This window comes from Sphingobacterium sp. UT-1RO-CII-1 (assembly GCF_026711005.1).
GTDB lineage: Bacteria > Bacteroidota > Bacteroidia > Sphingobacteriales > Sphingobacteriaceae > Sphingobacterium.
Window position 1 is genome coordinate 1 of the sequence record NZ_JAPPVJ010000011.1, and the last position, 57,671, is coordinate 57,671.

At 36.9% G+C, this 57,671-nt stretch carries 52 protein-coding genes (1 of these 52 running past the window's edge); 28 read left to right on the forward strand and 24 right to left on the reverse strand.

Translation table 11 applies throughout. The annotated features are described in order from the left end of the window. Positions 1–880 (forward strand): hypothetical protein (locus ORI89_RS17975; RefSeq protein ID WP_442800897.1); only part of this gene is annotated, 880 nt, incomplete at its 5' end. Here ORI89_RS17975 and ORI89_RS17980 read toward each other — a convergent pair. Beyond that, a complete protein-coding gene (locus ORI89_RS17980) occupies positions 881–1,753 on the reverse strand; it encodes a glycosyltransferase (RefSeq protein ID WP_268231906.1) in 873 nt (290 codons plus the stop codon). It abuts the gene before it with no gap. A 261-nt stretch (positions 1,754–2,014) separates the two neighbouring features. On the opposite strand from ORI89_RS17980, the gene ORI89_RS17985 reads away from it, so the two are divergent. Genes ORI89_RS17985 through ORI89_RS17995 form a run of 3 tightly spaced genes read left to right on the forward strand, consistent with a single transcriptional unit; the run spans position 2,015 to position 4,680 of the window. Continuing rightward, on the forward strand, positions 2,015–2,875 hold the full coding sequence (locus ORI89_RS17985) for an alpha-1,2-fucosyltransferase (protein ID WP_268231907.1): 861 nt from the start codon (positions 2,015–2,017) through the stop codon (positions 2,873–2,875). Between the two features lie 3 nt (positions 2,876–2,878). Beyond that, complete coding sequence (locus ORI89_RS17990) at positions 2,879–3,715, forward strand: glycosyltransferase family 2 protein (RefSeq protein WP_268231908.1); 837 nt, start codon at positions 2,879–2,881, stop codon at positions 3,713–3,715. 11 nt (positions 3,716–3,726) lie between these two features. Next, positions 3,727–4,680, forward strand: a complete 954-nt coding sequence (locus ORI89_RS17995) for a DUF6492 family protein (RefSeq protein WP_268231909.1) — start codon at positions 3,727–3,729, stop codon at positions 4,678–4,680. Between the two features lie 7 nt (positions 4,681–4,687). Here ORI89_RS17995 and ORI89_RS18000 read toward each other — a convergent pair whose 3' ends face one another. From ORI89_RS18000 to ORI89_RS18010, 3 genes are all read right to left on the reverse strand, one after another. Then, on the reverse strand, positions 4,688–5,440 hold the full coding sequence (locus ORI89_RS18000; protein WP_268231910.1) for a TIGR00730 family Rossman fold protein: 753 nt from the start codon (positions 5,438–5,440) through the stop codon (positions 4,688–4,690). Positions 5,441–5,497: 57 nt separating this feature from the next. Beyond that, positions 5,498–6,358, reverse strand: coding sequence for a phospholipase A (locus ORI89_RS18005; RefSeq protein WP_268231911.1), 861 nt, complete (start codon positions 6,356–6,358; stop codon positions 5,498–5,500). 485 nt (positions 6,359–6,843) lie between these two features. Continuing rightward, the gene (locus tag ORI89_RS18010) at positions 6,844–7,455 is read right to left on the reverse strand and encodes a hypothetical protein (RefSeq protein WP_268231912.1); all 612 of its coding nucleotides are present in this window, start codon (positions 7,453–7,455) and stop codon (positions 6,844–6,846) included. Between the two features lie 618 nt (positions 7,456–8,073). On the opposite strand from ORI89_RS18010, the gene ORI89_RS18015 reads away from it, so the two are divergent. Then, a complete protein-coding gene (locus ORI89_RS18015; protein WP_268231913.1) occupies positions 8,074–8,961 on the forward strand; it encodes an alkaline phosphatase in 888 nt (295 codons plus the stop codon). A 319-nt stretch (positions 8,962–9,280) separates the two neighbouring features. On the opposite strand, the gene ORI89_RS18020 is transcribed toward ORI89_RS18015, so the two are convergent. The 6 genes from ORI89_RS18020 to ORI89_RS18045 are packed head-to-tail and all read right to left on the reverse strand — an operon-like array spanning position 9,281 to position 17,167. Beyond that, a complete protein-coding gene (locus ORI89_RS18020) occupies positions 9,281–10,045 on the reverse strand; it encodes an SDR family NAD(P)-dependent oxidoreductase (protein ID WP_268231914.1) in 765 nt (254 codons plus the stop codon). 48 nt (positions 10,046–10,093) lie between these two features. Continuing rightward, the gene (locus tag ORI89_RS18025; protein WP_268231915.1) at positions 10,094–12,514 is read right to left on the reverse strand and encodes a glycoside hydrolase family 95 protein; all 2,421 of its coding nucleotides are present in this window, start codon (positions 12,512–12,514) and stop codon (positions 10,094–10,096) included. A 26-nt stretch (positions 12,515–12,540) separates the two neighbouring features. Continuing rightward, on the reverse strand, positions 12,541–12,972 hold the full coding sequence (locus ORI89_RS18030; RefSeq protein WP_268231916.1) for an L-rhamnose mutarotase: 432 nt from the start codon (positions 12,970–12,972) through the stop codon (positions 12,541–12,543). Continuing rightward, positions 12,956–14,593, reverse strand: coding sequence for a sodium:solute symporter (locus ORI89_RS18035; RefSeq protein WP_268231917.1), 1,638 nt, complete (start codon positions 14,591–14,593; stop codon positions 12,956–12,958). Before ORI89_RS18035 ends, ORI89_RS18030 begins: the two co-directional genes overlap by 17 nt. A 12-nt stretch (positions 14,594–14,605) precedes the next feature. After that, positions 14,606–15,826 carry an enolase C-terminal domain-like protein gene (locus ORI89_RS18040; protein WP_268231918.1) on the reverse strand — a complete coding sequence of 407 codons (1,221 nt, stop codon included), beginning with the start codon at positions 15,824–15,826 and terminating at the stop codon, positions 14,606–14,608. Positions 15,827–15,868: 42 nt separating this feature from the next. Next, the gene (locus ORI89_RS18045; RefSeq protein ID WP_268231919.1) at positions 15,869–17,167 is read right to left on the reverse strand and encodes an alpha-L-fucosidase; all 1,299 of its coding nucleotides are present in this window, start codon (positions 17,165–17,167) and stop codon (positions 15,869–15,871) included. Positions 17,168–17,470: 303 nt separating this feature from the next. On the opposite strand from ORI89_RS18045, the gene ORI89_RS18050 reads away from it, so the two are divergent. From ORI89_RS18050 to ORI89_RS18065, 4 genes are read left to right on the forward strand one after another with little or no spacing between them, the layout of a single operon-like run. After that, positions 17,471–18,331 carry an AraC family transcriptional regulator gene (locus ORI89_RS18050; RefSeq protein WP_268231920.1) on the forward strand — a complete coding sequence of 287 codons (861 nt, stop codon included), beginning with the start codon at positions 17,471–17,473 and terminating at the stop codon, positions 18,329–18,331. Positions 18,332–18,350: 19 nt separating this feature from the next. Beyond that, entirely contained in the window at positions 18,351–18,848 is a 498-nt protein-coding gene (locus ORI89_RS18055) for a SixA phosphatase family protein (RefSeq protein WP_268231921.1), read from the forward strand. A gap of 34 nt (positions 18,849–18,882) precedes the next feature. Then, positions 18,883–20,904 (forward strand): thioredoxin domain-containing protein, encoded by a 2,022-nt coding sequence (locus tag ORI89_RS18060; RefSeq protein WP_268231922.1) that lies wholly within the window; start codon positions 18,883–18,885, stop codon positions 20,902–20,904. Between the two features lie 10 nt (positions 20,905–20,914). Further along, positions 20,915–21,415 carry an FKBP-type peptidyl-prolyl cis-trans isomerase gene (locus tag ORI89_RS18065; protein WP_268231923.1) on the forward strand — a complete coding sequence of 167 codons (501 nt, stop codon included), beginning with the start codon at positions 20,915–20,917 and terminating at the stop codon, positions 21,413–21,415. 61 nt (positions 21,416–21,476) lie between these two features. On the opposite strand, the gene ORI89_RS18070 is transcribed toward ORI89_RS18065, so the two are convergent. The 3 genes from ORI89_RS18070 to ORI89_RS18080 form a co-directional block, all read right to left on the reverse strand. After that, a complete protein-coding gene (locus ORI89_RS18070; protein WP_268231924.1) occupies positions 21,477–22,523 on the reverse strand; it encodes an alpha-L-fucosidase in 1,047 nt (348 codons plus the stop codon). Positions 22,524–22,728: 205 nt separating this feature from the next. Next, entirely contained in the window at positions 22,729–23,397 is a 669-nt protein-coding gene (gene mnmD, locus ORI89_RS18075; protein ID WP_268231925.1) for a tRNA (5-methylaminomethyl-2-thiouridine)(34)-methyltransferase MnmD, read from the reverse strand. Between the two features lie 64 nt (positions 23,398–23,461). Continuing rightward, positions 23,462–24,349, reverse strand: coding sequence for a lipid A-modifier LpxR family protein (locus tag ORI89_RS18080; RefSeq protein ID WP_268231926.1), 888 nt, complete (start codon positions 24,347–24,349; stop codon positions 23,462–23,464). A 397-nt stretch (positions 24,350–24,746) separates the two neighbouring features. Here ORI89_RS18080 and ORI89_RS18085 point away from each other — a divergent pair, with 397 nt between their 5' ends. The 4 genes from ORI89_RS18085 to ORI89_RS18100 all read left to right on the forward strand — a co-directional run bounded on the left by ORI89_RS18085 (position 24,747) and on the right by ORI89_RS18100 (position 30,201). Beyond that, complete coding sequence (locus ORI89_RS18085; protein WP_268231927.1) at positions 24,747–25,163, forward strand: cytochrome c maturation protein CcmE domain-containing protein; 417 nt, start codon at positions 24,747–24,749, stop codon at positions 25,161–25,163. 33 nt (positions 25,164–25,196) lie between these two features. Then, the gene (locus tag ORI89_RS18090) at positions 25,197–27,668 is read left to right on the forward strand and encodes a heme lyase CcmF/NrfE family subunit (RefSeq protein ID WP_268231928.1); all 2,472 of its coding nucleotides are present in this window, start codon (positions 25,197–25,199) and stop codon (positions 27,666–27,668) included. Continuing rightward, complete coding sequence (locus ORI89_RS18095; protein WP_268231929.1) at positions 27,668–28,438, forward strand: Rossmann-like and DUF2520 domain-containing protein; 771 nt, start codon at positions 27,668–27,670, stop codon at positions 28,436–28,438. Before ORI89_RS18090 ends, ORI89_RS18095 begins: the two co-directional genes overlap by 1 nt. 212 nt (positions 28,439–28,650) lie before the next feature. Beyond that, positions 28,651–30,201 carry an FMN-binding glutamate synthase family protein gene (locus tag ORI89_RS18100; protein WP_268231930.1) on the forward strand — a complete coding sequence of 517 codons (1,551 nt, stop codon included), beginning with the start codon at positions 28,651–28,653 and terminating at the stop codon, positions 30,199–30,201. 531 nt (positions 30,202–30,732) lie between these two features. On the opposite strand, the gene ORI89_RS18105 is transcribed toward ORI89_RS18100, so the two are convergent. Then, positions 30,733–31,173, reverse strand: a complete 441-nt coding sequence (locus tag ORI89_RS18105) for a MarR family winged helix-turn-helix transcriptional regulator (protein ID WP_268231931.1) — start codon at positions 31,171–31,173, stop codon at positions 30,733–30,735. Positions 31,174–31,695: 522 nt separating this feature from the next. Here ORI89_RS18105 and ORI89_RS18110 point away from each other — a divergent pair. Then, positions 31,696–32,097 (forward strand): hypothetical protein, encoded by a 402-nt coding sequence (locus tag ORI89_RS18110; protein ID WP_268231932.1) that lies wholly within the window; start codon positions 31,696–31,698, stop codon positions 32,095–32,097. A 49-nt stretch (positions 32,098–32,146) separates the two neighbouring features. Here the strand turns inward: ORI89_RS18110 and ORI89_RS18115 are convergent, their stop codons facing one another. Both ORI89_RS18115 and ORI89_RS18120 read right to left on the reverse strand, forming a co-directional pair. Further along, positions 32,147–32,920, reverse strand: a complete 774-nt coding sequence (locus ORI89_RS18115; RefSeq protein ID WP_268231933.1) for an amidohydrolase — start codon at positions 32,918–32,920, stop codon at positions 32,147–32,149. Between the two features lie 86 nt (positions 32,921–33,006). Further along, positions 33,007–33,984 carry a polyprenyl synthetase family protein gene (locus ORI89_RS18120; RefSeq protein WP_268231934.1) on the reverse strand — a complete coding sequence of 326 codons (978 nt, stop codon included), beginning with the start codon at positions 33,982–33,984 and terminating at the stop codon, positions 33,007–33,009. A 170-nt stretch (positions 33,985–34,154) separates the two neighbouring features. Here ORI89_RS18120 and ORI89_RS18125 point away from each other — a divergent pair, with 170 nt between their 5' ends. Both ORI89_RS18125 and ORI89_RS18130 read left to right on the forward strand, forming a co-directional pair. Next, entirely contained in the window at positions 34,155–35,321 is a 1,167-nt protein-coding gene (locus ORI89_RS18125) for a glycosyltransferase family 4 protein (protein WP_268231935.1), read from the forward strand. Further along, on the forward strand, positions 35,318–35,647 hold the full coding sequence (locus tag ORI89_RS18130; protein ID WP_268231936.1) for a metal-sulfur cluster assembly factor: 330 nt from the start codon (positions 35,318–35,320) through the stop codon (positions 35,645–35,647). Before ORI89_RS18125 ends, ORI89_RS18130 begins: the two co-directional genes overlap by 4 nt. Before the next feature lie 60 nt (positions 35,648–35,707). Here ORI89_RS18130 and ORI89_RS18135 read toward each other — a convergent pair whose 3' ends face one another. The 3 genes from ORI89_RS18135 to ORI89_RS18145 form a co-directional block, all read right to left on the reverse strand. Further along, entirely contained in the window at positions 35,708–36,976 is a 1,269-nt protein-coding gene (locus ORI89_RS18135) for a cation:proton antiporter (RefSeq protein ID WP_268231937.1), read from the reverse strand. 4 nt (positions 36,977–36,980) lie between these two features. Continuing rightward, entirely contained in the window at positions 36,981–37,463 is a 483-nt protein-coding gene (locus ORI89_RS18140) for a cation:proton antiporter regulatory subunit (protein WP_268231938.1), read from the reverse strand. A gap of 117 nt (positions 37,464–37,580) precedes the next feature. Then, complete coding sequence (locus ORI89_RS18145; RefSeq protein WP_268231939.1) at positions 37,581–38,360, reverse strand: MBL fold metallo-hydrolase; 780 nt, start codon at positions 38,358–38,360, stop codon at positions 37,581–37,583. Between the two features lie 115 nt (positions 38,361–38,475). Between ORI89_RS18145 and recJ the strand changes: the two genes are divergently transcribed. From recJ to ORI89_RS18165, 4 genes are all read left to right on the forward strand, one after another. Further along, the gene (recJ, locus tag ORI89_RS18150; protein WP_268231940.1) at positions 38,476–40,170 is read left to right on the forward strand and encodes a single-stranded-DNA-specific exonuclease RecJ; all 1,695 of its coding nucleotides are present in this window, start codon (positions 38,476–38,478) and stop codon (positions 40,168–40,170) included. Between the two features lie 35 nt (positions 40,171–40,205). Further along, the gene (lptB, locus tag ORI89_RS18155; RefSeq protein WP_268231941.1) at positions 40,206–40,940 is read left to right on the forward strand and encodes an LPS export ABC transporter ATP-binding protein; all 735 of its coding nucleotides are present in this window, start codon (positions 40,206–40,208) and stop codon (positions 40,938–40,940) included. Positions 40,941–40,961: 21 nt separating this feature from the next. Next, positions 40,962–42,476 carry a GH3 auxin-responsive promoter family protein gene (locus tag ORI89_RS18160; protein ID WP_268231942.1) on the forward strand — a complete coding sequence of 505 codons (1,515 nt, stop codon included), beginning with the start codon at positions 40,962–40,964 and terminating at the stop codon, positions 42,474–42,476. A gap of 62 nt (positions 42,477–42,538) precedes the next feature. After that, positions 42,539–43,606, forward strand: a complete 1,068-nt coding sequence (locus ORI89_RS18165; protein WP_268231943.1) for a branched-chain amino acid aminotransferase — start codon at positions 42,539–42,541, stop codon at positions 43,604–43,606. Positions 43,607–43,652: 46 nt separating this feature from the next. On the opposite strand, the gene miaA is transcribed toward ORI89_RS18165, so the two are convergent. The 4 genes from miaA to pdxA form a co-directional block, all read right to left on the reverse strand. Further along, positions 43,653–44,564, reverse strand: a complete 912-nt coding sequence (gene miaA / locus ORI89_RS18170) for a tRNA (adenosine(37)-N6)-dimethylallyltransferase MiaA (RefSeq protein WP_268231944.1) — start codon at positions 44,562–44,564, stop codon at positions 43,653–43,655. 63 nt (positions 44,565–44,627) lie between these two features. Beyond that, a complete protein-coding gene (locus ORI89_RS18175) occupies positions 44,628–45,209 on the reverse strand; it encodes an IS1096 element passenger TnpR family protein (RefSeq protein ID WP_268231945.1) in 582 nt (193 codons plus the stop codon). Between the two features lie 85 nt (positions 45,210–45,294). Continuing rightward, positions 45,295–46,716, reverse strand: coding sequence for a CCA tRNA nucleotidyltransferase (locus ORI89_RS18180; protein ID WP_268231998.1), 1,422 nt, complete (start codon positions 46,714–46,716; stop codon positions 45,295–45,297). Positions 46,717–46,870: 154 nt separating this feature from the next. Next, entirely contained in the window at positions 46,871–47,926 is a 1,056-nt protein-coding gene (gene pdxA / locus ORI89_RS18185; RefSeq protein ID WP_268231946.1) for a 4-hydroxythreonine-4-phosphate dehydrogenase PdxA, read from the reverse strand. Between the two features lie 275 nt (positions 47,927–48,201). On the opposite strand from pdxA, the gene rsmA reads away from it, so the two are divergent. Genes rsmA through ORI89_RS18200 form a run of 3 tightly spaced genes read left to right on the forward strand, consistent with a single transcriptional unit; the run spans position 48,202 to position 51,127 of the window. Continuing rightward, complete coding sequence (gene rsmA / locus ORI89_RS18190) at positions 48,202–48,981, forward strand: 16S rRNA (adenine(1518)-N(6)/adenine(1519)-N(6))-dimethyltransferase RsmA (protein ID WP_268231999.1); 780 nt, start codon at positions 48,202–48,204, stop codon at positions 48,979–48,981. A gap of 19 nt (positions 48,982–49,000) precedes the next feature. Further along, complete coding sequence (locus ORI89_RS18195) at positions 49,001–50,179, forward strand: FAD-dependent monooxygenase (protein ID WP_268231947.1); 1,179 nt, start codon at positions 49,001–49,003, stop codon at positions 50,177–50,179. Positions 50,180–50,197: 18 nt separating this feature from the next. Further along, positions 50,198–51,127, forward strand: a complete 930-nt coding sequence (locus tag ORI89_RS18200) for an NAD(P)-dependent oxidoreductase (protein ID WP_268231948.1) — start codon at positions 50,198–50,200, stop codon at positions 51,125–51,127. Here the strand turns inward: ORI89_RS18200 and ORI89_RS18205 are convergent. Next, complete coding sequence (locus tag ORI89_RS18205) at positions 51,116–51,991, reverse strand: hypothetical protein (protein ID WP_268231949.1); 876 nt, start codon at positions 51,989–51,991, stop codon at positions 51,116–51,118. The two genes, ORI89_RS18200 and ORI89_RS18205, sit on opposite strands and share 12 nt — an antisense overlap. 174 nt (positions 51,992–52,165) lie before the next feature. Between ORI89_RS18205 and acs the strand changes: the two genes are divergently transcribed. The 5 genes from acs to ORI89_RS18230 form a co-directional block, all read left to right on the forward strand. Then, the gene (gene acs, locus ORI89_RS18210) at positions 52,166–54,085 is read left to right on the forward strand and encodes an acetate--CoA ligase (RefSeq protein WP_268231950.1); all 1,920 of its coding nucleotides are present in this window, start codon (positions 52,166–52,168) and stop codon (positions 54,083–54,085) included. Positions 54,086–54,357: 272 nt separating this feature from the next. After that, positions 54,358–56,667: a hydrogen gas-evolving membrane-bound hydrogenase subunit E gene (mbhE, locus tag ORI89_RS18215; RefSeq protein ID WP_268231951.1), complete on the forward strand. Its 2,310-nt coding sequence runs from the start codon at positions 54,358–54,360 to the stop codon at positions 56,665–56,667. 3 nt (positions 56,668–56,670) lie between these two features. Next, the gene (locus ORI89_RS18220) at positions 56,671–57,078 is read left to right on the forward strand and encodes a Na+/H+ antiporter subunit B (RefSeq protein WP_268231952.1); all 408 of its coding nucleotides are present in this window, start codon (positions 56,671–56,673) and stop codon (positions 57,076–57,078) included. Positions 57,079–57,081: 3 nt separating this feature from the next. Beyond that, entirely contained in the window at positions 57,082–57,444 is a 363-nt protein-coding gene (locus tag ORI89_RS18225; RefSeq protein ID WP_268231953.1) for a Na+/H+ antiporter subunit C, read from the forward strand. Next, positions 57,441–57,671 carry the 5' portion of a proton-conducting transporter transmembrane domain-containing protein gene (locus tag ORI89_RS18230; protein ID WP_268231954.1) on the forward strand. It continues 1,275 nt past the right edge of the window, so 231 of the gene's 1,506 nt are visible here — the first part of the coding sequence; its start codon is at positions 57,441–57,443; the stop codon falls past the right edge of the window. Before ORI89_RS18225 ends, ORI89_RS18230 begins: the two co-directional genes overlap by 4 nt.

The following is a 57,671-nucleotide window of genomic DNA, read 5'->3' on the forward strand; positions in this document are numbered from 1 at the left end:
GCTTAATAGTTTTGTACATAAGAATATATTAGCAGAGAAGAACTTTAAAAAATCTCTAATTTTCAATCGAGAAAATGAAGATTTAGTTTTTCAGCTAGATAGTCTAAGTGAGATACTGGACTATGCACTATTCATACGCCCTGATTTGTTTCCTATCTCGATAATAGAAAAAATAAAAACAAAGTCATCTCTTACTGTTGGTTATCAATGGGATGGATTGAAAAGATATCCAAATATCTATCCACGAATCAACTTATTTGATCGTTTTTTTGTTTTTGATCCTCAAGATCTTAAAAATAAAAACACTATGCCTATCACTAATTTTTTCACCAGTGGAATAACCATCTCTGAACCTACTTATGACATTTATTTTATCGGTTCTTATATTCCAGAACGAATGGACGACATTTACGACTTTTTCAATCTTATAAGCGACCAATCCTTACGTATCAATGCTTCAATTTATACAAATAGCAAAAAGATTTCACATACTATAACACAGAAATGCGACACACTAGATGTCAGATCTTTGCCAGTGAGTTTTGATGAAAATATAAATTACGTAAGTAAATCTAAAGTAATCGTAGATTTCTCAAATTATGCACATCACGGTTTATCTTTTAGAGTTTTTGAAGCATTAGGTAATAACAAAAAATTAATTACGACCCAGGTATCTATAAAATATTATGAATTTTACAACTCTAAAAATATACTAATCCTGACCAAAAACACTACTAAAGATGAAATAGTAGATTTTATCAACAGCGCATATATACCTGTTGATGAAAAACTAAAAGCTAAATATTCATTTGAGAATTGGATCAATTACGTATTAAATTCCTCTTACCACACCCCTATTCCTCTTCCAATCCTAGACTAACTAATTGCCTTTGTAATCAGTCTTATATATATCTTTATACTTCTTGGGACGAAAGAATTTATACAAAATTTTCCTATACCATTCATTATAATATTTCATACGTATTCGCTCATAATAAGGAATCTCTAAATACGCATTAATGAGCGGTTCTAATCCCATCCCCTGTAACTTATACAGGTTATAATGTTTATTATATATATAAATCTTCGCCTCTTCTTCCATTTTATTTACTTTGTTTAAGTCAGTCATAGAGTCTCTCGAGTTTCTACGACGATAAAGAAACAAAGGTCTTTCGATCTTGAAAAAATTTGGATATTTACTAAATAAGCGTATCCATATTTCCCAATCTTCAGCATAATTTAATCTTTCATCATACATACCCACGTCTTTAAACAATGAGCTTTTAATCATGGCTGTAGCTGTCAAACAATTTCCCACCAATAGCTTTTTCATCGATAATTCTGGCAATTTAAAAATCCCAGTCTCACGCTCAAAAAATTGAGTTTGTGTATAAACCACGCTCAAGGATTCATCTTTATAAAACTCAGATATACAAGCTTTAACGAAACTTTCATCTAGCAAATCGTCAGCATCTAAAAAAACAACATATTTTCCTTTTGAAAGTCTAAACCCAGCATTTCTACTAGCTGGTAACCCCTTATTTAATTGATTAAATACAGATATATGTTCATAATTATTTTTATAACCTTCAAGTATATCTATTGTCGCATCAGTAGAGCCATCATTAATAACCAATACTTCAATATTATTGTAAGTTTGCCCAATTACAGATTCTAACGTTTCTACAATGGTCAATTCACCATTATAACAAGGAATAATAATACTTACTAACGGGCTACTTATATTCGCCATTTACAGATGCAATTAAGATGATTAATATTATAAATTCCTAAAATATTAATAAATAACACCACATACAAAAATTATAGCTATTGAATTTTTATTTTTGAAATGCAACTGAATAATGTCAACTACATTCTTAAGGTATCACATTAAAAGAACGATAAGTATTCAATACACTCACATCAAATAAATATTTTAATCCTCCAGTAATTAGAAATTGTAATCACGAGATTCTATATTTACAATATAAACGATTTTCGATTTTATTATATGATAGTATGCAATATACAAGGAGGACTGGGTAATCAAATGTTTCAATATGCAGCCGCATTTGCAGACGGCAGACTATTATACATCGACTTAGATTTCCTTAATAATCACAATGATTCCACAGATACATTTACAGCAAGAAAATTTGAACTAGATCTTTTTCCTAATATTAAATATAAAAAAGCTAATAGCAGGATAAAAAAAATTTTCTTCTCAAAGAAACTAAAGTATAAGATTTACAGAAGTTTTAAAAAGACAATTACAATTCAACAAAATGAAAATGAATTAATGTATCTACCTACAAAAGGAAACGTTTATTTAAACGGATACTTTCAATCAGAGAAGTACTTTAATCATAAAAGAGCTGAGTTACTACGAATATTTGAATTTCCTGAATTAGACACAAAAAACAATAAAATAAAAGAGAAAATAATAAATGCGGAAAACAGTATTTCAATACATGTTCGAAGAGGAGATTATTTAAAGCCTGAAGTACTTAAGTACCATGGAGTTTTAACTAATCAATATTATCAAGAAGCATTAAAAACCATCAATAAAAATCTCACCAATTACACTGTTTTTGTTTTTTCTGATGATCCAAATTATTGTAAAACAATACTCTTTAAGGATGAAGAGAATGTAAATATTATAACAGGAAACGAAAAAGATGCTTGGAAAGACATGTGCCTAATGTCTCATTGTCAGCATCATATTATTGCTAACAGCTCTTTTAGCTGGTGGGCGGCATGGCTATCCCAAGCAGAAAATGGAATAAAAATAGCTCCTAAAAAATGGTTTAATGCTCTTAATACAGATTTTAACATAAATGACATAGTACCTTCAAGCTGGTTAAAGATATAAAACATGGAATCAATTAGTATATTAATAGCGAATTACAATAATGGAGTCTACTTCAATCATTGTTATCAAAGCCTTATAAATCAAACAAGCCCCAATTGGGAGGCCATAGTTATTGATGACTGCTCCACAGACAACTCTGTAGAAATTATTAAAACTTTAATAAACAATGATCACAGATTTCAATTCTATCAAAACAAGACAAATAAAGGTTATCAAAGAACTATTTTAAAGGGAATCGAACTTTCAAATCATGAAATATTTGCAAGATTAGACCCTGATGATGCTCTTACCTCTGATGCAATAGAACTGTCGTTAAAAACTCATAATAATAACCCTGAAGTAGGTCTAGTTTATTCTAATCTTTTTATTTGTGATAATAATCTTGAAATAAAAAGTAAACAAAAAGCTAAACAAATTAATGAACTTAATATTGACTATTTAAATTTCAAAGGCGAAATATCTCATTTTGCCACTTTTAAAAAAAGCATATATCATTTGACTACAGGTATCGATCCATTCATAAAACGAGCTGAGGACAAAGACATTTATATGAAAATGTGTGAAGTAGCTCCGGTAAAACATATTGACAAAGAATTGTATTTATATAGAAAACATAGTGGAGGAGTATCAACAAATGACAATTCTGAAAAAGCTCTATTTTGGCATTGGGTTGCTCTCATAAAAATGGCAGAAAGACGAAACATAAATATTGAAGCACTTTTTATAGAACACTATATGCAAAGGAAAGATTACCTAGATAATATCAGTAGAGTTAAAAAATCAAAATGGGCCAAAGTTGGGCACAAACTAGGTTTATTTAAAGCGTACAAACACTTATAAGATTAGAAAGGATGTACAAAAACAAACCTAACTACGATTTAGTTCTGTGCATTGGAGCGCAACATATCATAATATCCTTGATCAATCTTAAATATATCACCTGCAATTTAACTCCTAAAAATATTTTTATTATCACAAATAAAAAACACTTCAATCAGTACAAAAACATAGACCTGAAAGGCATTAATTTGTTCCTGATCGACGAGAACACTCTTTTAAACAATTGTAACTTACCTAAAATAAGAGACTATTTTCATCAAAAAAACAAACCATCCGACAGAGCTGCATGGTACTTCCAACAATTTCTTAAAATGCAAGCTCATAGTATTGTACAAGAGAAATACTATCTTATTTGGGATGCTGATACAATACCCCTAAAACCAATATTTTTTTTTGATGAAGTAAACCGAGCTTTGATACATTACACACCAGAGAATCATACTCCCTATTTCGAAACACTAAAAAAAGTATTAAATGTAAAAAAGCAAACTCAATACTCCTTTATATCAGAGCATATGCTGATAGATAAAAAAATAATGCAATCCCTTATCAGCGATATTGAAAAGCAAAATCCCAATTCGTTTTGGCCTTTCTCAATCTTGAAATCAATTGACGAAAAAGACCTTACAAAATCAGGATTCTCAGAATACGAAACGTACGGTAACTATTGTTTAGCCAAAGCCCCCCATTTAATAAATAAACGAACTCAAAGTGATCAAACTCTAAAAAATTACCGCCACGGAACACAATTATTTGGAAAAAAACCCAGTACTAAAGATTTGTTTTTACTAACACAGACAGATTTTCATTACGTAACATTCGAAACATGGGAAACCATTTCCCAACAAGCTGTAAACAAAAACAAAAGACTAGCTCAATTACATTATTTAATATCAAAACTTAAGTTTCCCAAGAGTATACAGTCTAAAATATCTCAGATATTTGTCAGTAAAATCACTTATTAAAAATATTTTAAGCACGCTTTCGCTCAATAGCCCGTTCGCCCAACAGCCAATTTGTAGATTTGGCTGGTTTCAGTTTGATACCTGTATGTTGCTTTTGATAGTGAGATATATGTGCTATAGCTTCCTCAGGATCATCTGTAAAAAGAATAAGATCCACATCCTCCTCACTGATTGTTTTCTCATCCCGCATTAATTCGATATGCGCTTTTAAATGTCTGTGAAATTCCCCCCCCATTACGACAATAGGCATTCGGTCGATCTTAAAGTTTTGTACCAATGTCACCGTCTCAAAAAACTCATCAAGTGTACCAAAACCTCCCGGCAAAATAACAAAGGCAAACGAATATTTACGGAGCAATTCTTTCCGCACAAAAAACGATTCCATGATAATGAAACGATCCATATATGGATTTTCTTTTTGCTCATGAGGCAATACGATATTACAACCTACTGATGTTCCTCCTGCTTCACGAGCTCCTCTATTACCAGCTTCCATAATACCTGGTCCACCGCCCGTCATAATAGCAAAGCCCATTTTAGCCAGATCATATGAGACTTGCCTAGCCAGCTCATAATATTCGTTTCCTTCTTGAAATCTTGCAGATCCAAAAACAGTAACCGTCGGCCCTAAAAAGTGTAACGTACGAAACCCTTTAATAAACTGCGCCGCGATTCCAAAAACATATTTCATTTCAGCAAACCGAGAGCGGGCCCCTCTCAAAAACTGCCTCTCTTTACTTTTCAATCTAATATCTCCCATTTTAATAACTTAAGATAAAAGTACAACAATAGCCTCTACTAATCAATAATATAATGATTAATAAAACCGCATAAAAGTAGGTTTAAAAGTTAAACCTACACGCACCATACTAATACTTTTTTGATAATCAATCAAACTCTCGGAATACCCATGCCACCACTGAAAACTAATGTATTGATTACCCCTTGTAAATGGTTTCCAGCTAATTCCGGTCATCAAACTACCCTTATTAAAATTCTTCCCTAACCGCCCTCCTACATCAACGTACAACTTCTTGTCCGTAACCATCCAGGATAGTTGTCCGTCTGCATACCCCACATAATCTGCAATATTCGGATTATCACTCAGCATAAAAGGCAAACGAAGCTTTAAAGCCGCATTTAATCGATGGGAAAAAACATGCGTATATTCAACTGATAAAAAGTTCCAGCTTCTTGAAAATATACTATCACGACCGTTCGATTCATGCTCTAATGTCATAGACAAAGCTCCTAAAAGCTTATTCTCGTAAAACATAGGTCGGATCAACAAAAAGCCCGGATTATAATTTGTCTCAGCAAAAGGACTGGACTTTCTAAAAATATCCCAAAAAGATTTCTGCGTATAGGTAAAATAAAGATACGCACCCAAAGCTATAGGCTTATTTCGCAAACGTTGTTTAAAACTAAACTGAAATTTCGCATCCGAATTATATGTATTCGACTTCTCACTTAACGGCAAACCCACTATAAAATAATTATCCTTATAAATAGAAAAAGCTGGCGCTTTCTCAATTAGCCCCGATACTGTATCTTTATCCAAATCGACCTGACTAAAGGAGACAGCAGCTTTCAACACTAAAAAGATTATTAAAAAACTTCTTACAAACAAAAAAAGAGGTTTGCAACCGAAACACTCATCAGTTTCTAAAAACTTCATATCTAAATAATTATTCGTCTGTTTTTTTCACAGAAGGAAGTACATAAATATTTACTTTGTGAGCTTACGAACTCCATTTGATTTACTTTCGTCATCTGGATTAAAATTCTAACAAAGCAATATAACTTAATTTCATAAATAGAAGAAAAAATAAGCGCTCTTGATTTCGATTACTACGATCATTCCGACAGAGATTAGCATATAGGAAAAATAAAGAAAACAGGTAGTTGTAGTTTTTCGTCTTTATATGATTTAATCTATCATATTAAATATCTAATTTTTTATGCAATGGTGTTGATAATTCCCAAACATATATATCATATTACGACACATTTGATAATAACGCTTTAATCGGGAAACCAAAAATAGCGGGGCCAATGCAAATCCAGCACTTTGATAGCTCTAACAGCGAAAAGCCTGACCACATCAAATCAATGTCAGGAGATAATAAAGATATTTTCACAGGAAAAAAACATCAAAACTAATTAATAAACCATACTACAGACAGAGTCGCTATAGATTAATTCATCGGCCTTCAATACATAAGAGAACCGGAATTCATACTCTTGAAAAACTTCCAAACCCAAAATCTCGCATCTTGATCTACTACTCAGTACTATCTCCCAATTTTCATTTTGCCCAACTTTCCGATATTCATACCTATACATATGAGCCAATCGCCAAGCTTTCGCATGAAGCTTTACCCCACCACTACCTATTGTGGGGATGACTTTCAACATAGATGGCTGAAAGTTTTTAGCTTGAGCTCCCTTTTCCTTTGAAGGAACAAAACCGGATGCCATAATAACTGAACGATCGCCACGAGCAACCTGAGCCACATAATATGTCAACAAACGTAACTGCCCTAATAATTCAGCTTTCTTTTCATTTCTGAATGCGACAGCACGCCTATCCCTAAAAGCAGCTGCAGCCATGGCCCGCTGAAATTCATCTACAAGCTCTTTTATTTTATCTAAATTGGGCGACGGATTAGCAAAAATAGAAACATTCTCCTTCATCTTCTTTACAACCTTTCCCGCATAAAGAACAAGCTCAATATCCTTGATATTGTGACTTTGTAATGTTGGCTTAATCATAATAAGATTTATAAAAAACTGACTATTAACACCTAAACATAAAGCTTTAATATTACATGCCAAAATATAACCAATACTTTTCTATGAAAAGAGATCTATATCTTAGCAAAAGAAAATGCTTATGAATAAATAGTAATGTATTTCCAAAAAATAATATGTACTATGTTTATATTAGTCTATACTATGTTAAAAATAGAATAGTATTATTTTCCTATAGAGCTTACTTTCTAAGTATAATCACTTAATACTTTTTCAATATTTGATTATTTTCAATAAAAAGTACTATATATATTAAACATATAGATATCTTTTGAAGATATAGTATCTTATATTTTATTAATATAACATACTATTATAAAACTATAAAACGACATCAGTCCAAATGATAATGACATAATCTGCAAAACACTAATTATTTAAACAACAACTCCACTTAACCTGGTCGCGACACATACCTTGGTGGTAAAATTTTCATTACCTCTTTAGTCCTCACATAGCTTTTATTACTTTGCATAGGTAATGAATAACATGTTGACGCAGTATATGTAAACTATCGTCATAATTCTAAAAACCCTATTAGTAAAAAAGTATATCTAAACTGTTTTTAATCTTAAACAAATGAGAAAACTATTCTTAGTACTAGCCTTTTCAGCGGCTACACTTTTCAGTTTCGCCCAATCGACTTGGAAACCCAAGCACGTGATACTTGTTGGCTTAGATGGCTTTGGAGCCTACGCCGTTCCTAAAGCAAATATGCCTAACTTTAAAAAACTTATGAAGGAAGGAGCATTTAATTTAAACATGCGCAGTGTACTCCCGTCTTCCAGTGCAGTTAACTGGGCTTCTATGCTTATGGGAGCCAGCCCTACTATTCATGGATACACAGAGTGGGGAAGTCAGACGCCAGAAATACCGTCTGCAGTTACTACCGAAAATGATATTTTCCCTTCTATTTTCACTTTGATCAAAGAAGAAAAACCACAATCTAAAGTCGGTGCTGTATACAGTTGGGGAGGAATTGGCTATTTGCTAGAGAAACAAATTGTAGATATCAATGTACCTACCGAAGGTGATGAGGATCAAACTGCTGAACAGACAGCTACTGTTATTAAAAATCAAAAACCACAATTTTTATTTGTTCACTTTGACCAGCCAGATGGTGCAGGTCATAAGTTCGGGCACGACAGTGTAGGATATTACCAAGAATTAGAGCGAGTGGACGCACGATTAGGGAAAATTATCAGCGCTATTAAAGATGCAAATATCGAAGACGAAACACTTCTTATCGTTTTGGCAGATCATGGTGGAATAGAAAAAGGACATGGTGGTAAAACAATGATGGAAGTCCGTGTGCCTGTCGTTATGACTGGGCAAGGTGTTAAAACAAACCACGAAGTTAAATCAACCATGGTCGTATATGATGTTGCTACAACAATAGCTTGGGCTTTAGGATTAGACCCTCACGAAGCTTGGCGCGGTAAAGCAATAACAGATTTTTTTAAGTAAATTTAATCGAATAGTTAAAGATTTTACAGTACAGTACTCTACTAAAAGACATTAAAAAACTATTATTAAGACAACAACCCGGCTTAGCCACCAAAACCTCATAAAATACTTACAACAAACCACTTACGACACTGTTTATATTCGCACACATATTATTTCGTAATTATTCGATTTTATTGCTGATATTACGTATATGTTTCACACAGAATCAACAGGGCGGCTCATACGAAACTGTCCTGTTATCGTTGTTAAAGCACCCACCTATATAAACATTACATACATACAATATAACAGTTTGTCAATTAAGCTTATACACGCTTTAAATATTCCGACGATACCCCAATTCAGCTCCTCCGCTCACAGGTAAGTTTACCCCTGTAATAAACCTAGCTTTATCAGAGAGCAAAAACATGCAAGCATCTGCGATAACATCTCCTTCGGGACAATACCCCAATAGATGTATATCTTCTAAAAAATTGATTACCTGTTCAGGTTGTTCCTGTTCATGGATCCAAGTTTTTAGCATAGGTGTCATTACTGCAGCGGGTAATACGGAATTCACACGTATATTATCTTTTGCATAATCTATGGCCATTGATTTTGTCAGTGCATTAACTGCTCCTTTTGTTGCAGCATAAGCTGCATGATTGTCTTGACCTATATTGCCAACCAAGCTTCCTGTATTTAAAATTGTCCCCTTAGCTTCTTTCAAATACGGATATCCATGCCGTGTCGTTAACAGTATACTTTTCATATTTACTGCAACTAGATTTTCCCACTCCTCATCGGAGGTTAGGTGCAGAGGTTTTGAGGGGCTCGCTATTCCAGCATTATTATGTATAGCGTCCAATCTTCCAAAGGTTTCGATAACTGCTGCAACCGCCTCTTTCACTTCGTGGTTCTTCGAGACATCTGCCCGAATCGCAAGGTGCTCCGCTCCTAATATACGAGACGTTTCATCCACTGAAGATTGATCTATACCGATAAACGCCACCTGGGCACCTGCAGCTGCATAAGCTTGGCTACAGGCCAAACCTATACCTGCTGTGCCTCCTGTTATAAGTATTACTTTTCCTTTCAACATAATTATCTGTTATTATTTACTTATTACCTACCGAAAGCAGATATGATACTACGATTTAATCTTCAATTTCACACGCTTCCCTGCTTGCAGATTCAATGTTAAAACTTGCTGACCATACTTAATGTTATACAGTCCGTTTTGCCTGGCCTTTGCATAACTATTGACTATCCGACCGTTTTTCCACACCATATCAATTTCCACTCCTCCACGAGCGACTAAACCTTTGATTTCTCCTTCTTCCCATGCAGTTGGCAAGGCAGGCAAAAGTTCAATATAATCTTCATGGCTTTGCAAAAACATCTCTGCCATCCCTGCAGTCACCCCAAAGTTACCATCAATTTGAAATGGCGGACCTGCATTAAAGAGGTTATAATAAGCTCCACCACCCCCATCATGCTTTGTATCCAGATCAAACGTAGGTTTTAAAGCCTTATTTAACAACATTAAAGCATGGTCTCCATCAAGTAAACGTGCCCATAGCGCTATTTTCCACCCATATGTCCAACCAACACCATCATCTCCCCTCACTTCTAATGAGCGCTTCACGGCTGAAGCTAATTCGGGGGTACGGGCTACTGAAATTTCATTGCCTGGATACAGTGCAAATAAGTGCGACAAATGCCGATGTGCTATTTCTACTTCTTCAAACTCCTGTGCCCACTCCATCAATCGACCATCACTCCCGATCTGCGATGGCAATAGTTTTTCTTTAGCTTTTTTAACAGCGTCAATAAAACCGTCATCCGTCCTATCTAAAATAGCTGCTGCGTTTATAGTATTTTTAAATAAATTTCGTATCACCTGCTGATCATGCTCAGGCCCCATACTAATCTGGGCTCTGGTACCGTCAGGTGCTAAAAAAGTATTTTCTGGCGATGGCGAGGGGCCTGACACCAACTTACCACTTTTGGGATCAACCACCAGCCAATCCAGATAAAAAAGTGAAGCTTCTTTCATCATAGGGTAAACACGTTCAAGATAAGCACGGTCACCAGTAAAAGCATAGTGTTCCCATAAATGTTGTGCTATCCAAGCACCTCCGCCGATATGCATACCCCAACTTGCACTTTCGCCAGGAGATGTAAACCCCCACACATTGGTTATCGGATGTAACACCCACCCTCGCATGCCATACTGTACTTTAGCTGTCTTCTTCCCTGGTTCCATTAGAGACTCAATTAGGTCGATTAATGGCAAATGACTTTCGGATAAGTTCGTTACCTCCGCAGGCCAATAATTCATCTGTACATTTATATCAGTATGGTAATCGCCATTCCAAGGTGTTTGTATTTTATTTGCCCAAATACCTTGTAAATTAGATGGCAAACTACCTATACGTGAAGAAGAGAATAACAGATAGCGCCCATACTGAAAATACAGTGGGTAAAGAGACTGTTCATTCCCTGTCTGTTTATTCTTATGCAAAAGTTCATTGGTAGGCAGTTTATTTTGCTGCTTCCCCAGACGCATTTCTACACGCCCCATTACTTGGCTAAAATCGTTTATATGCCTACTTAGTATCTCCTTGTAAGAATCTGCAAGTACTTTTTCACGTATAGCTTCTAACTGAAGCTCATATTTATCATTTAAATATCTCGGATAATCTAAAGCATAATTAGTTTTTGCTGCAATAAAGAGCGTCACTTCATGCGCTTGCCTAATGGCTAGCTTACCATCTTGTACAGAGATGTTTCCGCCTTTTAAAACAGGAGTTATTTGGGCTTTATATTTCAAATTATATCCACCCCGACCGTCATCCAGAACTCCGCTCATCATTAATCCTGCGGCAGTAACCTCTGTTGTGAAGCGTTCGGGACGATCCATAAAAATATCTAAATCCAAAGCTGCCGCTTTATCAGCCGTCAGACGCACAACGATAACCTGATCGGGGTAGCTCGCAAAAACCTCTCGCTTGTATTGCACATTATTTTTGACAAAACGTGTAGTAGCAATCCCAGTTTTTAAGTCAAGATCACGATAATAATCTTGATAAGGGCCTTGTGTTCTAAAATCTAGGCGTAAATCGCCTAATGTCTGGTAACAACCAAAAGGCACTTGCGCACCATTACCATGCCCTGAGCCTTTGCCTTTAGTTATTTGGGTTCGGTTGGTCAATGCTGTGGCTTCTTTATATTTCCCTTGAAATAAAAGTGAGCGGATTTCGGCTAAATATTTTGCGGCTTCGGGGTTATCTCCGTCGTCTACGCTACCACTCCACATCGATATTTCATTCAGTTGGATACGTTCTTGATGCACATCACCGTAGACCATAGCACCTATGCTACCATTGCCAACAGGTAGGGCTTTTAACCACTCAGGGTCACTATTCCAACTATTGGGTGCATCGATCGCTGTTGCATCAGCAGGCTCTAAATACCACAAACGATTTAAACCACGCTCTTGTGCCTTGCCTATGTTAATTATTAAAAAAACATAAAGAGCTACTGTAAAAATATTTATTCTTTTCATTTTCAACATCTTCATTGTTTTTTTAACTAATCCGTATGAAACACCTCTTCCATATCGGACCATATTTCCCCTTTGGCACGAGCATCAGGTAAAGCTATTTGACAGGGGTCTGTCTCTTTCCACCAACGTTGCGTTTCGGGGTCTGCCGCCATTTTATACATATCGTTCTCAAAATCATTTCCTACGTATTCAAAATAGCTAAACAGAAAATATTCTTCTCCTATCTGTTTTAAGTAAATAGAATAATTTTGAATATTCGATTCTTTGATACGCCCTAACACTGCAGGCCAAGCGTTTGCGTGCAGTTTTTTATATTCTTCTATTTTATCTGCTTTAAGGCCTGTAATTGAAGCGTAACGTTGAACAACTTTTTGTTCTCGATTAGTGTGGCAAGCATATAACATCAAAACTAGACAGAACATAAGCCCTGCTTTTACACTTTTACCTAAAAATTCCATACAAAAATATTACACAGATTAATAATATAGCGGACAAGACACGATAATTACCTATTCCTTTCCACGCTAAACCCCTCAAGGGATCTAAAGGGTTTTTCCAATACAACTCACGGCTTACATCTGTGTGGTGCACTGGGTATATATAGGAAAAAAGCATTTGCAATAGTACACAAGCTACAAATAGATAGAAAGCCATCATCATAAAAGGGATTTCTCCGACTATGGAGTCAGGGTACAGCTTGTTTAACACAAAAGTAAGTACACCAAGGCCTGAGCCGATCCATAAGGTTAATTTAGCTGATTGTGCTGACGCTTTCTTCCAGAATATGCCTAATAGAAAAACACAGGTAATGGGTGGTGCAATATGTGATATAACGTCATTGATACCGTTAAATATGCTCTCATACTGATCAAGCAAAGGCAATAAAGCAAGAGAAAAAGCCATTGCCACTACTGCGGATATTTTCCCTATCCAAATCAGCTGTTTATCGGTCGCTTTTGGTTTTCTTTGCTTATAAATATCATAGCTTACCATCGTTGAAATCGAGTTGAGCGCGCCGGATATCTGACTCATCAAGCCTGACAACAAAGCAGCTACCAATACACCGATCAACCCTGAAGGTAATAGCTGCGTGATCATCAATGTATAGATGCCTTTAGAGTTAACTTGCCCTTGTGCATCTACACCTAAACTTGTCAGATCTAGCTGTCCTGTTTTAAACAGCGTGTAAGCAAATAGACCCGGAAGTACGAAAATAAAAACCGGTAATATTTTAATGAAGCCACAAAACAATGCACCTACTCTACCGTGATTTTCATCTTTAGCTCCTAAAACGCGTTGAACAATAGTCTGATCGGCACACCAATACCAAATACCCAAAATAGGATAACCAATGATAACAGCATACCAAGGCATACCGCTTGGATCGCCATGTGGCCGCAACATCGACAGACGGCCCAACTCTCCTTCACTTATCAAAACATCCTTCATTGGGCTCCAACCGCCCATTTTATCAAAAGCAGCAAAACTGATGATAAAAGCACCTGCCAGCAAAACTACCGTTTGGATAGACTCGGTGACGACTACTGCTTTTAATCCTCCCATAACTGTATATACCCCTGTAATAATGCATATAACGGTTATACTGAGATACATATTGAATCCGAAGAGTGTTTTCAAAACAATACCACCAGCTAACATAGAAAAGGCAATATGTATAACGATAGCGGATACAATAGATATCATTGTTAGCCAATCGCGGCTTGCCCGGTCGTATCGTCTTTCTAAAAAATCGGGTAACGTAGATACGCCTGACTTTAAATAAAAAGGTACAAAAAATAGTGCTAACAAGATTAAAGTGAAAGCCGCCATCCATTCGAAGTTGCCATTGAGTAAGCCTGAATCAAAACCACTTTGCGCCAGACTAACCAAATGTACTGTGGATATATTGGTGGCAAATAAGGCCAAACCTATAGCCGGCCATCTTAAACTATTGCCTGCCAAAAAGTAATCGCTGGCATTTCCTTTTTTATGCAACTGACTCCGTCCTGCCCAAATACCCACCACAAGAATGAGTAAAATATAAAAAACAGCAATGCCTAAGTCCAGTGTTCCTAACATAATATTCAAATTTTAAATTAAGTCACAACTACTTCCTTCCTCCACGGGCGTCCGGTAAACCCCTCCTTCAATCTTGACCGGATTCTTAAAGTGTGATTTTAAATGTGGTATATGTTCTAAGAATAAAGCTTCGTGCCCCATACTGATATGATTGAAAAGCACCAAATGCTGATGCAATTGCCCCATATCGCCAACATGAGGCACCACCGGTATATTAAATTTTCGGGCCAATAGACTAACCGACAAAAATTCGCTAACCCCGCCTACACGCACAGCATCTACCTGTACAAAGCCTGTAGCTTTTAGTTGCAAATAGTTTTTAAAAAGTATACGGTTGGGCACATGCTCACCCATCGCTATTTTTATAGGCGCAATAGTATCTGCCAATGTTTTGTGTGCCAGGATATCATCGGGGTGTGTTGGTTCCTCAATCCAGTAAGGGTTCATGGCCTTCAACTCGTCACAAATCGATAAAGCTTGCGGTAGCGTCCATTGCTGGTTGGCATCCAGCATTACCGTCGCACGGTCGCCGGCAACTTCACGTACAATATGCGCCCTTTTTATATCCCGTAATGGGTCTTTACTTCCCACTTTAAGTTTCATGGCTGTAAAACCATTGTCTATCGCTTTTATACAATTTTCACGCACTTGTTCGTCCGAGTAGTTAAACCAGCCGACGGATGTGTCGTATCCTTTATAACCGACATCAAGAATCCCCATACGTTCTGTTTGACTGGTTTTATTGGTTACCATTAAAGCGATGGCCTCTTCTCGCGTCAATTCGTCTTCCAAATACGACAAGTCCAAAGTATCTACCAATTGTTCCGGTGATAAATCAATCAAAAGCTTCCAGAGTGGCACACCTCGAGTTTTTGCCCAAAGGTCATAACATGCATTTGTGACCGCAGCTAAGGCCAAATGTACAATACCTTTATGTGGGCCGAGCCAACGAAACTGCTGTTCATTACTCAACGTATTAAACACTGTTCCAAAATTAGCCATCAGCTCTTCTATATCACGTCCCTTCAGTTTTTCTGCATAAAAACTCGCTGCCTTGCACACCAAATCGTTCCCTTCTCCGATCGTAAAAGCAAGACCTGTTCCTACTCTTCCTTTGTGATCTATCAGCTTAGCTACAGCATAAGAATAAACGGGATCTTTATGTATCGCATCGCTACCTGCTCCTGTGTTCAATGGGAACCTTTTGTCTTGGATTTCTACTCCTGCAATCATGTATAATTTTATATAAATTTATTTTATGTCTTTTATTGCCGACTAATCAAAAACAGCTAATTGTTCGATATTATTATTTACTTCCATGGCTACTACATAATTTACCGTTCGGTTGTCTGGTAACTTAATAAACACCTGCTTTTCCGCTGTAGTGTATTTTAGCTCTTCCCCATCGAGTGTATATATATTATTTATTTTAAAAGCGTCATTTATAGGCAGCGTAATCTCCTTAACTTTCTCATTAATAATATGTAGGAATATTTTATTATTTTTCCGAGTCGCAGTATAGTCATCTGTCGGTTTATATGGTCCTCCTAAAGTTTCATATACCGCTTCTTGATGCTGAGCCAACCAAGTGCCTATCTCTTTTAATCGATCTACTTGTCGCTGTTCTATACGTCCGTCGGGCATAGGGCCTACATTTAACAAAAGATTTCCGTTCCCTCCTACTACTTTTGACAAGATATCTAGGCATTGATCCAAGGATTTCATAGGGTCATTTGGTTTCCACGCCCATTGGTTGCATATGGTGAAACTACTTTCCCAAGGCACCTCCATATTCATACGCCCTACAACCTGCTCAGGGGTATCGTAATCTCCTATCATTTTAGATACATCAATCACCTTATTATCCACAGCAGCAATCTCTTTTCCCAGCCTGTTATTGATAACCAGACTAGGTTTTATCTCTTTTAGATAATTATACATTTCTAAACCAGTCTCATCAGTCCATGGGGTCTCCCAGGCTCCATCAAACCACAACATTGTAGGATCATATAAATCGATGAGCTCTTTAAGCTGATTTTTCATATAGAGCACATAGTTGGGCATATTGGATTTAGGGTCATGCTCTTCATCGCCAGCTCTATGTATAGGATAATCTGGATGCCACCAATCCAGCACGGAATAATATATACAAAACTCTATTTCTTGCTCTTTACAAGCGCGTGCCAATTCACCCACAATATCTTTTTTATAGGGTGAAACGGAAATATCATATTCAGTAAAAGCAGAAGGCCACAAACAGTATCCATCATGGTGCTTGGCTGTAATAGTTAGATACTTCATGCCAGCTTCCTTTGCTGTAGCAACAATTGCATCAGCATCAAACAAAACAGGATTAAATTCTTTATATAAATTATCATAGTCCGCAGCCTCTACCTGGTGTCCTCTAGACCAACCGATTTCCGTTCCTCGCAAACTAACAGGCCCCCAATGAATAAACATACCAAATCGTAGATCCATAAACTGATCTAACCCTGTTTTTGTTTCAGATTTTTTCTGCTGTGCTTTAGTAAATTGCAAACTAAAAACAGCAATGATTATTAATAGAATTCTCATTATAATTTTGATTAAAGTAATTTAGCCTTATAAAATATATTGTAAAATTAGCCTTATGTTTACGCATAGAATGATGGTCTATTTGCCAATAATAGTGCTATATTAACATACAAAGCACTGTTTTCACCTTTTATTAGCATACAAAAACATCTAATTAAAATATGACGAAGCAACACGTATATTTTAACCAAAATATACGTAGTCAAGAAAGAAGCGGTCTAATAAAGAAAAAACTAAACAATGAAATTTTATTATATTTGTTGTACCCACTTACTTTGGCAAGTGACCTAAATATTAATTATCATGAAGCCTATTTTTGCCCGCCTGATTGAAGGTTTAGACACAAAAGCATATGCTACCCGCGCGATTACACGTCCTGTTTTTTCAACGGAGTTTCACTTTCACTGGGCTTGTCAAATGACATATATTGTCAAAAGCGAAGGGAAGCGCATTATAGGAGACAATGTCGACCGTTTTACCTATGACGAACTTACTTTTTTAGGTTCTAATATTCCTCATGTATGGCATAACGATAAAAAAAACAATGAAACAGAAGAAGCTAAATCATTGGCTTTATACATGGATCCAGACTCTTTGCTGACGAGTTGTGAAAAACTATTTGACACCAAAAAGTTAGAACATTTTTTCAATCAATCTAAACGTGGGTTAATTTTTTATGGCCAAACGAAAGAGAAATTAAAAATAAAGCTACAGGAAATAATTGTAGCTGAAGACATAAAAAAAACCATTCTTTTACTGGAGATTATTGATATTCTCCTTCACAGCACTGAGTTTGAATTTCTTTCGAGTGCAGGATACCGACACAATTATCAGCCTGAAGATACCGAAAGAATTGACCGTGTTTTTAAATATGTTTTTGATAATTTCAGGGAGGATATTCTTTTAGATGAAGTTTCAGAAATGTGCTCCATGTCAAAACACGCATTTTGCCGTTACTTTAAGTCAAGAACCCAGAAAACATTTATTGAATTTGTACATGAGGTTAGAGTTAGTGAAGCCTGTAAGTTGATTGCGAGAAATAAGGAACAAATAAATAATATTGCATACCAATGCGGTTTTAACAGCTTATCACACTTCAATAAAACTTTTAAATACGTTAAAGGCATTACACCGAGTCAATATAAAGAGCAAATATTTAAATAGTTAATATTATTTTAAAACCATGTCCCACAAACGTTTATATATCATCCGCCATGCAAAAGCTGAAGACCACGTTTTAAAGGAAAAGGATTTCGATCGCAATTTGATTGACAAAGGTCGTCAACGAGCCACACTTATAGCCGAAAAATTAAAACAGGACATATCTTCGATAGATGAGCGAACACTCTTTTTATCCTCGACTGCCAGCAGAGCTGCCGAAACAGCGGAGATATTCAGCCAGATATTGGGTTATCCAACAGATAAAATAAAATGGGAACCGCAAATTTATGAAGCACATTACTTGGTTCTTTTAAAATGCATCAATGAAATTTCTGCAAACTATGACAGCCTTTTAGTATTTGGGCATAACCCAAGTTTATCAGATCTGGTTAATTACGTGTCCGACCGATATGTAAATTTAAAAACTTCAAATGTTGCCTGTTTAACATTAGAGGAAGATATAGACTATAGTATTCTTTCGGCCAATACAGCTCATTTAAAAAAGCTTATAGACGGCTAACGTAAATAAAGATAAGTTCTTATCTTCGTATCTTATGGCAAACAAACTTCAGCACGAAAGTTCCCCTTATTTAAAGCAACATATCAATAATCCTGTACATTGGATGCCGTGGGGCGAAAAAGCGCTACAAAAGGCTAAAGATGAAAACAAACTTATCATTGTAAGCATCGGTTATTCGGCCTGTCACTGGTGCCATGTTATGGAGCGGGAAAGTTTCGAGAACCCGACCATTGCGCAAACGATGAACCAGTTTTATGTTTCTGTAAAGGTTGACCGTGAAGAACGTCCTGATATTGACCAGATTTATATGATTGCCGTACAGCTGATGACCAATGCCGGGGGCTGGCCATTAAACTGCATTTGTTTGCCTGATGGGCGCCCCATTTATGGAGGCACTTACTTTAAGCCTCACGACTGGCAAAATATATTATTACAGATTGCCAAAATGTGGGAAGAAACGCCGGAGCTTGCAATAGATTATGCCGACAAATTGGTACAGGGTATCAAAAAAGCAGAAAACTTGCCTATTGCTGAGATTCCAAAACAATATACAAAAGCAGATTTACAGGCTATTATCCAGCCTTGGAAAGCTCAATTTGATAAAGAAGATGGCGGGTATGACCGCTCTCCCAAGTTTCCTTTACCTAATAATTGGTTGTTTCTCTTACGGTACGCCGCCTTAAGTGGTTCGCAAGAAATAATGGACCATGTACATTTCACTTTAGAGCAAATGGCCAATGGTGGCATCTACGATCAGGTGGGCGGTGGTTTTGCCCGTTACTCTGTTGATGGCAGATGGCATATCCCACACTTTGAAAAAATGCTGTATGACAATGGCCAACTTATTTCTTTATATAGCGAAGCTTACCAACAACGTCCCAATAAACAATATGAACGTATTGTTAGGGAAACTATAGCTTGGGCCGAACGGGAGATACTGGCAGATAATGGTGGCTTCTATGCAGCTTTAGATGCCGATAGTGAGGGAGTAGAAGGTAAGTTTTACATGTTTAATGAGCAAGAACTGGACGAAGTTCTTGGAGCAGATGCCCCATTAATAAAAGATTATTTTAACACAACAGCAAGGGGTAACTGGGAGGAGGAAAATAGTAATGTTCTATTCTGTAATAGAGAAGCCGATAGTATGGCCATAAAGGCTGGATATTCGGTTGAGGAATGGGATGATTATTTGAGGGGGATTAAAGCGAAGCTCTTAGCTTATCGGGCAAAACGTGTAAGGCCTGGTTTAGACGATAAACAACTGACTGCTTGGAACGCCCTGATGTTAAAAGGGCTGGTGGATGCCTTCCGAGTCTTTGAAGAAGAAAAGTATCTTCAACGCGCTTTGGAAGTTGCTGCATTTATAGAGGGCTATTGTTTATCTGGCAATAAATTATTACATCAACCAGCAGATAAAAATCGTCATATCTATGGTTTCTTAGATGATTATGCTTTTACGATAGAGGCTTATATTGCTTTATATGAAGCCACATTTGATGAGTCATGGCTAACAAAAGCAAATTCTTTAACGGACGAATCTATTGCAAGTTTTTACGATAGCGATAGTCAAGCTTTTTATTATACTGCAAATTACGCGGAGGAGTTGATAGCCCGAAAAAGTGAAGTAATGGATAATGTGATTCCTTCTTCTTCCTCGGCTATAGTCCGGGTGCTATATAGGCTTGGCGAAATTTTAGATAAAGAAGATTTTACGGCAATAGCTGATCAAGTTTTCGCTAATGTTTTTCCACATATTAAAAAATACGGCTCAGCGTATTCGAATTGGGCATTACAACTTTTAGAGCATGTATATGGCAACAATGAAATTGCTTTAACGGGCCAAGATATTACAGTATGGCGCAAAGAACTAGATAAATATTATATTCCGAATAAGATTGTATTAGGAGGAACAAAAAGTCAACTTCCTTTGTTAAAGGATAAAGGAGGTTTGGATACAAAAGCCTACCTTTGTCGCAATAAAACATGCAGTCTACCATTAAACACGGTAGGAGAACTGATTGAATTAATAAATAGTAACGGGGACATGACCCCATAAATGAAACAACATGGCAATAGAAAACAATAACGTGGTTGCGTTGAATTACACTCTTCATACAATTGAGGAAAACGGAGAAAAAACATTTGTAGAACAGACAACAACAGAAAACCCGTTGACATTCTTATATGGCGTTGGTATGATGTTACCAAAATTTGAAGAAGAGATCGCAGGGTTAAATAGTGGTGAAAAAGCTTCTTTTACTTTGGCTGCTGTTGACGCTTATGGTGAGAAAGATGATCGTGCTATTGCACAATTACCTGCAGAAATGTTTGCTGAAACAGGCTTACCACCAGTAGGTGAAGTTATTCCTTTACAGGATAATGAAGGCAATCAGTTTCGCGCTGTAGTAGTAGAAGTAACTCCTGAAGCAGTGGTTGCAGATTTAAACCATCCTATGGCTGGTAAAACATTAAATTTTGATGTAGAAATCTTAACTGTTCGCCCTGCAACAGAAGAAGAGTTAGCACATGGCCATGCACATGGAATAGACGGTACAGAAGGACACTAGTTTGACCTACTGTTGATATAAAAAGGGCAGCATTCATGAAATGTTGCCCTTTTTTATTTAGTTATATTTTAAGTCTTTTTTTCAAACTCATTAAAACCTCCACATCTGTATCTTTCACTTTTCCCTTTCTATTCGGTCCTACATTTAAAATCAAAATATTATCTTGTGCAGTTGATTTTCGATATATTTCTTCGAGCTCATCCAAAGTTTTATACTTTTTATCTGTTGTATTATAAAACCATCTTTCTCCCAGCACAACAGTTGTTTCAAAAGGCATGTAATAAGTATTTCCTTGCGCTACAAAGAGCTTGGGATCCTTACTATTAGGCAAATACGGATCTCCCAATCTGAAATCACTAGGGAAGTAACGTATAGGGTAATAAGCCTGTTGTTCATCTGGCAGCACAGGATGCTTATCAATGTCTCCAGGTTCACCTATACTCCAATTAACACCTACCTGACACTTGGGAGCTTTACTCTTAATAAGTGAATAGATATCTTGAACTGGCCATCTATAATTTTCCTTAACCCAACCGCCATCTAGCCAAAGCTCAACAATATCAGAATACTCTTGTGTAATCAATAATAATTCTTCTATTTGATTTAACATATACTGATTATAGGAAGCATCAGCCGTTACATCTTTAACATCTGCATTTTCCTTCCTATCCCATAATGAATAATAAAGTCCCAATTCTAATCCCTGCTGCTTACATTCCTTCGCTACTTCTTTAATAACATTTGTTTTGTTAGGAGAATTAGCTACATCATACTCTGTATACCGACTATCCCATAAACAAAAGCCTTCATGATGCTTAGCTACAAGAATAATATATTTCATCCCCGCTGCTTTGGCAGTAGCCACCCATTGCTTAGCATCAACCGTTTCAGGATTATAAGATTCCACAGGCTTAGAACCATCAGTCCATTCCTGATCATGAAACGTATTTATTCCAAAATGGATAAACATTCCGTATTTTCTATTTATCTGTTCTTTTTGGTATTTATTAGGTAACAATCCGGGAGTCGGTTCCCATTTTTTTTCTTGCGCTATCCCTGTAAATATTACCAATGAACTGGCAATAAATAGCCCCAATTTCTTTTTCATCTTTTTAGATTTATTTCGTTTTTTCAATAATTTAATATCGCACTAACTAGCAAATGTAAATATTACACTTCTGTCATGACGATCTATGTATATTTATGCCAAATAACTGGCTATAAATTTCTTGAATAAAATAAAATAACTTACAGGCTATATTGTCATTTGATAGCTTTATATTGACATATTAATTAGTATCCAAAAGCTAACCTCATTCTACCTTCACAGCTCTTAACATCTCTCTTTTACCGGGCGCCCCTGGTGCTTTTTCTACCGAAAAACCTAAAGCTTTCATGCTTCGTTTTAAGTTGCCTGTTATAGCATAGGTAACAAATACTCCACCTACTCTTAGGTATTGACATACATGCGCTAAAGTTTCATCGGTCCACATTTCTGGTTGGTGTATGGCAGCAAACGCATCAAAATAAACAACATCAAATTGTTTATCGATTTGAAAGTCCAACACTTTAGTATGTGCAACGCGCAGATCCACGCAGGAAGCAATAGTTACATCTTCTTTTAAAGCTTGCTCATAGACTTGCATAAAGCCATCCCAAACAGCAGCATTAACATACTGTCCGTAGCCCGTTGCTTCAATAGTGGCTGTCGGCAATGGAAAAGCTTCAATACCACAATAATTTAATTTCACCCCATTATGATACGCATAATCTGCGGACTGTAATAAGTTAAGTCCTGTACCAAAGCCTACTTCCAAAACAGCGACTGTGTCAAGCTGATCCTTTTCAAGTATATAGTGCAACCCCGACTGAATAAAAACATGCTTGCTTTCTTGCAGCGCTCCGTGTTTAGAGTGATAATGCTCGCCGATCTCTTCGTGATATATCGTGCTTGATCCATCTGCTGTGACAACAAATTCCATAATAAACCATTTTTACACAAAAATAAACCAAATTAACAGTATTCACGACCAAACGAAACAAAACTTAAAACCTTACTCCTCCTTTTATACTGCCATATTGATGATTCTTCTGCACCTCTCTGCCTTCCCTTGTATTAAAAAGGACAGCCGCTTCTATAGTAAATTTTCCTTTGGAATAAGCAAATCCTACTTTTTGCGTCAATAAGTGCGGTAAAATATGGTAACGTTCATCTGCCTTTCTTGCAAAAAGACTTCCTTGAATACTAGCGTTATAAAATTGATAGCGGTAGCCTGGCATATAGAAAAAATAATATTCGGCCTCATCGCTAAAGAAACCACCATTACCCACAAAATTAGAACGGCGATAATGTGCAAGCTTACCGGCGCGAAAAGCTAATTGAGCAGACAAGTTGGCGAAATTCATCCCTGCACGTGCTCCTCCTGCAGCAGATAACTCAAAACGATTGGATGCACTTCTCCAAAAGGATTTGAGAATTTTGGCTTCTACATCTAAACCAATAGCACTTTTTAATTCTGCATTCCAACTTTCAACTTCATACATCCCAAATATATTATGTATAAAGCGTTGAATTTCTTTTCCCTTCCCTGCATCACCCACAACTCCAATTTCGGTCTTCACATTCCATAGCCATTCATTTTGATAAAGCCTTTGAAAGCCCGCATTAACAAAGAAGCGTCCTGTGGAGGGACGATCCCAATTAAAATCAAGATGGTTATATAATTTTTTCCCATTGAATAGTTGATGCCCAAGCTGAAAGGTTAAAAGATCATTGCTTTCTTCCTTTACATGCAAAGGCTTGCTATAAGTCAACATCAAGCCATTCGTATAATATCGGTCTTGGCCTGTCATCAAATAAGCATCATTATCTGTTTGAATTCCTATAAAATGAGATTTTTGTTTTTGAGAAAGTGCAGGAAACCCAATAAACATAAGAAACACTAGGCTTAGTGTTGTCTTTATCAAGGACGATAGGATTTGTAACATCATTATAACAAGTCGCCTATATCTAATATTAGAATAGCAAGGTATATAATTTTTAACGATTAACAGCTAAAAGAAGCTATTATTCGGCAAAATAAACCCCTCTATTTAAAATAATTCCAAATAACCTCCTGCATTTGGTTTATTGCATTCTTACATTGGTATTTCGTATTTTTGTAAGTACAATCGAGTTAAAATATCCTTTTTATAGGGATATTAAATTAAAACGCTCGAAGGGGTACGAGGTGCATAGCTTCTTCAGAAGCAAAGGACACCTAAACAAAAGTTATATGCAAGTGTACTCCTGCATACATTAAAATTAAGAATGCGTTAGTTTTAAATCAACATGAAAAAAAGTTCAATTATTTTAATTGTCATTATTGCAATTGCGATTTCGATGATTTTGGTTATTTACACTGATTCGAGCACCTACTCTACCTTCACGGAAGCTAAAGATAAAGAAACCGAGCTTTATGTTGTAGGTGTACTTAACAAAGAGAAGGATTTGATGTATGACCCTGTAAAAGACGCAAATCATTTTTCATTTTATATGTATGACAATGACAGTACAGAGTGCCAAGTTGTTTTTAAGGGGTCAAAACCTATGGATATCGAGCGCTCTGAACAAATTGTTTTAACAGGAAAAATGGAGGGCGGTGTGTTTCATGCGAGTAAAATACTCATGAAATGTCCTTCAAAATATGATCAGGATGAGGTTGAGGTTATCGAAGCGAGTGCTGCACCTCAAACAGCTATGAACTAAAATCATCAGTACGAAAATTTACTTTATCTATACATGGACGTTAATTACGTAGGGGAAAATCTTTTACCGGGAAAAATAGGTCAGTTTTTTGTTATTCTTTCCTTTGGTGCCGCTTTATTATCACTGATCAGTTATTTCTTCGCCACTCGGGAACCCGAAGTAAAATCATGGAAGACACTTGGTCGTATAGGTTTTTGGCTTAATGGCTTATCCATTGTTGTCATTGGAGCTGTCTTATTTTATATTATTTATAATCATTTATTCGAATACCATTATGCTTGGGCACACTCGTCCAAGTCTTTACCAACGCATTATATAATTTCAGCATTCTGGGAAGGTCAGGAAGGAAGTTTTTGGTTGTGGATGTTCTGGCAAGTAGTTATGGGTATTATTTTGGTATTTAATGCCAAAAGCTGGGAAGCCCCTGTCATGACGTTTGTTATGCTTTGCCAAGTTTTTTTAGCGTCCATGCTTATTGGTGTAGAAATATTTGGTGTACGTATAGGAAGTTCTCCTTTTATCCTGTTACGGGATGCTATGCAACTTCCTTTATTTGAAAACCCTAATTATCTGGGGATGATTGCCGATGGACGTGGTCTGAATGCACTTCTTCAAAACTACTGGATGGTTATCCACCCACCTACACTATTTTTAGGATTTGCATCCATGATTGTTCCTTTTGCCTACGCTGCTGCAGGTTTATGGACCCGACGCTTTAAAGAATGGATGACACCAGGTTTACCGTGGGCTCTTTTTGCTGTCATGATTCTAGGTGCAGGTATCATTATGGGTTCGTTCTGGGCGTACGAAGCATTAAATTTTGGTGGTTTTTGGGCGTGGGATCCTGTAGAGAACGTTTCTATAATTCCTTGGTTAACCCTTATAGCAGCAGTACACGTCATGCTCGCTTACAAACATTCTGGTCACGGTTTCTTTACTGCTACTTTCCTAGCTTTAATCAGCTTTGTATTGGTTATTTACGCTTCATACCTGACAAGAAGTGGTGTTTTAGGAGAAACATCTGTTCACTCTTTCACGAGTTTGGGAATGTCGGGTCAGCTGATTATTTTTAATTTGACTTTTCTTGCTATCATGGTTTACTTCCTAGTAGCCAGACGCAAGGAAATGCCTTCAACAAAAAAAGAAGAAGATATTTACTCACGGGAGTTTTGGTTGTTTATTGGTGCGCTGGTGCTTACTGTAGCTTGTGTACAGATGATTGCTACGACCTCTATTCCTGTTTTCAATGCTATATTTGGCACCAAAGTGGCGCCACCGATTGATCCTATTCCACACTATAACAAATGGCAAGGCGCTTTTGCTGTAGTAGTGATGTTGATGACGGGTTTTACGCAGTTTTTAAAATATAAAAAAACAGAACCTAAAAAATTCTGGGCAGCCATGATTGCTAGCTTCGTACTGGCACTTGTCATAGCAGGTGCAATTGTGTATTTTACAAAAATTCACACGAATGTAATGTACATGCTACTCACTTTAACCAGCGTGTTCTGTATTTTAGTTAACCTTCGTGTCCTAGGCGATGCATTAAAAGGGAAATGGCGTCTCTCAGGTTCTGCAGTAGCGCATATAGGTTTTGGCTTACTACTTATAGGTGCATTAATAGCAGCTGCTACCAACGAAGTTATTTCAGTGAATAGTTCGGGTTATATTCAGGTAGCCGGTTTTGATCAAGTGGAAAAACCGGGAGATAACCTGTTCCTGACTCAGGATGAGCCTGTACAAATGGGTGACTACCGCATCACTTATATCGGCGATAGTATCGCTCCGCCAAATGTATACTATAACATCAAGTATGAGCGTCTGGATGAAGAAAGTGGCAAAGTGAAAGAGTCCTTTATTTTAAGTCCATTTGCACAAAACAACCCGGATATGGGCGGCTTGATCGGTACACCCGACACCCGACACTACTTAACACACGATATTTATACATTAATCACAGCTGCTGCAGCCGAATCACAGATAAATATCACTTCGAAACCAGGTTCAGAAGAAGAGAAAACAGGTTATGAAGAATTTGATGAACCTGCAACTTATCAAGTGAGTATAGGCGACACATTGCGCTATAGAAATGGTTTTTATGTTATTGAAGGCGTAAATAGAGATGCCAAATTAAATAATATACCAAAGGCTCCAGAAGATATCGTTGTCGGTTTAAAAATAAAGGTTGTATCAGCAGATAAGCAGGAGCATCACGTAGAGCCTATTTTCCTTATTAAAGACGGCCATACTTACGATTTCAACAAAGATGTAACAGAGCAGGGCTTACGTTTCCGTTTTACTAACATCCTTCCGAAAGAAGATAAATTAGAAATAATGCTTTATCAAAAGCCACTACCTGAAAAGAAATGGATTGTATTTAAGGCTATTAAATTCCCATATATTAATTTCTTTTGGGCAGGTACTATCATTATGACTATTGGGTTCTGTATGGCCATATACCGCCGTTTAAAGGATGGTAAAAGGTCAAAAGAAACAATTGCATAATGAATATCGTTATTATCGGTAGCGGAAATGTGGCCTATCACCTTGGTGATGGGCTAAAAAAGGCCGGATACCATATAAAACAAGTATATAGTAGAAATAAAGCCAATGCAATAGCATTGGCTTCTACTTTAAAAACAGAGTTTACCGACGATCTATCGTCGATCGATAAAAATGCCGATCTATATCTTGTTGCAGTTTCGGACCATGCAATTTCATCTGTGATTGCCAGTTTACCTTCAGAATTACCTGGTTATGTGGTGCACTGCTCAGGTGCTACAGAAATGAGCATCTTAATACGTTTTACCAACTATGGTGTCATTTATCCTGTGCAGAGTCTAAGCAAGGAGGTACAATATGACTCGCTGGATCATATCCCTTTTGCTATTGAAGGAAATAATACAGTCAATACCGAGCACCTGCTAGCTATAATGCGCCCCGTTGCAGCGCAAGTTTTCCCCTGCAACAGTTCCCAGCGCCTTGCCCTACATGTATCAGCTGTGTTTGTCAACAATTTCAGTAATGCATTATTTACTATAGCGTACAACATAATGAAAGATGCTGAATTGCCCTTTGACCTCCTCAAGCCTATCATTCTAGAGACAGCAGAAAAAGTAAAAAACCATATCCCAAAAGACGTTCAAACTGGTCCTGCCAGCCGAAACGATTTAGAAACGATAGAAAAGCATTTGAATTTTATCAGTGGAAAGCCAAATTGGGTCAAAATATATCAACATCTATCGCAAGAAATAAGCAGTAAAAAGGATTCTTAATAGATATTTTAAAATTTAGACAAATCTTCTTACATACCTGAACTTCTTTCGCTTTCAGACAATAAGTTACTAATTTTGTATCAAACAAAACAAGTTATGGTAATTACTGTATATACATTATAAATTGGCTTAAATAGAGGCTGGCTCTGTACACCCGATTGGGCAAGGAGCATTTACAATTAAGGGTTCTAAAATATTTTTCATATAGATTTATGGCAGTCAGAAAATTAATTCTCATCGTAATAGTTATTACAAACTTGGTTATTATATCATTTGGTATAATATTCACGCCGAAATGGTTTTGGCTTTTGCTAATTCCTTTTCCTTTAATGCTCTTAGCTTTTTACAATAGCACTCAAACTAGACATGCTATTTTACGAAATTACCCTATATTAGGTTATTTCCGTTTTTTCTTTGAAGCTATACGTCCTGAAATGCGCCAGTACTTTTGGGAGTCAGATACAGATGGTCGTCCGTTTAACCGCAGACAACGCTCCATTGTATACCAGCGCGCAAAAAACGAACGTGAAACGGTCGCATTCGGTATGCAAACAGACCCCCAGACCATAGGTAACGAATGGGTTGCTCACTCCGTTTTTCCTTGTCATATTGAAGATCACGACTTACGTACTATGGTGGGGAATGAATCTTGTAAACAGCCTTATAATTTAAGTGTTTTCAATATATCTGCTATGAGTTATGGTGCTCTTAGTAAAACGGCGATAACTGCTCTTAATAAGGGGGCAGCTTTACAAAACTTCGCTCACAATACCGGAGAGGGTGGTATCAGTCCTTACCATATCAGTGGTGGGGATTTAATATGGCAAATTGGTACAGGTTATTTTGGCTGTAGAAATGAAATGGGAATGTTTGATGACGAACTTTTCACGGAAAAAGCTAATAGACCATATGTTAAAATGATTGAGTTGAAATTATCTCAAGGAGCAAAACCTGGTCATGGCGGTATTCTTCCGGCAGCAAAAAACACCCCTGAGGTAGCGGCGATACGACATGTCGTTCCTGGGACAGACGTAATGTCGCCACCGGCACACAGCGCTTTTAAGACCGCAGAAGAAATGATGCATTTTATTCAGAAGCTACGGGAGCTTTCTGGCTACAAACCGGTAGGGTTTAAGATATGTATTGGAGATAAACAAGAGTTTGTAGATATCTGTAATGCTATGATGACATTACAAATTTTTCCAGATTTTATAGCAATAGATGGCTCGGAGGGCGGTACTGGTGCTGCGCCTTTGGAATTTACGGATAACTTGGGCATGCCTTTATATGATGCTCTTTCGTTTGTAACAACCACACTGATTAAGTTTGGCTTAAAGAAGCATATTAAACTTATTGTATCCAGCCGCATTGTCACCGGTTTCGATTTACTCAAAGTAATAGCTTTAGGTGCAGACGCCTGTTACAGCGCCCGCGGAATGATGTTTGCTTTAGGATGTATACAAGCACTAAAGTGTAACGAAGACTCTTGTCCAGTAGGAGTGGCTACACAAAGACCTCATTTGTACAAAGCTTTAGACGTTCAGGATAAATATGTACGTGTTGCACAGTTTCATAGAAACACATTACGTGCAACTGTAGAAATTATGGAAGCTTGTGGTTTTAAGACATTAGATGATGTAAATGCAGAGAAGTTCTTTAGAAAAGTGGATAATATAAACACATTAAGCTTTCAAGACATCTATTTCAAAAACACAGGTAAGCTCGTTAATAAACGCAGCACTTTTGAGAGTCAGGAGATATAACATAAAATTTTTAACAAAAAAAAGGTTGATTAGCCGACTAGTCAACCTTTTTTCTTAAAATATTGTTGTACTTACTTTTTTTAAACGCTTATCCGTAGACTTTAAAAAACACTAGCCTAACGACCGAAGTAACATTACGCTTATTTGTCCTAATATGATTACTACTATCAGTTCAAATAGGTTTATTATAAAGCAGAGGCATTTCTTTTTCTAAATCCTTTCCCACTGATAGTCTATATATGGGTTCGTATCTAGAATACTAAAACCAAGCTTCTTAATCGTAGCAAAGCCAGAAAGAACCTTCTTTGTCCGGTACTTTTTATATCGAATATCCATATTATATCTTAAGTGATATTTTTATTAGTAAGCACGTTGCACCTCGATCATTCTTATTTGTGCAGTCTGCTGCTACATGGATATTATATACAATATAAGTCATGGCACACTACTGCCATAAACGTTTTTAAATTCAAATGTTAACAATTATTAGGTCTGCACAATGTGGGAGGTTATTCCCCTTCTATTAAAACTTTATTTGAGGTTATCATATAGTACCTCCAAAGTTGCTTTTGCTCTTAACATCTCTTCGATTTGCACTCCTTGTAAAGCCTCTCCAATGGTTCGTTTTGCTTGTCTGATAGACGCTGTCTTCATCTGACGTCCCTGTTTAGTTAGGAAAATTAGGTTGCTACGCTTATCTTGTTTATCATTCACGCGCATAACTAGCCCCATTTTTTCAAGGTTATTAATCAGCCTTGATATGCTTGGCTTGTCTCTAAAAGTTAAACAGGCTAACTCCTGTTGTGTACGTCCCTCTTCGATCCATAAATAATAAAGTACCGACCACTGTTCAGCAGTTATCGGGACTCCCTCTTCCTTTAAATTTCTTTGCAGTCTTCTTCCTAAAGCAGAAGTCGCCTTTCCTGTTAAAAAGGAAAAAAACTCATCAGCATGTTCAAATCTTGCGTCCATAGTTGATAATTTTAGTAGGTTAGTTGTTAATACAAACAAAGTAAAAAACAATCGATAATACAAATTATTTTATGATATTCAATATATATTTTGATTTTCTTTCACTTATAAATTATCCATTTTTAAACTAAAATTTGCTTTATCCCTTCTAAACAGCTGTAAGCAGCATACTCTATCAGATTTATTTAGTTTTTTAAAATTAAAAAATGGAAAACAGTTTGAGCATTGTAACAATTTTTAGTAGGACCAAACGGTATATTAACTCATATATAATCCCTAAAAAACACCATTAACTGTTATTTAACTGCTTTTCAATGCATTTCATTCCTTATTCTTAAAAACGCACATAATATGTAAACTATAAATAAAAATATAGTAGCAATTACCACTATATTAAATTATTAGTTTTTTTGAACTTAGGTTAGTACTCGAGGAATAGCAAAACGATTTTTTAAAATACATTCCTCCTCTTATTCTTTTGCAAAGGAAGAATCTATATGCTCATATTATTAAAATCGACACTTGATTGGATTAATACTTTTTCCTACATTTACTATTATGGATAATTTTATACCAGCAATAATAATAATCGGAGGCATTATATATAAAATATATAATGAGTTTCAAAAGGAGCAGGAGGCGGCAAGAAAAAGACAATCAACAATGCCGAAAAGACCTATTCCGGTTCCTACAAGTGTGGAAACTATCCCCACCACACCAAAATTGCCGGTTAACCCTCCTTCCATTCCTCCTGTGCAACAATCTGTGCCAACAGAGGTACTTATGGCAAGAAAACGTAAGGAAGAAAAACGCACCCAACTTAAAAAACCGATGGAAGTCATTGAACTAGATGAAAAGCCTGCTTTTAATTTGAGGGAAGCTGTTATACAATCAGCAATATTAGAACGTCCATATTCTAACTAGTTATTATATTACAGATCATTTTAATACTGCAATTAGTATTCAGTATATTCTAAAAACTGAAATGATCTGCATCGTTTAAGAAGGGATATTTTTCCCGTGCATCAGTAAGATCATCCGGATTTAATGTAAAAGTATAAAGATCTTCATCTTCTGGTTTATAATAAACGACATCTCCTAAAGGAGAAATACACATAGAACCACCCGAAAAATAAGTTTCATTACCATCATACCCCACTCTATTAACACCGATTACAAAAGCTTGATTTTCGATAGCCCTCGCAGGGATCAAAGCTCGCCAATGTGCTGATCTCTTGTCTGGCCAACTAGCAGTATAAACCAATAAATCGTAGGCTTCTCCTAAATTACGGGACCATACGGGAAATCTCAGGTCATAGCATGTTAAAGGACATACTTTCCATCCTTTTAAATCAAAGATCACCCGGCTATTCCCTGCTGTAAAAATTTTATCTTCCCCGGCCATGGCAAAAAGATGACGTTTATCGTAATGCGTACACGTGCCATCCGGCGACATCCACACGAAACGGTTGTAATACTTCCCGTCTTCAACTATAATCAGACTTCCAGCAACTACGCAGTCATAAGCTTTTGCGTGCTCATACATCCAATGCATAGTTTGTCCGTTCATGGTTTCTGCGCATTTTTCGACATTCGTGGTGAACCCTGTATTGAACATTTCAGGCAACAGAATTAGGTCTGTTTTTTCCCTCAACCCTGATAAACGAAGCGCCAAGTTCTTAAGGTTCTTCTCTACATTTTCCCAAAACAAATAAGCCTGAAATATTGTAATTTTTATTGGTTCCATACCGGAAATCATCATTTAGCTAAAAAAAATAAAAAAATTGTTTCCAATTTACTAAAGAATACGGACTCTGACAATTATACCTACAGTTACTGTTCTCTGTACATTAGAGCATCTGCTAATCCAAAAAGTGCTTTCTTTTTCGATTTATCCACATTAATGGCTTCTAATTGCTGGTACGCTACATTCGTAAACTCCTCTTTTAGCTCTGTCACAAGATTGTAAATATCATACTTTGCATAAAGCGCTTTCATATTCTCTACTTTATCCGGTTCTGTATGCAAATTACGAGCCAAGAGTTCCTTCAGGACAGGCAGATCCTCACTCGAAATACAAGCTCTGAGTTTACTATATAAGATAGTTTTTTTATTCGACAAAATATCCCCGCCTATCTGCTTTCCGAAGGTTTCAGGATTTCCATATACGTCCAAAATATCATCTTGCAATTGAAATGCTACGCCTAAATTCACACCAAAATCATACAAAAGGTTTTGACTTTCCTGATCGGCATTGGCAATAATCGCTCCCATTTTCAACGCACATCCCAAAAGCACTGATGTTTTAAGCCTAATCATATCCACATACTCTACCTCCGATACATTATCTCTGGTTTCAAAATCCATATCATATTGTTGTCCCTCACAAACCTCTACAGAAGTTGTATTAAACAGCCTTAATAAAGAGGGTATTTTATCTTCTGGGCATTTTGCTAGCTCTTGATAGGCTTTTATAAGCAGTACATCGCCTGATAGAATAGCTACATTATCATTCCATTTAATATGTACACTCGGTTCTCCCCTTCGTATAGGTGCTTTATCCATGATATCGTCATGAATCAGTGTGAAATTATGAAAAAACTCGATTGCGGCACTGGCAGGCAACACACTTTCTGTTAGATTTTCATCAAATAGCTCGGCTCCCATAAGTGCTAACATAGGCCTTATACGTTTCCCCGCGAGAGATAACACATATTGTAAAGGGTCGTATAAATTTGTTGGTGCATCTGGGAAAACCATCTTATCTAAATAATCTTGCACGCGCTTTGCCGGTATTAGATTCTTAAACATATATATAAAAATGATAGGCGAATATACGGATAATAATCGGGCTATATTAAGCATACACCTATGAAATACACGTCCTTCAAAAAGACCAAATAAGTCATATTTCTCTTAGTCTAGGAATTTTACACTACATCAAGATGAATTTATTTAAGTTTGTATAAACATTCCCCATTATGCGAATCTACATCATACACAATTTTTATCAACACCCCGGAGGGGAAGATGTGGTTTTCCATCAACAGGTGCGAGAGCTTTCTAAACAACATGATGTAGAGGTATTTAACACGCATAATCTAAAAGGAACGAAGGGACTTCTACAATTCATCAGCTATCCTTTCAATCTTTATATTTCACAAAAAATCACAAAAGCGGTCAAAAGATTTCGTCCGGATATTGTACATATTCACAACATACATTATAGCATAGGACCACAAATTATACGGAGCTTAGATAGTATAGGTATACCTATAGTTATGACTCTGCACAATTATCGTCTTTTATGCCCTTCGGCCAGTTTATTTTTTGAAAGAAAAGTATTTAAATCCAGTCTACAAGAACGCTTCCCACGTACAGCTATCAAGAAGAAAGTACTGGATAATTCGCTAATAAAAACGTTTATCACTGGGTTCACTTATTGGTTACATAGCCGCATAGGTACTTGGGATAAAGTTTCTCGTTTTTTAGTTCTTTCTTCATTTGCCAAAGAGATTTTTAACGAATCTACTTTCCCTGTACCCCAGGAGAGGTTTGTTGTTCATGCCAATGCATTGGAAGTAGGCAAAAAAGAAGCAAAAAGAGAAGATTATTTTGTTTACATAGGAAGACTCTCGGAAGAGAAGGGCATTATTCCTTTGATTGAAGCTTTTCGTGAGCTTCCGGTCAAACTCAAAATATATGGTAGTGGTCCGCAGGAAAAAGAAGTGATAAAGATTGCCGCAAGCAGTTCGAATATTGAGCTATTAGGTTTTCAGGCGCCCGATACACTATCTGCCTCTCTTTCTACTGCATCGGCCTTAATTGTCCCTTCTATATGCTACGAAGGTATGCCTATGTCCATAATTGAAGCTTTTGGCAATGGAACTCCCGTTTTAGCAAGTGCTATTGGCATATTAAACAAAATGGTTTTACCTTTGTATACGGGGTTGCATTTCGACCCTCAGCATAAAGAAAGTATAAAACAATGTATTCTACAATGGCGCGATATAAGTGAAACCGAAAAAAATAAAATCGGTAATAACTGTCGTAAAGAATATGAAGATAATTACACGTTGCAGCACAACCTCAACAATCTTTTAAAAATATACAGAGAAGTACTGCAAGAAAAGAAAGGAAAAAGATGAGTATTATCATTATGGATAAATTGAATCTTGCAAGAGAGATTCAAGAACAATTAGAAAGTGTTTATGACCCTGAACTAAAACCAGCAAATATTGTAGACTTAGGTTTAGTTTATGAAATTATCACCAAGGAAGATGGTGTTGCTAAAATTGTCATGACATTAACAGCCCCTGCCTGTCCTGTTGCGGGGGAGATTATGGACGAGGTACAGCGTAAAGTAGCAGCTATTGACGGCGTTAAAGAAGCTATTGTAGAACTGACATTTGACCCGCCATGGACTAGAGACATGATGAGTGAAGAAGCAAAACTTGACTTAGGCTTTATGTAAAAACGTACAGCGAATGATTTCGTTTTAACGAAATCATTCGTTTCAAACTTCTATCTTTTTTTAGGCCTGCGTTTCACCTGAAACATCTACTTGTTTAACAGAAGCCTCTAATTGTTCGATAGTTTTCCTTGGTTTTTTAGGAAGCTCTTCTTTTCCGAACAATAATTTCCAGATATTTCTAGACTCTTTCGTTAATAGCGGAGAAACAATAGACAGAATCAAGACATATACAACAACAAAAGATTGAATAACGGGTAGCAGAGCACCCGCTTTACCAATATTAGCCATTATTATGGAGAACTCCCCACGGGCAGAAAGGGTAAAACCAATATCAAAAGAGGCTTTAGCCTTAACCTTAGCCAAACGGGTGGCAAAATATCCTGACGCCAGATTACAGATTATCGTAACGACAGCAGCCAATGTTGCCCAACCCACAGCCCCTCCAAGAGCATACATGTCTATAGATAGACCAAAACTGAAGAAAAACATGGCGCCAAAGAAATCACGAAAAGGCCATATCATCGCCTCAATTTTCTTAATATATTTTGAATCGGCAAATACCAATCCTGCCATCAGTGCACCAATAGCCTCAGCTACATGAATAGTTTCTGAAAAACCTGCTATAATAAATAATAAACTGAAAACAATAAGTATAAAAAGTTCAGATGATTTCTCATGCAGCAGTTTGTCGATAGCAGGTACTAACTTTCGCCCTAACAGTAGAAATGCAAGAATGAAACCCAATGCTAATAGGGAGGTTCCGAGTATTGCCCATACAGATGTTCCGCCTGCAAGTATCAACCCAGAAAGAAAAGATATATGAATAGCAATAAAAAGGTCGTCAAACATAATCATTCCCATGATCAGTTCGGTTTCGGGATTAGCCGTCCTTTTAAGATCCGTTAGGACCTTTGCCACTATAACTGTAGAAGAGCTCGTCATCACACCACACAGAACCATTACCTCTTTAAAAGGCAGATCCATTAACCATCCCACAAAAAGCCCAGAAATGAAATTAAGGATAACGTAAATTGTTCCGCCTGTTACAATTGTTTTCCCTGACTTAATCAGTCGTCCTACCGAAAATTCTAGACCTAGATAAAAAAGTAGAAAGAGAACGCCTAAACGTCCCATAAAATCAATAAATGGTTTACTTTCTGTAAAAGTCAGATCAACATGTCCGAATTGCGGGGCATGTTGGCCTAACACCATACCAATTAAAATAAAAAAAGGAATAACTGAAAAACGTAAACGATTGGCCAGTAAACCTACAACCGCAACCAAAAAAACAGCTATACCAACTTCTAAAATAAGGGTAGGTGACATCATAAATCTACAATAGTATTTCCTTTAAAAGCTTAATATTAGCAATTTTTCCAGCAACTACTAATGTACTACCTGGTAAAATTATATGTTCTGGTCCTGGATTAATAATAGTTTCATTATCCTGTATAGCTGCAATAATAGACGCTCCCGTGTACTGACGTACGCCTAACTCGCCTATACTTTTATGAGCCCCATCGCTTGTCTCCCCCACTTTATACCATTCTATCCGTAAATCGTCTAAAGCAAATTCGATTGTTTCCAATGCTTTTGGCTTATAAGACAAACCTCCAATAATTCCTGCCAGCTGCCTCGACTCTTCATCAGAAAGTGTCATTACACAATGGGTTTCACTTCCATCCTCTTCCGAACGGTAAAGTTCACGCTTACCGTCATCATGTATCACCACGATCATGTCATCTCCGGCTACTGTTTCTACTTGGTATTTTTTCCCGATACCAACTAAATCACTTTCTCTAACTACTATAGACATAGTAAAAAAATTAATGATACTTAACTACTTAATAGATCAACCAATAAAGGTAAAAAAATAATAAGTAAAACGCCAATACATCCAATTATAAATCAATTGATAGCATTATCTTACTTTCTATTTTGCTTCGACGATTCTATAGCTTCCGTCAACCGTTTGCTCCGCTACCCCAATAGCTATAGTCTTAGAGTGATAGAACAGATAAACCTGTTCATTTGTTTTACCTTCCTCCCAATATTTCTCACGAAGGTCACGAGCTTTACGCCCGTCATAGTCATATTTAGCAATAAAATTTTTAAATATTTCCACTGGGTCCGACAACACATCACCTGCAAAGAAGTAATTATGCCCCCCAGTATTTATGCGAAACGCTTGGTGAAAAGGCGTATGTGCGCCATTAACCTCATAAGATATCTGGTTATTAATCTCTCCGTCTCCATCCAACAGTACTAAATTTCCGCTCCTTTGGATAACATCGAATATTTCGGTTTTATAAGAAGGATTTTCTCCGCTAAACGCATTTTCCCATTCTCCTCTTTGTACAAAATATTCTGCATTAGGGAATGCAACACGTGCCTGACCATCTTGAAAATCGACCATCCCACCCGTGTGATCTTTATGTAAATGAGACATTAAAACATAATTTACGTCTTCCGGATCGAAACCTAGTTTTTTAATGTTTTGGTGAATAAGTAATTCTCCGGCTGCATCAGTAAAGCCTAGACCTGTATCACATAAAATCAAACCATTTTCTGAGACAATTAAAAAAGGATGCACATGCACAAAAATAGATCCTTTTCTATCTTTAGGATCATCTTTTTTTGGATCGAAAGGAATAAATTCTTTAGTAATATCAACCGAGAAAGAGCCTTCGTAAAGGGAGTAAGCCTGAATCATTTTATTTATTTTATAAACAAGTAGATTAGAGCCGCTTGCGCTGGGCACCTAACTACTTCATTAGGTAAACCAATTAACAAAACGTATATTTACACGTAAATACAACCACAAAGGTATGCAAAAAAGGTGGGTAGTTAAGCCAAAAAATGACATCCAGAAAATCAATAAACTCCGTGACGAATTGGGTATAAACCCCATCCTAGCTGATTTATTACTCAATCGCAATATTCATACTTTTGAACAGGCTAAAAATTTCTTCAAGCCTTTGCTAAGTGGTCTACACGACCCTTTTCTAATGAAAGATATGCATAGTGCTATTTATAGAATTGAGCAAGCTATAGGCAATAAAGAAAAAATATTAATATATGGTGATTACGACGTGGATGGAACCACAGCTGTATCTATAGTTTACAGTTTTTTTCGAGAATACACGTCCGGCATTGAGTTTTATATTCCTGATAGATACAGCGAAGGATATGGTATTTCTACACAAGGCATCGACTATGCTGCTGCTAATGGTTTTTCGTTAATTATTGCTTTAGACTGTGGAATAAAAGCTGTTCAAAAAGTAGCTTATGCAAAAGCTAAAAATATAGATTTTATAATCGGCGACCACCACTTACCAGGAGATACAATTCCAGACGCCGTAGCTGTGCTGGATCCCAAAAGAGAAGACTGTACTTATCCGTATAAAGAGTTATCCGGCTGTGGAATTGGCTTTAAGATCATTCAGGCTTTCATTCTTAAGAATGAAATGGACATGAATTTAGCTTATCAGTTTTTAGATTTGGTGGCTGTGAGTATTGCTTCGGATATTGTCCCCATAACTGGCGAGAATAGAATACTTACCTATTATGGTTTAAAAAAACTAAATACTAACCCTAATTTTGGTCTGCAAGCACTTATTAACTTGTCATCCAATAAAACAGGAAGTTTTTCTGTCAACGATATTATTTTTCAAATAGGCCCCCGAATTAATGCAGCAGGAAGGATAGAGCATGCTAAAGATGCTGTAAAACTTTTAATTGCAAAATCTTTACAAGAGGCTGTTGAATATTCGGAAACGGTAGATGATCAAAATAATGTCCGTAAAGACTTTGATTTAAAAATAACAGAAGAGGCTTTAGAACTTATCGATAATTCAACTGTATTGAAAAAGCGAAAATCTACCGTACTCTTTAAAGAGGATTGGCACAAGGGTGTAATAGGTATTGTTGCCTCCCGATTAATTGAGCGCTATTATAAACCTACGGTAATTTTAACAGAAACGAACGGTTATATAGCAGGCTCTGCCCGTTCAGTTCTCGGCTTTGACCTTTATGAAGCATTGAGCGCATGCAGCGAGCTGCTAGATCAATATGGCGGACATAAATACGCTGCGGGATTGACGATGCCAAAAGCAAATATCGAAGAGTTTCAAAAAAAATTTGAGCAAGTTGTAAGTGATAGTATCAAGCCTGAAATGCTACAACAGGAAGTCAGTATAGAAGCAGAGATGGACCTACGCAATATTGACAATAAGTTTTATCAGATTTTAAAAAGATTCAAACCTTTTGGCCCGCAGAATGAAGCTCCTGTACTCATGTCAAAAGCAGTCATAGGTCACGGCTATATTGTGGGTACAAACCACATTAAAATAACAATCAAACAAGAGGATTCTCCCTCCTATGATTGTATTGGTTTTGGCCTTGCAGCACATATTGATTATATCAACTCCGGTAGGCCTTTTGATGTCTGTTACAGCATAGAAGAAAATAATTGGCGAGGCAAAAAGAATTTGCAGTTAAATATTAAAGGAATACATTATTAAAAATATATTTGTGGTCAAACGTTTTCAATATACAAATGATATTAAGAGCTGAAAATCTAGTAAAAAAGTATAAGCAACGTACAGTTGTTAATGATGTATCGTTTCACGTCGAACAAGGGGAAATTGTTGGACTGTTGGGTCCAAACGGTGCGGGAAAGACAACATCTTTTTACATGATAGTCGGTTTAATTAAACCTAATGACGGTCATGTATATCTAGACAACAAAGAAATTACCCAGGATGCTATGTACCAACGTGCTCAAAAGGGAATCGGGTATCTAGCACAAGAAGCTTCTGTTTTCCGAAAGCTCTCTGTAGAAAACAATATACTAGCTGTTCTCGAAATTCATTATCCTAATAAAGAAGAACGCTTAGCCATGCTTGAAGAGCTTTTATCTGAATTTAGCTTACACCGTGTGCGCAAAAACAGAGGCGACTTGCTTTCAGGGGGAGAACGACGACGAACAGAGATAGCAAGAGCATTAGCTGCGAACCCTAGCTTTATTCTTCTAGATGAGCCCTTTGCTGGCGTCGACCCTATAGCTGTTGAAGAGATTCAGAGCATTGTTTCCAAGTTAAAACGCAAAAATATCGGCATACTTATAACAGATCATAATGTTCAAGAAACGCTATCGATCACTGACCGTGCTTATTTATTAACCGAAGGAAAAATAATGCTTACAGGCACACCAGAAGAAATTGCAGAAAACGAGTTGGCACGAACCTACTACTTAGGCAGAAATTTCGAGTTGAGAAGAAAGAAATTGTAACAAAACAAACATCAACACACTATGGCACTTTTAAACTCCTTGTTCACATGGATCATGAAAAAGCGAATTCATCAAATTGAGCTTTTCATGAAATACCCCCATGATGTGCAGGATGAATGGTTTCAAAGTTTAATTTCTACAGCGGAAGCTACTGAATGGGGGAAAAAACACGACTATACAAGTATTTTAACACCTGAAGAATACAAAGCGAGAGTCCCTATTCAGGATTATGATGACGTGAAAGTTTATATTGATCGGATGATAAAGGGTGAGCAGAATATTTTATGGCCTTCGGATATAAAGTGGTTTGCAAAATCATCCGGCACAACCTCTGACCGTTCAAAATTCATCCCCGTTAGTATGGAGGCTTTAGAAGACTGTCATTACCAAGGCGGCAAAGACATGCTATCTATCTATTGCCATAATAAGCCAGATAATAAAGTCTTTATGGGCAAATCTGTTGTTATAGGCGGGTCATCACAGATCAACAATTTTAGCCCAGATTCTTATTATGGCGATCTATCTTCTATTTTGATACGAAATTTACCTTTTTGGGCTGAATTTAAACGAACACCTAATTTAGAAGTAACCTTAAACCCAAACTTTGAAGAAAAAATCGAGCAGATAGCTCAAATTACTATCAAAGAAGATGTGACAAGCCTAGCAGGAGTACCTACGTGGAATATTGTTATGGCTAAACGCATTCTCGAAATAACAGGAAAAGACAACCTGTTGGAAGTATGGCCAAACCTCGAGCTTTATACGCATGGAGGTGTTAGCTTCAAGCCATACCGTGAACAGTTTAAGCAGTTAATTCCTTCTGATAACATGTATTATTTAGAAAACTATAATGCATCAGAAGGTTATTTTGGTCTACAAGATCAATCAGATTCGGAGGATCTTCTTCTTATGCTGGATTATGGCATATACTATGAGTTTCTTCCTATGGAAAATGCAGAAGACGAAAACCCTAGAACATTAGCTTTGCATGAGGTAGAGTTGGGCAAAAATTATGCGCTCATTATTTCCACCAATGCAGGTTTATGGCGCTATAAAATTGGTGATACCATTAAATTTACAAACCTATCTCCTTATCGGTTCCAAATATCAGGTCGCACGAAACATTATATTAATGCATTTGGTGAGGAATTAATCGTAGACAACGCCGAAAAAGCATTAGCAAAAGCTTGCCAGCTAACCAATGCCAGTATAAAAGACTATACAGCAGGCCCTGTGTACTTTAACGGCAACAAAGCAGGCGCCCATGAATGGATTATTGAATTTGAGCATCAACCTACTGACTTTAAAATATTTTCCGAAATACTAGATAGTACGCTGCGTGAAATAAACTCTGACTATGACGCCAAACGCTATAAAGATATGGCACTTACTTTCCCGATCATACACAATGCTAAAGAAGATACTTTTTACCTCTGGATGAAATCACGGGGTAAACTTGGCGGACAAAATAAGGTTCCCCGCCTTGCGAACAATCGTGAATATGTAGATGCTTTACTAAAGGTAATGCAAGCTTAAAAAGTTTGAGTAGGAAAATAATCTTTCTTTTTCTAACTTGCACGTATTAAACACAAAATTTGATGAACACAATAAATAGCTTCCCCATTCAAATAGAGAAGACAAAACAATCAAGATTATCACAGGTAGATTTTCAAAATCTGAAGTTTGGACAGGTTATGTCTGACCATATGCTTGTTGCAAATTATGAAAACGGCACCTGGACAGACGTCAGTATAGTTCCTTACGGAGATTTATCTATCAGTCCTTCACTTTCTGCTTTACATTACGGACAAGCTATTTTTGAAGGAATAAAAGCGTATAAATTTGCAGACAACACTGTAAGTATATTCCGTCCTGACCAAAACTGGGATCGTTTTAATAAGTCGGCATCCCGACTACAAATGCCAGAAGTACCGGAAGGAATATTTATAGAAGGACTGAAAAAGCTATTGGATGTCGATAGAGACTGGGTTCCATCATTAACAGGCACAGCGTTATATATACGTCCTTTCATGTTTGCTACCGAGGCAGCATTAGGTGTACATCCTTCTATCTCTTATAAGTTTATTATTATCACTTGTCCAGTAGGGGCTTATTATAGCAAGCCAATCAGTTTAAAAGTAGAGACTTTTTATACTCGAGCTGCAGCTGGAGGTGTTGGTTTTTCGAAAAATGCAGGTAACTACGCATTGTCCTTGTATCCTACACAACTGGCCAATGATGAGAGTTACGATCAGATTATGTGGACTGATGCAGCAGAACATAAATATATTGAAGAGGCAGGAACCGCAAACTTAATTTTCAGAATAGGTGATAAAATCATTACTCCACACGGTGACACTATACTACATGGTGTAACTAGGCGTACTATCATCGCGTTGGCAGATAAGTGGGGGTATCAAACAGAGCAACGTAATGTATCGGTAGCTGAACTTTTGGAAGGTATTGATAACGGAACGGTGACTGAGGCGTTTGCAGCAGGAACCGCCGCAACTATCACCCACATCTCACGCATAGGCTATAATGGAAAAGATTACCAGCTACCTCCTGTAGAAGGACGTGATTTCTCTAACAAAGTTTTAAACTATTTAGATGACTTACGTTATGGTAAAATAGAAGATCCATTCGGGTGGAATACAATAGTATAAAATATAAAAGCCGAAAAGAAATCTTTTCGGCTTTTATATTTTATAACTACTTGACAGATCGATCTACGAAGCCAATAATATCATTTATATTCTGCGGCTCAAACCATATAGTATTACCATATTTTTTAAACCAAGTAATCTGTCTTTTTGCATATTTTCGTGAATTTTGTTTCACTTTGTCAATAGCTTCTTCTAAACTCAAAACACCATCTAAATAATCGAAAAATTCCGCATAGCCTACTGTCAATAAAGCAGGCTGCTTCCTATACTGGACAAGCCGTTTCACTTCTTCAAGTAGCCCCTGCTCCATCATGTGATCAACCCGCTTATTAATTCGGTCATAAAGTTGTGCCCTATCCATGTTAAGCCCAATTGTCAGGACCTTAAAAGGACGTTTGTCAACATTACTTTTTTGAAATGAAGACATAGGCATACCACTAACTTCAAAAACTTCTAACGCCCTAATTATACGCTGCGGATTACCAATATCTGTCTGTGTATAATAGACCGGATCAATCTCCTTCAACTTCTCTTGCAGAAATAATAAACCTTTCTGTTCATATAGTTTATTATAATGCTCCCGTATTGCAGCAGGGGCTTTTGGTAGATCGTCCAAACCTTCACACAACGCTCTGACAAACAGCCCAGAACCTCCCACCATTACGACTATTTCATTGCTAGAAAATAGTTTATCCAACAAAACTAATGCGTCCCGTTCAAAATCACCTGCAGAATATACTTCAGCAATACTATGAGAATCTATAAAATGATGTTTTGCTTCTGCTAATTCCTGTTCACTGGGTTTTGCTGTTCCAATGTTCATTTCTTTATAAAACTGACGCGAGTCTGCCGATATAATTTCTGTTTTATAATGTTTAGCTAAAGCAATAGCCATAGCCGTTTTCCCCACAGCGGTAGGTCCGACCACAACAAGAAGTAATTTTTCTTTTTTTAGCATAGTAAAAAAATACCTTAAGCGCTATGCCTAAGGTATGTATTTATTTTTCTTATTTAAATCTCCTTAATATTCATCAAAGCTTTGACTAGGCTGATCGCCTTCTTGGGTTTCTTCATCATCGAACATATCGAACTCATCTTCTTCATCAACGCCATATTCCGTATCATCTTCAACTACTTCCTCCTCATCATCGTCTTCATCCAAGCCTTCTGTATTAAGAGGAAAGTTAGCCGCGGCAGCCTGCTTAGGAGCATCGCCTATTGCTCTAAAAATAGCAGGATACTCTTTCCCTTCTTCCTCTTTCAATATTTTAATGAGCTCCACATGAAATTCATAAGGACGATCGAAGTTATATATATAATAGAATTTTTGATGTGGATCATCAATAAACTTGCTTAATCGGATATCCTCCATTTTAAGCACAGCATTAGCTATTTTACGGTCAGTGGGTAAATACGCTATCTCAGTTCCTTTCTTCCATTGGTCATTGCTGACGTAGAAAGACGAAGACACGGCCGCTTGATAACCCGTCGATTTATGAATTGCTTCATGGAGTTCTAGAAAAGTGCCCTTGGAAGGCATATCTATCTCTCTGTACACGTCTTCATAATCTTCAAAAGTTACACGAAATCTGTAAATTGCCATTATTACTTCTAAAATCTAATAGTTAACATTAGGCACTAAAAACCGTGCCTTTATTATATTGTCCGAAAAACACTATAGTTTTCAATTACGAATGTACAAGATTTTTCACCAACTTAAGACCAAGTTGTTGCCCTTTCTCTTTCACGTACGTTAATGCTTGTTCTCTTGTATTTGCAATTTCACCTTCTAAAATTGCTTCACGCATGCTGTTCTTGATCGTGCCTATTATACGCCCTGGGCCAAGATCAAATAGTTGCATAATATCTTCGCCACTAACAGGAGGTTGCCAGTTGCGGATTTGATCCCGCTCTTCAACATCTTTAAGTTTTTGTTTTACCAGCTCGAAATTATCTCTATACTTTTTGCGCTTAAAATCATTTTTTGTTGTCACATCAGCATGACAAAGCAACATCAGGGCATCAATGTCATCCCCTGCTTCGAACAGTAACCTTCTGACTGCTGAATCAGTAATAATTGCCTGCGCAAGAACAATAGGACGCAAATGAAGTTGAACAAGTTTTTGCACAAATTTCATTTTTTCATTCAATGGCAGCTTGAGGTCGGCAAATAATTTAGGAACCATTCTAGCACCTTTATCTTCATGCCCATGAAATGTCCACCCTACCCTTTTATCAAAACGTTTCGTTGCAGGTTTTGCAATATCATGCATAATGGCGGCCCATCGCAGCCAAAGATCATCTGAAACAGTAGATACATTATCCAAAACCTCTAAAGTATGATAAAAATTATCTTTGTGTCCTTTGCCATCAATAATATCTACACCGGCTAATTCATCCATAGCAGGGAAAATATATTTTAATAATCCTGTATCAAATAGATACTTAAACCCCAACGATGGCTTAGGTGAAAGTATTATTTTATTAAGCTCATCAGTAATGCGTTCTTTGGAAATAATTTTTATCCTCTCTGCATTCTCTGCTATTGCTTTAACAGCCTGTATATCCACCTTGAAGTTCAGCTGCGTAGCAAAACGTATAGCGCGCATCATTCGCAACGGATCATCTGAAAAAGTGATATTCGGATCAAGCGGCGTTCGTATTACCCGATTTTCTATATCCTTTAAGCCTGAAAATGGATCTACTAGTTGGCCATAACGGCTTTCATTCAAAGAGTAAGCCATGGCATTGATCGTAAAATCTCGACGATTTTGATCATCTTCTAATGTACCGTCCTCAACAATAGGATTACGCGAATTAGATCTGTAAGACTCTTTCCGGGCGCCAACAAATTCCACATTAATTTGGTCATATACCAACATTGCTGTTCCGAAACTTTTATAAACAGTAACTTTTGTTCCTAACTGCTCCCCTAATTTCGTTGCGAAATCTACACCACTGCCTAAAACAACAACATCCACATCATTTTTAAAAGGACGTCCCATAATATGGTCACGAACATAGCCGCCAATTACGTAACAGTCTATTTGCTCTTTATCAGCTAATTCTTGGATTTTTTTAAAAATGGGATGTTGTAAATTCTCTTGCATGGTATTATTTTTAGGCGTACAGCCTATATCAATTTGCAAAAATAAAGATTTTTTAATAGATATTGGCATTATAGCCTGCTCATCTATTTAATAAAGCAGAACTATTTATCCTTACGAAAACAATTGATTATTTAAATTATTCAATCGTAAATAACTAATCTCGATCCCTAGATAACCTTTTAAACAACAACGGATTAGAAGACAACTCAGCTTGTTCTCTACGTCTCTTAACAATATGAACAGCAGTAAACAATGCTTCCATAAATGACGCTTCCGAGGCTAAATTTTTTCCAGCGATGTCGAAACCTGTTCCATGATCGGGGGAGGTTCGCACAATAGGGAGACCGGCAGTAAAATTCACTCCCTTATGGGCAGCTATATGCTTAAAAGGGATAAGTCCCTGATCGTGATACATAGCTAGAACCCCATCAAACTTTAAGAAAGTATCCGTTGCAAAAAAGCCGTCAGCAGGGTATGGTCCAAAACAAAACACTCCCTGCTCATTTGCTTTCTCTATAGCAGGGCGAATGATCTCCTCATCTTCTGTTCCGATTAGTCCGTTATCTCCTGCGTGGGGGTTTAATCCAAGTACGGCTATTTTCGGTTTTTGTATCCAAAAATCAGACTTTAGACTAGCATTCATCAATTTAAGCTTCTGGATAATAGCATCTTCAGATATCGATTTGGCCACCTCACTAACTGGTATATGGCCAGTTACTACGCCTACTCGCAACTCATCGCTAATCATGAACATCAATACATCGGTAGCTCCTGTCTTAGCCTGTAAATATTCGGTATGTCCCGGAAAGTTGAAACCATCTTGCTGGATATTTAATTTATTGATAGGTGCCGTCACTAATGCATCTATCTTACCTGCATTTAAATCTTCCATAGCTCTTTCTAATGATAAGAAAGCGTATTTACCACCTTCCTCGGTCTGTTCACCTAGGGTCAATTTGACATCTTCCTGCCAACAGTTTATAATATTAGGACGTTTTGAGTTTGCTTGTTCCGGCGAGTTAATAACCTGAAAGCTAAAATCTTGAATACCTATAGCTTTTCGGTGGAATGAAGCAATTTTGGTACTACCATATACAATGGGTGTAAAAAATTCCAGTATACGATTATCCATCAAAGATTTAATAATAATCTCTAAACCTATACCATTAACATCTCCAACAGTAATACCAATTTTTAATTTTTCATCCATATTAAAAAAGCTTTAGATCAAAAATACACATTTTAAGGTAATAATAAAGATTCAACAGAAACGAAACAGTTTTACCTTACTGATGACCCGCACAATAAAATTGTTTTTTTAATAAGGATCTATCATTTACCAAAAAGACCTATTCACGAATATTTCACAAAAGACTATCTTTGTATAAACATTTTATAACGGGGTATTATAACGATCTCTAATTAACAGGCCTACGAGCAAGTTATTATAAAATGTTTATTTTAAACATCACTTCAAGCATCTCTATGAGTACTGTACGCGCTAAAAAACACCTTGGTCAACATTTTTTAAATGACAAAAATGCTGCACAAAAAATAGTCGAAGCATTAGAACCTACCCTGGGTTTTAAGCAAGTATTAGAAGTAGGCCCTGGTATGGGAGTACTTACAGATTTTTTAATTGAGAAGTCTGATTATGAAACTTGGATGATTGATGTAGACGAAGAGTCTGTAGAATATCTGGCGGACAAGTACCCCGAATTGGGCGACCGTCTTATTCATGGAGATTTCTTAGCACTGGACTTTTCAGCTCATTTTAAAGATAAAATGGCGGTAATAGGAAACTTTCCATACAATATTTCGTCACAGATCTTATTTAAGATCCTTGAAGAACGGCAGCGGGTTGTACAAATGGTGGGTATGTTTCAAAAAGAAGTCGCGGAGCGCTGTGTGGCCAAGCCGGGAAGTAAAGAGTATGGTATATTGAGCGTTTTCTTACAAGCTTATTACAATTTGGAGTATCTATTTACAGTGAAAGCTGGTGCTTTTACTCCGCCGCCTAAAGTCTTATCAGGAGTTATCCGGATGACCCGCAACGATCGGGTGTCTTTAGATTGTGACGAGAAACTTTTTTGGCGCATAGTAAAGGCAGCTTTCAACCAACGTAGAAAAACATTACGCAATGCATTGTCATCTGTTGTACCTAAAGACAAAATGAGCGACAATGCACTTTATGAACTCCGGGCAGAGCGGCTTTCAGTTCATGATTTTGAGGCATTAACACAGGAAATAAAAACAGCCCTATAGGTATCAATTATATTGTAAGATGAATTTTAAAAGCACGCATACAAATATAGAAATCGCTATTATTGGTGGCGGAGTAGCTGGGTTATGTACAGCAATAGCTTTGAAAGACATCGGAATACGAGTTACTGTCTACGAGCGCGTCAATCAATTAAAAGGTTTGGGCGCTGGCTTTGGTTTAGCTGCAAACGCTATGCAGGCCTTAGCGTATTTGGGACTACGAGAAGGGGTTGAAAAAATTGGCCATTTTCTGGATTCTTATAATATTTTAGATCATCAAGGTCGGATTTTGTTATCTCCAGATACTAGCCTACTTAGTGATAGGTATCAGGAAGATAATTTTGCTATACACCGGGCTGATTTGCATCGATTTTTAATAGATCAGCTTCCTAAGGAATGTATAATATTAGGTAAAGAGGCCATAAAAATCAGTGAAAAAGAAGAAAAAACGATAATACACTTTGCTGACGGTACCTCTGCAAATGTAGATGCAGTCATAGTGGCGGACGGTGTCCATTCAAAAATAAGGCGGCAAATTATTCCGACAGCTAGCACTCGTTATTCCGGTTATACGTGTTGGCGAGGCGTGATAAGTAATTCGACTGTTAAATTAAAGAGCTCTAGTGAAACTTGGGGGCCTGCAGGCCGCTTTGGAATGACGCCGTTAGTAAATGGCCGTATTTATTGGTATGCTTGTATCAATGCCCCGGAGAAGTCTCCTTTATACAAAACATATAAAACAGCAGATTTGCTGCGTGTTTTTAAAAACTACCATGCCCCGATCCCCAAAATCATCGGAGAGACAGATGACGAGCAGTTGCTATGGAATGACATTGTAGATATTGCACCTCTTAAGAAATTAGCCTATAATAAGATTCTCTTCATAGGCGATGCCGGGCATGCTACTACACCAAACATGGGTCAGGGTGCCTGCCAGGCTATTGAAGATGCGGTAGTTTTGCAGGATGAATTAAAAAAGAGCAAAAACATAGTTCAATCTTTTCAGCAATTTGAACAAAGACGATTAAAACGCACACGCTACATTACGAACACATCCTGGCAAATAGGCAAAGTAGCGCAATGGGACAGTATATTCATGATTGGTTTCCGCAATACAATCATGAGATTATTACCCGATAGCATTAAGCAAATTCAATTAAGAAAGTTATTAAATGAAGACTTCATGTCTACCCATAAATAACTTATAACTCTATGATAAATGAATACCAGAATTTTAATCGTTGACGATATCCATGAAGTATTGCTCAAAGAGCTTAAAAACAAAAAAATTGCTTTTGATTACCATCCTGATTTTTCAAGACAGGATGCAGAAAAAGTCATTGCCCAATATACAGGTCTAATCATTCGCTCTAAATTCAACGTCGATCAAGCTTTTATAGATTTCGCTCCCAACCTCTCTTTTATAGCACGTGCGGGGGCAGGAATGGATAATATAGACGAACAATACGCCTTAAAAAATAATATTGCACTAATCGCTGCCAATGAAGGAAATTGTGATGCCGTTGCTGAGCATATGATAGGTATGCTGTTAAATTTAATGAACAACATGAACCGTAGTCACCACGAAATTGCCAATGGAAAATGGCTCCGTGAAGCAAATCGGGGATATGAACTGAAAGGTCGTACCGTCGCTTTAATTGGTTATGGACATAACGGTCAAGCAATGGCAAAAAAACTGTCTGGTTTTGATGTGAAAGTTATTGCTTATGACAAATATAAAACAGGATTCTCTGACAGTTATGCACAGGAGGTTTCTATGGAAGAAGTTGTGAAACATGCTGATGTATTAAGTTTTCATATTCCTTTAACCCGAGAAACAACAAAAATGGTAGATGAGGAGTATTTATTTCATTTCCGGAAACCTATTTTTATCCTAATGGGTGCACGAGGCGGCATTGTTGATATCCCCGCAGTTTTACACTACCTCGATAATAAGCGTATTCTTGGGGCTGCTTTTGATGTCCTACCCGTTGAAAAATTCCCAGCACTGTACGATCAGGAGTGGTATAAAGATTTAATTGAGCGAGAGAATGTACTATTAAGTCCGCATGTAGCTGGCTGGACCTTTGAAAGTTATTATAAACTATCTGCGGTCTTGGCTAGAAAAATAATAAAACTACTTACATAAGACAGTACTTAGTACAACTAATATGAACTGTATTATTATTGCAACATCTAAAAGATAAACATCGTGATAGTGTTTTCGGGGTCTAAATAAATAAAAGTAAAACAATAATACGATCAAAAGATTTGTCAGTAATACTCCCCATTTAACGGCCAAAGGAAAGTCAATAAAAAGCACACCAACACTATGTATCAACAATAAACAATAACATAATTTCTGGGCTCGAATTCTACCCAGTTTATTGGGCAAAGTCTGTAAACCATAATAATTATCTTGCTTAATATCTCTTATATCAAACGGAAGGGTACAGATGATGATGAACAGAAATTTTAATAGAGCAAAGCCATATAAAAACTTTACTTCTATAAGCTGATCTCTTACATATAGATCTATAACGGGGAGCAATACCGCACTTAATGTCCAAATAAGTGCAATATGAAAAATTTTAACAAGAGGGAATTGCCTCAACCCTACCTTACGTCCCTTGTAAGGAACAATAGGTATTACATAAGCTAACGATAGAATACCTAATACGATTAGAAACAACAAATTATAAATATGCAGTTGAAAGATCGCATACAAAAATAAACAGGTTGCACCTGCTGTATTAAACCAGAACAACCACATATGAGAAAAAACCCATCGGGTTCTGGGAAAAGGTGATGATAGCGGAACCTTAGGCTTTGCCAGGTAAAAACTCAAGTTATACAGTAGTAAGGTTGATGCTCCCTCAGCCGCCAATATATAGTAGTTTGTGGATGCTGAAAAAATAATATAAGTTAATGCACACTGTGCTGCTGCAGCAAATGCTATTAAAATATTTGTATAGATTAGAAAATAGTATGTTTTTTTTATGAGATCCATCATAATAAAAGTAAGAAATTGCTTATTTGTTTATAGAGCTATGTTTATTTTTCTACTTTTAAAATTGATAATAATGGCAAAAAAAACTAAATTAGCCTTATCATATTCAAAAAAGACAAACCTAGATAAATACCTGTCTGTTTTGAATAAATATTTAAAATAAATTTTACCGTAAGTATGAACCTACAGATTAAAAGTTTTGAGGAGTATCAAGACGCGTATAAATATAGCGTTGAAAAACCAGAGGCGTTTTGGGGAGAAATTGCTGATAATTTCTTTTGGAAAAGAAAATGGAACAATGTATTAAATTGGAATTTCAGCGAGCCTGATATTAAGTGGTTTGAAGGAGGTAAGTTAAATATTACTGAAAACTGTTTAGATCGTCATATTTATCAATTAGGCGATAAACCAGCCATCATATGGGAGCCAAACGACCCAAACGAAGCACATCGTGTTTTGTCTTATAAGCAACTACTTGAAAAAGTTGAAAGTTTTGCCACTGTTCTTAAAAACAACAATGTAAAAAAAGGTGATCGTGTTTGTATTTACCTCCCGATGGTTCCCGAATTAGTAATCGCGGTATTAGCCTGTGCTCGCATAGGAGCGATTCACTCGGTTGTATTTGGTGGTTTTTCAGCACAATCTATTGCTGATCGTATTAACGACGCTAATTGTAAACTAGTTGTCACAGCAGATGGTGGATTTAGAGCGAATAAAGTATTAGAGCTGAAATCTATTGTTGATGATGCTTTAATGCAATGCAGCTCTGTAGAGCGCGTTATCGTGCTGACACGTACACGCACACCTATTTCTATGATTAAAGGTCGTGATGTATGGTGGGAAGATGAGATTAAAAAAGTAGAAACAATGGGGAACCCTGCATGTCCAGCTGAGGAGATGGACTCAGAAGATCCTTTATTTATACTTTACACATCAGGATCCACCGGAAAACCGAAAGGTGTGGTACATACTACAGGTGGGTATATGGTCTATACAGGCTATACCTTTTCTAATGTTTTCCAATATCAAACAGGCGAAGTATATTTCTGTACAGCCGATATCGGCTGGATTACTGGCCATAGCTACATCGTATATGGTCCCCTTTCTCAAGGAGCAACTTCACTAATGTTTGAAGGAACACCTACCTACCCTGATGCAGGCAGACTTTGGGATATTGTAGAAAAGCATAAAGTTAATATTCTTTATACTGCGCCCACAGCAATTCGCTCTTTGATGGCCTTTGGCGATGAGTTTTTAGAAGGAAAAGATTTAAGCAGCATCAAAAAACTAGGTTCAGTGGGAGAGCCAATTAATGAAGAAGCGTGGAATTGGTACAATGAAAAGATAGGAAAAGGAGAAGCTCCAATTGTAGATACTTGGTGGCAAACAGAAAATGGAGGAATACTAATTTCCCCATTGGCAGGTATCACGCCCACAATTCCTAGTTACGCTATGTTGCCTCTTCCAGGTGTTCAGCCTTGCCTGATGGATGAAAACGGGGTTGAGTTGCAAGGAAATGATATTTCAGGTAATCTGTGTATTAAATTCCCATGGCCAGGTATGTTGCGCACAACTTGGGGAGACCATAAACGCTGTCGGGAAACGTACTTTGCTACGTATGAAAACATGTATTTTACAGGTGATGGTTGTTACCGTAGCCCAGAAGGATATTACAGAATTACAGGACGTGTTGATGACGTATTAAACGTATCAGGGCACCGTATCGGAACAGCAGAGGTAGAAAATGCTATTAATATGCACTCTGATGTGGTAGAATCTGCAATTGTAGGATACCCACACCCTGTAAAAGGTCAAGGTATTTATGCGTACGTTATTGCCAATCATCATATTGACGAGAACGGTACACGCCAGGATATCCTACAAACTATTACGCGATTAATCGGTGCTATCGCAAAACCGGATATCATTCAATTTGTTACAGACTTACCAAAGACAAGATCAGGTAAAATAATGCGTAGGATCTTACGAAAAATAGCGGAGGGTGAAATCAAGAGCTTAGGAGATATTTCTACACTACAGGATCCAACCGTCGTTGAGTCAATTATTGAAGGTTCGAAAAAACACCTAAATAAATAGAATTTTTATATTATTTGTCCATAACGGGGCCTCTACATCGCAGTAGAAGCCCCGTTGTTATAAATGTGTTTTTGTAAACTTATCATACGAAGCAACAGAGAACCTCTATAAACTAACTCATTACACACCCTTCACTTTTTTAGCACAAATAAGCACAAGAAACAAAAGACATAATTATGTAGTTTAAATTTAATTTTGTAATAAAATCAAACAAAAACGTCTTATTTTTTTCTTATTTTTATGACGTTTACAAAAAATATATTTAAGACTGCATGCTATTTACTGTTTTAACAGGATTAATAACATCGAGCCTTTTAGTTCCTTTCGGCAAGTTTATTAGAACGAAGGGTAGTATTATACTCCCTTTTATACCTGTACTTCTTTTCCTTTTTTATGTTCTTCACATACCTTCGGTAGCTGTAGGCACAAACTTTACGCAAAATATCCCTTGGGTTCCAAGTTTAGGCGCTAATCTTGATTTTCGTTTAGATGGTTTATCCTTACTGTTTGCCTTATTGATAACAGGAATAGGTAGTGCAATTTTTATTTATGCGCGTTCCTACTTAAAAGGCCATCCTTATTTTGATCGTTTTTTCGCCTACTTATTGCTCTTTATGAGTGCAATGTTAGGATTAGTACTTTCCAACAACATTCTGATACTATTTGTATTTTGGGAACTAACAAGTATCAGTTCATTCTTTCTAATCGGCTTTAATAACGATAATAGTGATTCACGAAAAAGTGCATTAACGGCTTTAAGTATAACAGGGTTAGGTGGTTTCTTTCTACTCGCTGGTCTCATTATATTAGGGAATATCAGTGGAACTTTTATAATAAGTGAACTATTTTCTAAACGAGAACTTATTCTGGCTCATCCCCTAGCACCGCTCGCCACTATATTATTATTTGTAGGCGCTTTTACAAAATCGGCTCAATTTCCTTTTCATTTCTGGTTGCCCGGAGCTATGAAAGCCCCAACGCCTGTGTCTGCTTATTTACACTCGGCTACCATGGTAAAAGCAGGCATTTACCTTCTTGCACGTTTTACTCCTATCCTTGGAGGTACAGACCTTTGGTCTTATACGTTAATCATAGTTGGTGGTTTTACAATGCTTTATGCAGCCATACATTCTTTGTTCCGAACAGATCTTAAAGCAATTCTAGCTTACTCTACGATCTCAGCTTTAGGTATACTGACTTTCTTACTAGGTTTAGGTAGTACAGAAGCTATTATAGCCGCTAGTGTCTTTATCGTCGTTCATGCTTTATATAAAGCAACTCTTTTTATGACTACAGGTATAATCGATCATGAAGCGCATACCCGAGATATAAGTGTTTTAGCAGGCTTACGCCAGGTTATGCTACCTGTCTTTATTGCGGGACTATTAGCTGCTTTATCCAGCGCAGGCTTGCCGCTTACTTTTGGCTTTATCGGAAAAGATTTAATTTATGACGCAGGATTAAACCAAAAAGATAACTTGACAACATTATGGACATCCCTAGCCGTATTGACCAATGTTTGCCTTGTTGCTGCAGGTTTTATGGCAGGCATCAAGCCTTTCGTGGGACAACTCCCTGATACTTTTTCTAAAATAAAATTACCTTCTTTAGCACTATGGCTTCCCCCTTTAACACTAGCTATACTAGGTATTTTCTTTGGTCTTTTTCCACATATTGCTGGAGAATATTTAAGCCAGCAGACAACAAACAGTATATTAGGTTATAATACAACAGTAAATTTAAAAATATGGCACGGGTTTAACACCGTGTTACTACTCAGTGTTCTAACACTTGTATTAGGTTCTATTATATATATATTCAACAAACCTAGCGCCTTAAAATTAGCGCGAATAGAAAGATTTAACTATTTATCGCCAGAATTTCTGACAAAAAAAATAGGCTCGGCAATAACACAATTCTCTTGCTGGTATACCGCTTTGATTCATGATGGTTATTTACGATCATATCACTTTAAAATTATAATCTTCGCCGAACTTTTACTAGGTTATAAACTATGGATAAGCGGTCCTATCAACTTAGATTTTAACGCATTAACTCCCCTTTCCTGGTATGAGGTCGGGATTATCATTATGCTAATTGGCGCTTTGTATATTATAGTAAGCACTAAATCTCGGTTAACCTCGGTAGTTGCGTCCAGTGTTATCGGATATTGTATTTCTCTTCTTTTCGTTGTTTATAGTGCACCAGACCTAGCTTTGACACAATTTACGATAGACACCTTAACAACTGTTTTATTTGTTTTAGTGCTCTATAAGCTACCTGCCTTTCTTAAGCTCGCTAGTAATCGCATATTAATTAGGGACGCCATTGTAGCATTAGGTTTTGGCACCATTTTATCCTTAATTACGCTTAAAATTTTATACGAACCTAATACGATTGAAACCAGTAATTTTTATGGAAATAACGCTTACCTACTTGCTAAAGGAAAAAACGTTGTAAATATTATTCTAGTTGACTTTAGAGGTATAGATACATTATTTGAAACCGTAGTTCTAGCTGTAGCTGCTTTAGGTGTTTATAGTTTAATCAGGCTTCGTATGAAAGCATCAGAAAAAGAATAGTTTATGAAGAGTCCTATTTTACAAACAGCAACAAGATATTTATTACCGATTTTATTACTATTCTCCGTCTTTTTGCTTCTACGTGGGCATTATTACCCAGGAGGTGGCTTTGTCGGTGGATTAGTGGCATCCATAGCTTTTGTTCTCCATAGCTTTGCAAATGGCACAGCTGATACCCTTAAGATATTACGCTACCAACCCATTTCTTTCATTCCCATCGGTCTTTCATTACTCGTCTTAAGCACAGTGGCTCCCTTGTTGGGTGGACTACCTCCAATGACAGCTTTATGGTTTGAACAGCCTGTTCCGGTTATTGGGATGATTGGATCGGCACTTTTCTTTGACATAGGAGTATACCTAGTCGTAATAGGTGTCATTTTAACTATATTATTTACAATTGCATTAGACTAGTTCATGGAATTATTATTGACTTTAGTCTTAGGTCTTCTTTACGCAGCAGGTGTTTATCTCATACTCCGACGAAGTATGGTTAAACTTTTATTAGGCATTATGCTATTGGGCAATGGGACAAATTTATTGATCTTTTTATTGGGGAAACTCGTTAAAGGTCAACCACCTGTTATGGACGAATCAGTCAGTGTATTTAAAGATATATATGCTGATCCTATACCGCAGGCACTCATTCTAACCGCCATTGTAATTAGCTTTGGTATAACTTCCTTTGCTATTGTATTATTAAAGAGAGTTTACGCATTGGTAGACTCAGATGATTTGGATGATTTAAACACACCTGAAGAAGAGGAAGAAGATTTATGATAGACAACAATATTTTAGCACCCGTATTTATTCACCTTTTCACAGCAATCATTCAATTAATATGCTGGAGAAAAACCGTTACACAACGTGTGCTAAGCATCGGAGGAAGTGTTCTCGGACTTCTAGTCGCTATACGTCTATTCAACAGAGTAGACCAATCGGGAATTCTTACAATGAACGCAGCCAATTGGGATGCTCCCTTTGGTATTGTGTTTGTAGCAGACACA

Excerpts from the sequence above, each read along its gene's own strand:
- ORI89_RS18090 (WP_268231928.1), top strand. The coding sequence starts at position 25,197 with ATGGACGTTAATTACGTAGGGGAAAATCTTTTACCGGGAAAAATAGGT.
- mnmD (WP_268231925.1), bottom strand. The coding sequence starts at position 23,397 with ATGGAATTTGTTGTCACAGCAGATGGATCAAGCACGATATATCACGAA.
- lptB (WP_268231941.1), top strand. The coding sequence starts at position 40,206 with ATGATATTAAGAGCTGAAAATCTAGTAAAAAAGTATAAGCAACGTACA.
- ORI89_RS18040 (WP_268231918.1), bottom strand. The coding sequence starts at position 15,826 with ATGATTGCAGGAGTAGAAATCCAAGACAAAAGGTTCCCATTGAACACA.
- ORI89_RS18065 (WP_268231923.1), top strand. The coding sequence starts at position 20,915 with ATGGCAATAGAAAACAATAACGTGGTTGCGTTGAATTACACTCTTCAT.
- ORI89_RS18130 (WP_268231936.1), top strand. The coding sequence starts at position 35,318 with ATGAGTATTATCATTATGGATAAATTGAATCTTGCAAGAGAGATTCAA.
- acs (WP_268231950.1), top strand. The coding sequence starts at position 52,166 with ATGAACCTACAGATTAAAAGTTTTGAGGAGTATCAAGACGCGTATAAA.
- ORI89_RS18115 (WP_268231933.1), bottom strand. The coding sequence starts at position 32,920 with ATGGAACCAATAAAAATTACAATATTTCAGGCTTATTTGTTTTGGGAA.
- miaA (WP_268231944.1), bottom strand. The coding sequence starts at position 44,564 with ATGCTAAAAAAAGAAAAATTACTTCTTGTTGTGGTCGGACCTACCGCT.
- pdxA (WP_268231946.1), bottom strand. The coding sequence starts at position 47,926 with ATGGATGAAAAATTAAAAATTGGTATTACTGTTGGAGATGTTAATGGT.
- ORI89_RS18080 (WP_268231926.1), bottom strand. The coding sequence starts at position 24,349 with ATGTTTATTGGGTTTCCTGCACTTTCTCAAAAACAAAAATCTCATTTT.
- ORI89_RS18025 (WP_268231915.1), bottom strand. The coding sequence starts at position 12,514 with ATGAAAAGAATAAATATTTTTACAGTAGCTCTTTATGTTTTTTTAATA.
- ORI89_RS18140 (WP_268231938.1), bottom strand. The coding sequence starts at position 37,463 with ATGTCTATAGTAGTTAGAGAAAGTGATTTAGTTGGTATCGGGAAAAAA.
- ORI89_RS18120 (WP_268231934.1), bottom strand. The coding sequence starts at position 33,984 with ATGTTTAAGAATCTAATACCGGCAAAGCGCGTGCAAGATTATTTAGAT.
- ORI89_RS18000 (WP_268231910.1), bottom strand. The coding sequence starts at position 5,440 with ATGGGAGATATTAGATTGAAAAGTAAAGAGAGGCAGTTTTTGAGAGGG.
- ORI89_RS18100 (WP_268231930.1), top strand. The coding sequence starts at position 28,651 with ATGGCAGTCAGAAAATTAATTCTCATCGTAATAGTTATTACAAACTTG.
- ORI89_RS18045 (WP_268231919.1), bottom strand. The coding sequence starts at position 17,167 with ATGAGAATTCTATTAATAATCATTGCTGTTTTTAGTTTGCAATTTACT.
- ORI89_RS18160 (WP_268231942.1), top strand. The coding sequence starts at position 40,962 with ATGGCACTTTTAAACTCCTTGTTCACATGGATCATGAAAAAGCGAATT.
- ORI89_RS17980 (WP_268231906.1), bottom strand. The coding sequence starts at position 1,753 with ATGGCGAATATAAGTAGCCCGTTAGTAAGTATTATTATTCCTTGTTAT.
- ORI89_RS18165 (WP_268231943.1), top strand. The coding sequence starts at position 42,539 with ATGAACACAATAAATAGCTTCCCCATTCAAATAGAGAAGACAAAACAA.
- ORI89_RS18125 (WP_268231935.1), top strand. The coding sequence starts at position 34,155 with ATGCGAATCTACATCATACACAATTTTTATCAACACCCCGGAGGGGAA.
- ORI89_RS18010 (WP_268231912.1), bottom strand. The coding sequence starts at position 7,455 with ATGATTAAGCCAACATTACAAAGTCACAATATCAAGGATATTGAGCTT.
- ORI89_RS18145 (WP_268231939.1), bottom strand. The coding sequence starts at position 38,360 with ATGATTCAGGCTTACTCCCTTTACGAAGGCTCTTTCTCGGTTGATATT.
- ORI89_RS17995 (WP_268231909.1), top strand. The coding sequence starts at position 3,727 with ATGTACAAAAACAAACCTAACTACGATTTAGTTCTGTGCATTGGAGCG.
- ORI89_RS18175 (WP_268231945.1), bottom strand. The coding sequence starts at position 45,209 with ATGGCAATTTACAGATTTCGTGTAACTTTTGAAGATTATGAAGACGTG.
- rsmA (WP_268231999.1), top strand. The coding sequence starts at position 48,202 with ATGAGTACTGTACGCGCTAAAAAACACCTTGGTCAACATTTTTTAAAT.
- ORI89_RS18005 (WP_268231911.1), bottom strand. The coding sequence starts at position 6,358 with ATGAAGTTTTTAGAAACTGATGAGTGTTTCGGTTGCAAACCTCTTTTT.
- ORI89_RS18225 (WP_268231953.1), top strand. The coding sequence starts at position 57,082 with ATGGAATTATTATTGACTTTAGTCTTAGGTCTTCTTTACGCAGCAGGT.
- ORI89_RS18135 (WP_268231937.1), bottom strand. The coding sequence starts at position 36,976 with ATGATGTCACCTACCCTTATTTTAGAAGTTGGTATAGCTGTTTTTTTG.
- ORI89_RS18105 (WP_268231931.1), bottom strand. The coding sequence starts at position 31,173 with ATGGACGCAAGATTTGAACATGCTGATGAGTTTTTTTCCTTTTTAACA.
- ORI89_RS17985 (WP_268231907.1), top strand. The coding sequence starts at position 2,015 with ATGATAGTATGCAATATACAAGGAGGACTGGGTAATCAAATGTTTCAA.
- ORI89_RS18030 (WP_268231916.1), bottom strand. The coding sequence starts at position 12,972 with ATGGAATTTTTAGGTAAAAGTGTAAAAGCAGGGCTTATGTTCTGTCTA.
- ORI89_RS18070 (WP_268231924.1), bottom strand. The coding sequence starts at position 22,523 with ATGAAAAAGAAATTGGGGCTATTTATTGCCAGTTCATTGGTAATATTT.
- ORI89_RS18020 (WP_268231914.1), bottom strand. The coding sequence starts at position 10,045 with ATGTTGAAAGGAAAAGTAATACTTATAACAGGAGGCACAGCAGGTATA.
- recJ (WP_268231940.1), top strand. The coding sequence starts at position 38,476 with ATGCAAAAAAGGTGGGTAGTTAAGCCAAAAAATGACATCCAGAAAATC.
- ORI89_RS18200 (WP_268231948.1), top strand. The coding sequence starts at position 50,198 with ATGAATACCAGAATTTTAATCGTTGACGATATCCATGAAGTATTGCTC.
- ORI89_RS18095 (WP_268231929.1), top strand. The coding sequence starts at position 27,668 with ATGAATATCGTTATTATCGGTAGCGGAAATGTGGCCTATCACCTTGGT.
- ORI89_RS18220 (WP_268231952.1), top strand. The coding sequence starts at position 56,671 with ATGAAGAGTCCTATTTTACAAACAGCAACAAGATATTTATTACCGATT.
- ORI89_RS18195 (WP_268231947.1), top strand. The coding sequence starts at position 49,001 with ATGAATTTTAAAAGCACGCATACAAATATAGAAATCGCTATTATTGGT.
- ORI89_RS18085 (WP_268231927.1), top strand. The coding sequence starts at position 24,747 with ATGAAAAAAAGTTCAATTATTTTAATTGTCATTATTGCAATTGCGATT.
- ORI89_RS18015 (WP_268231913.1), top strand. The coding sequence starts at position 8,074 with ATGAGAAAACTATTCTTAGTACTAGCCTTTTCAGCGGCTACACTTTTC.
- mbhE (WP_268231951.1), top strand. The coding sequence starts at position 54,358 with ATGCTATTTACTGTTTTAACAGGATTAATAACATCGAGCCTTTTAGTT.
- ORI89_RS18055 (WP_268231921.1), top strand. The coding sequence starts at position 18,351 with ATGTCCCACAAACGTTTATATATCATCCGCCATGCAAAAGCTGAAGAC.
- ORI89_RS18035 (WP_268231917.1), bottom strand. The coding sequence starts at position 14,593 with ATGTTAGGAACACTGGACTTAGGCATTGCTGTTTTTTATATTTTACTC.
- ORI89_RS17990 (WP_268231908.1), top strand. The coding sequence starts at position 2,879 with ATGGAATCAATTAGTATATTAATAGCGAATTACAATAATGGAGTCTAC.
- ORI89_RS18205 (WP_268231949.1), bottom strand. The coding sequence starts at position 51,991 with ATGATGGATCTCATAAAAAAAACATACTATTTTCTAATCTATACAAAT.
- ORI89_RS18060 (WP_268231922.1), top strand. The coding sequence starts at position 18,883 with ATGGCAAACAAACTTCAGCACGAAAGTTCCCCTTATTTAAAGCAACAT.
- ORI89_RS18180 (WP_268231998.1), bottom strand. The coding sequence starts at position 46,716 with ATGCAAGAGAATTTACAACATCCCATTTTTAAAAAAATCCAAGAATTA.
- ORI89_RS18050 (WP_268231920.1), top strand. The coding sequence starts at position 17,471 with ATGAAGCCTATTTTTGCCCGCCTGATTGAAGGTTTAGACACAAAAGCA.